General features: G+C 67.1%; 60 protein-coding genes and 1 pseudogene (1 of these 61 only partly in view). 39 read left to right on the top strand and 22 right to left on the bottom strand.

Annotated features, from left to right (window positions below; translation table 11 throughout):
• The 6 genes in view from HNE04_RS16635 to HNE04_RS16610 are tightly spaced (at most 34 nt apart) and all read right to left on the bottom strand, a layout consistent with a single transcriptional unit that may run on beyond the window.
• Nucleotides 1-786 carry the 5' portion of a TolC family outer membrane protein gene (locus HNE04_RS16635; protein ID WP_172221413.1) on the bottom strand. Its footprint begins 552 nt before the window's first position, so only the first 786 of its 1,338 coding nucleotides appear in the window; its start codon is at nt 784-786; its stop codon lies off the left edge, out of view.
• A 34-nt stretch (nt 787-820) separates the two neighbouring features.
• Nucleotides 821-1,168 carry a rhodanese-like domain-containing protein gene (locus HNE04_RS16630; RefSeq protein WP_172221410.1) on the bottom strand — a complete coding sequence of 116 codons (348 nt, stop codon included), beginning with the start codon at nt 1,166-1,168 and terminating at the stop codon, nt 821-823.
• 8 nt (nt 1,169-1,176) lie between these two features.
• Entirely contained in the window at nt 1,177-1,866 is a 690-nt protein-coding gene (locus tag HNE04_RS16625) for a protein-L-isoaspartate O-methyltransferase family protein (protein WP_172221407.1), read from the bottom strand.
• Between the two features lie 23 nt (nt 1,867-1,889).
• Nucleotides 1,890-5,075: an efflux RND transporter permease subunit gene (locus HNE04_RS16620; RefSeq protein ID WP_172221404.1), complete on the bottom strand. Its 3,186-nt coding sequence runs from the start codon at nt 5,073-5,075 to the stop codon at nt 1,890-1,892.
• Nucleotides 5,076-5,079: 4 nt separating this feature from the next.
• Entirely contained in the window at nt 5,080-6,216 is a 1,137-nt protein-coding gene (locus tag HNE04_RS16615; protein WP_172221401.1) for an efflux RND transporter periplasmic adaptor subunit, read from the bottom strand.
• The gene (locus HNE04_RS16610; protein ID WP_172221398.1) at nt 6,213-6,884 is read right to left on the bottom strand and encodes a TetR/AcrR family transcriptional regulator; all 672 of its coding nucleotides are present in this window, start codon (nt 6,882-6,884) and stop codon (nt 6,213-6,215) included. Before HNE04_RS16610 ends, HNE04_RS16615 begins: the two co-directional genes overlap by 4 nt.
• Nucleotides 6,885-6,994: 110 nt before the next feature.
• Between HNE04_RS16610 and msrA the strand changes: the two genes are divergently transcribed.
• From msrA to sugE, 8 genes are all read left to right on the top strand, one after another.
• Nucleotides 6,995-7,534, top strand: a complete 540-nt coding sequence (gene msrA, locus HNE04_RS16605; RefSeq protein WP_172221395.1) for a peptide-methionine (S)-S-oxide reductase MsrA — start codon at nt 6,995-6,997, stop codon at nt 7,532-7,534.
• On the top strand, nt 7,534-8,175 hold the full coding sequence (locus HNE04_RS16600; RefSeq protein ID WP_172221392.1) for an ABC transporter ATP-binding protein: 642 nt from the start codon (nt 7,534-7,536) through the stop codon (nt 8,173-8,175). The genes msrA and HNE04_RS16600 overlap by 1 nt, the downstream gene beginning before the upstream one ends.
• Nucleotides 8,172-9,374, top strand: coding sequence for an ABC transporter permease (locus HNE04_RS16595; protein WP_328700350.1), 1,203 nt, complete (start codon nt 8,172-8,174; stop codon nt 9,372-9,374). The genes HNE04_RS16600 and HNE04_RS16595 overlap by 4 nt, the downstream gene beginning before the upstream one ends.
• Before the next feature lie 3 nt (nt 9,375-9,377).
• Nucleotides 9,378-9,611, top strand: a complete 234-nt coding sequence (locus tag HNE04_RS16590) for a hypothetical protein (RefSeq protein ID WP_172221386.1) — start codon at nt 9,378-9,380, stop codon at nt 9,609-9,611.
• A 26-nt stretch (nt 9,612-9,637) separates the two neighbouring features.
• Nucleotides 9,638-10,129 carry a DUF3299 domain-containing protein gene (locus HNE04_RS16585; RefSeq protein WP_172221383.1) on the top strand — a complete coding sequence of 164 codons (492 nt, stop codon included), beginning with the start codon at nt 9,638-9,640 and terminating at the stop codon, nt 10,127-10,129.
• Nucleotides 10,130-10,495 (top strand): hypothetical protein, encoded by a 366-nt coding sequence (locus tag HNE04_RS16580; protein ID WP_172221380.1) that lies wholly within the window; start codon nt 10,130-10,132, stop codon nt 10,493-10,495.
• 75 nt (nt 10,496-10,570) lie between these two features.
• Nucleotides 10,571-12,574: a TonB-dependent receptor gene (locus HNE04_RS16575; RefSeq protein ID WP_172221377.1), complete on the top strand. Its 2,004-nt coding sequence runs from the start codon at nt 10,571-10,573 to the stop codon at nt 12,572-12,574.
• A gap of 41 nt (nt 12,575-12,615) precedes the next feature.
• Entirely contained in the window at nt 12,616-12,933 is a 318-nt protein-coding gene (gene sugE, locus HNE04_RS16570; RefSeq protein ID WP_172221374.1) for a quaternary ammonium compound efflux SMR transporter SugE, read from the top strand.
• Between the two features lie 5 nt (nt 12,934-12,938).
• Here the strand turns inward: sugE and pdxH are convergent, their stop codons facing one another.
• On the bottom strand, nt 12,939-13,586 hold the full coding sequence (pdxH, locus tag HNE04_RS16565; RefSeq protein WP_172221371.1) for a pyridoxamine 5'-phosphate oxidase: 648 nt from the start codon (nt 13,584-13,586) through the stop codon (nt 12,939-12,941).
• 82 nt (nt 13,587-13,668) lie between these two features.
• Between pdxH and HNE04_RS16560 the strand changes: the two genes are divergently transcribed.
• Nucleotides 13,669-14,262 (top strand): nucleotidyltransferase family protein, encoded by a 594-nt coding sequence (locus tag HNE04_RS16560; protein ID WP_407926607.1) that lies wholly within the window; start codon nt 13,669-13,671, stop codon nt 14,260-14,262.
• A 302-nt stretch (nt 14,263-14,564) separates the two neighbouring features.
• Here the strand turns inward: HNE04_RS16560 and HNE04_RS16555 are convergent, their stop codons facing one another.
• Together HNE04_RS16555 and HNE04_RS16550 are read right to left on the bottom strand one after the other, a co-directional pair.
• A complete protein-coding gene (locus tag HNE04_RS16555) occupies nt 14,565-15,077 on the bottom strand; it encodes a superoxide dismutase family protein (protein ID WP_172221368.1) in 513 nt (170 codons plus the stop codon).
• A 79-nt stretch (nt 15,078-15,156) separates the two neighbouring features.
• A complete protein-coding gene (locus tag HNE04_RS16550; protein ID WP_172221870.1) occupies nt 15,157-15,744 on the bottom strand; it encodes a gamma-glutamylcyclotransferase in 588 nt (195 codons plus the stop codon).
• A 129-nt stretch (nt 15,745-15,873) separates the two neighbouring features.
• Here HNE04_RS16550 and edd point away from each other — a divergent pair, with 129 nt between their 5' ends.
• Both edd and eda read left to right on the top strand, forming a co-directional pair.
• Nucleotides 15,874-17,691 carry a phosphogluconate dehydratase gene (edd, locus tag HNE04_RS16545; protein WP_172221365.1) on the top strand — a complete coding sequence of 606 codons (1,818 nt, stop codon included), beginning with the start codon at nt 15,874-15,876 and terminating at the stop codon, nt 17,689-17,691.
• Nucleotides 17,682-18,317: a bifunctional 4-hydroxy-2-oxoglutarate aldolase/2-dehydro-3-deoxy-phosphogluconate aldolase gene (eda, locus tag HNE04_RS16540; RefSeq protein WP_172221362.1), complete on the top strand. Its 636-nt coding sequence runs from the start codon at nt 17,682-17,684 to the stop codon at nt 18,315-18,317. The genes edd and eda overlap by 10 nt, the downstream gene beginning before the upstream one ends.
• Here the strand turns inward: eda and gloA are convergent.
• Nucleotides 18,309-18,704, bottom strand: coding sequence for a lactoylglutathione lyase (gene gloA, locus HNE04_RS16535; RefSeq protein ID WP_172221359.1), 396 nt, complete (start codon nt 18,702-18,704; stop codon nt 18,309-18,311). The two genes, eda and gloA, sit on opposite strands and share 9 nt — an antisense overlap.
• Before the next feature lie 25 nt (nt 18,705-18,729).
• Here gloA and HNE04_RS16530 point away from each other — a divergent pair, with 25 nt between their 5' ends.
• The 3 genes from HNE04_RS16530 (at nt 18,730) to HNE04_RS16520 (ending at nt 21,168) form a co-directional block, all read left to right on the top strand.
• On the top strand, nt 18,730-19,209 hold the full coding sequence (locus HNE04_RS16530; RefSeq protein ID WP_172221356.1) for a GNAT family N-acetyltransferase: 480 nt from the start codon (nt 18,730-18,732) through the stop codon (nt 19,207-19,209).
• 62 nt (nt 19,210-19,271) lie between these two features.
• Nucleotides 19,272-20,483: an amidase gene (locus HNE04_RS16525; protein WP_172221353.1), complete on the top strand. Its 1,212-nt coding sequence runs from the start codon at nt 19,272-19,274 to the stop codon at nt 20,481-20,483.
• A gap of 4 nt (nt 20,484-20,487) precedes the next feature.
• A complete protein-coding gene (locus HNE04_RS16520; RefSeq protein ID WP_172221350.1) occupies nt 20,488-21,168 on the top strand; it encodes a glutathione S-transferase family protein in 681 nt (226 codons plus the stop codon).
• On the opposite strand, the gene HNE04_RS16515 is transcribed toward HNE04_RS16520, so the two are convergent.
• On the bottom strand, nt 21,169-21,714 hold the full coding sequence (locus HNE04_RS16515; protein WP_172221347.1) for a PaaI family thioesterase: 546 nt from the start codon (nt 21,712-21,714) through the stop codon (nt 21,169-21,171).
• Nucleotides 21,715-21,769: 55 nt separating this feature from the next.
• Here HNE04_RS16515 and HNE04_RS16510 point away from each other — a divergent pair, with 55 nt between their 5' ends.
• The 5 genes from HNE04_RS16510 to HNE04_RS16490 all read left to right on the top strand — a co-directional run bounded on the left by HNE04_RS16510 (nt 21,770) and on the right by HNE04_RS16490 (nt 26,429).
• Nucleotides 21,770-22,225: a MarR family winged helix-turn-helix transcriptional regulator gene (locus tag HNE04_RS16510; protein WP_172221344.1), complete on the top strand. Its 456-nt coding sequence runs from the start codon at nt 21,770-21,772 to the stop codon at nt 22,223-22,225.
• The gene (locus tag HNE04_RS16505) at nt 22,218-23,450 is read left to right on the top strand and encodes an MFS transporter (RefSeq protein ID WP_172221341.1); all 1,233 of its coding nucleotides are present in this window, start codon (nt 22,218-22,220) and stop codon (nt 23,448-23,450) included. Before HNE04_RS16510 ends, HNE04_RS16505 begins: the two co-directional genes overlap by 8 nt.
• 74 nt (nt 23,451-23,524) lie before the next feature.
• Nucleotides 23,525-23,734: a hypothetical protein gene (locus HNE04_RS16500; RefSeq protein WP_172221338.1), complete on the top strand. Its 210-nt coding sequence runs from the start codon at nt 23,525-23,527 to the stop codon at nt 23,732-23,734.
• The gene (locus HNE04_RS16495; RefSeq protein WP_172221335.1) at nt 23,731-25,851 is read left to right on the top strand and encodes a hypothetical protein; all 2,121 of its coding nucleotides are present in this window, start codon (nt 23,731-23,733) and stop codon (nt 25,849-25,851) included. The genes HNE04_RS16500 and HNE04_RS16495 overlap by 4 nt, the downstream gene beginning before the upstream one ends.
• Nucleotides 25,848-26,429, top strand: a complete 582-nt coding sequence (locus HNE04_RS16490; protein ID WP_172221332.1) for a thioredoxin fold domain-containing protein — start codon at nt 25,848-25,850, stop codon at nt 26,427-26,429. The genes HNE04_RS16495 and HNE04_RS16490 overlap by 4 nt, the downstream gene beginning before the upstream one ends.
• On the opposite strand, the gene HNE04_RS16485 is transcribed toward HNE04_RS16490, so the two are convergent.
• From HNE04_RS16485 to HNE04_RS16465, 5 genes are read right to left on the bottom strand one after another with little or no spacing between them, the layout of a single operon-like run.
• Nucleotides 26,430-27,206, bottom strand: a complete 777-nt coding sequence (locus HNE04_RS16485; protein ID WP_172221330.1) for an SDR family NAD(P)-dependent oxidoreductase — start codon at nt 27,204-27,206, stop codon at nt 26,430-26,432.
• Nucleotides 27,203-27,841: a 2-dehydro-3-deoxy-6-phosphogalactonate aldolase gene (locus HNE04_RS16480; protein WP_172221327.1), complete on the bottom strand. Its 639-nt coding sequence runs from the start codon at nt 27,839-27,841 to the stop codon at nt 27,203-27,205. Before HNE04_RS16480 ends, HNE04_RS16485 begins: the two co-directional genes overlap by 4 nt.
• Nucleotides 27,838-28,734: a 2-dehydro-3-deoxygalactonokinase gene (locus tag HNE04_RS16475; protein WP_172221324.1), complete on the bottom strand. Its 897-nt coding sequence runs from the start codon at nt 28,732-28,734 to the stop codon at nt 27,838-27,840. Before HNE04_RS16475 ends, HNE04_RS16480 begins: the two co-directional genes overlap by 4 nt.
• Entirely contained in the window at nt 28,731-29,648 is a 918-nt protein-coding gene (locus HNE04_RS16470; protein WP_172221321.1) for a sugar kinase, read from the bottom strand. Before HNE04_RS16470 ends, HNE04_RS16475 begins: the two co-directional genes overlap by 4 nt.
• A 27-nt stretch (nt 29,649-29,675) precedes the next feature.
• On the bottom strand, nt 29,676-30,068 hold the full coding sequence (locus tag HNE04_RS16465; RefSeq protein ID WP_172221318.1) for a RidA family protein: 393 nt from the start codon (nt 30,066-30,068) through the stop codon (nt 29,676-29,678).
• 118 nt (nt 30,069-30,186) lie between these two features.
• Here HNE04_RS16465 and HNE04_RS16460 point away from each other — a divergent pair, with 118 nt between their 5' ends.
• The 8 genes from HNE04_RS16460 (at nt 30,187) to HNE04_RS16425 (ending at nt 39,309) form a co-directional block, all read left to right on the top strand.
• Entirely contained in the window at nt 30,187-31,758 is a 1,572-nt protein-coding gene (locus HNE04_RS16460; protein ID WP_172221315.1) for an ABC transporter substrate-binding protein, read from the top strand.
• Nucleotides 31,759-31,839: 81 nt separating this feature from the next.
• Nucleotides 31,840-32,796: an ABC transporter permease gene (locus tag HNE04_RS16455; protein ID WP_172221312.1), complete on the top strand. Its 957-nt coding sequence runs from the start codon at nt 31,840-31,842 to the stop codon at nt 32,794-32,796.
• 38 nt (nt 32,797-32,834) lie between these two features.
• Nucleotides 32,835-33,659 carry an ABC transporter permease gene (locus tag HNE04_RS16450; RefSeq protein ID WP_172221867.1) on the top strand — a complete coding sequence of 275 codons (825 nt, stop codon included), beginning with the start codon at nt 32,835-32,837 and terminating at the stop codon, nt 33,657-33,659.
• Nucleotides 33,656-34,675 carry an ABC transporter ATP-binding protein gene (locus HNE04_RS16445; protein ID WP_172221309.1) on the top strand — a complete coding sequence of 340 codons (1,020 nt, stop codon included), beginning with the start codon at nt 33,656-33,658 and terminating at the stop codon, nt 34,673-34,675. The genes HNE04_RS16450 and HNE04_RS16445 overlap by 4 nt, the downstream gene beginning before the upstream one ends.
• Nucleotides 34,672-35,658, top strand: a complete 987-nt coding sequence (locus tag HNE04_RS16440; RefSeq protein ID WP_172221306.1) for an ABC transporter ATP-binding protein — start codon at nt 34,672-34,674, stop codon at nt 35,656-35,658. The genes HNE04_RS16445 and HNE04_RS16440 overlap by 4 nt, the downstream gene beginning before the upstream one ends.
• Nucleotides 35,655-36,926 (top strand): amino acid deaminase, encoded by a 1,272-nt coding sequence (locus HNE04_RS16435; RefSeq protein ID WP_172221303.1) that lies wholly within the window; start codon nt 35,655-35,657, stop codon nt 36,924-36,926. The genes HNE04_RS16440 and HNE04_RS16435 overlap by 4 nt, the downstream gene beginning before the upstream one ends.
• Before the next feature lie 8 nt (nt 36,927-36,934).
• A complete protein-coding gene (locus tag HNE04_RS16430) occupies nt 36,935-37,846 on the top strand; it encodes a MurR/RpiR family transcriptional regulator (protein WP_172221300.1) in 912 nt (303 codons plus the stop codon).
• Nucleotides 37,846-39,309: an N-acyl-D-amino-acid deacylase family protein gene (locus HNE04_RS16425; RefSeq protein WP_172221297.1), complete on the top strand. Its 1,464-nt coding sequence runs from the start codon at nt 37,846-37,848 to the stop codon at nt 39,307-39,309. Before HNE04_RS16430 ends, HNE04_RS16425 begins: the two co-directional genes overlap by 1 nt.
• A gap of 448 nt (nt 39,310-39,757) precedes the next feature.
• On the opposite strand, the gene HNE04_RS16420 is transcribed toward HNE04_RS16425, so the two are convergent.
• The 5 genes from HNE04_RS16420 to HNE04_RS16400 are packed head-to-tail and all read right to left on the bottom strand — an operon-like array spanning nt 39,758 to nt 44,044.
• On the bottom strand, nt 39,758-40,792 hold the full coding sequence (locus HNE04_RS16420; RefSeq protein WP_172221294.1) for an L-idonate 5-dehydrogenase: 1,035 nt from the start codon (nt 40,790-40,792) through the stop codon (nt 39,758-39,760).
• A 12-nt stretch (nt 40,793-40,804) separates the two neighbouring features.
• Complete coding sequence (locus HNE04_RS16415; RefSeq protein WP_172221291.1) at nt 40,805-41,578, bottom strand: glucose 1-dehydrogenase; 774 nt, start codon at nt 41,576-41,578, stop codon at nt 40,805-40,807.
• Nucleotides 41,575-42,108 carry a gluconokinase gene (locus HNE04_RS16410; RefSeq protein WP_235965095.1) on the bottom strand — a complete coding sequence of 178 codons (534 nt, stop codon included), beginning with the start codon at nt 42,106-42,108 and terminating at the stop codon, nt 41,575-41,577. The genes HNE04_RS16415 and HNE04_RS16410 overlap by 4 nt, the downstream gene beginning before the upstream one ends.
• 10 nt (nt 42,109-42,118) lie before the next feature.
• Complete coding sequence (locus HNE04_RS16405; RefSeq protein ID WP_172221288.1) at nt 42,119-42,793, bottom strand: RraA family protein; 675 nt, start codon at nt 42,791-42,793, stop codon at nt 42,119-42,121.
• 42 nt (nt 42,794-42,835) lie between these two features.
• On the bottom strand, nt 42,836-44,044 hold the full coding sequence (locus HNE04_RS16400; RefSeq protein ID WP_172221285.1) for an aspartate transaminase: 1,209 nt from the start codon (nt 44,042-44,044) through the stop codon (nt 42,836-42,838).
• A 155-nt stretch (nt 44,045-44,199) separates the two neighbouring features.
• Between HNE04_RS16400 and nac the strand changes: the two genes are divergently transcribed.
• The 12 genes from nac to HNE04_RS16340 all read left to right on the top strand — a co-directional run bounded on the left by nac (nt 44,200) and on the right by HNE04_RS16340 (nt 53,801).
• Nucleotides 44,200-45,132 carry a nitrogen assimilation transcriptional regulator NAC gene (nac, locus tag HNE04_RS16395; RefSeq protein ID WP_172221283.1) on the top strand — a complete coding sequence of 311 codons (933 nt, stop codon included), beginning with the start codon at nt 44,200-44,202 and terminating at the stop codon, nt 45,130-45,132.
• Between the two features lie 70 nt (nt 45,133-45,202).
• Nucleotides 45,203-45,643: an acetyl-CoA carboxylase biotin carboxyl carrier protein gene (locus tag HNE04_RS16390; RefSeq protein ID WP_172221280.1), complete on the top strand. Its 441-nt coding sequence runs from the start codon at nt 45,203-45,205 to the stop codon at nt 45,641-45,643.
• A 20-nt stretch (nt 45,644-45,663) separates the two neighbouring features.
• On the top strand, nt 45,664-47,016 hold the full coding sequence (gene accC / locus HNE04_RS16385) for an acetyl-CoA carboxylase biotin carboxylase subunit (protein WP_172221277.1): 1,353 nt from the start codon (nt 45,664-45,666) through the stop codon (nt 47,014-47,016).
• Nucleotides 47,013-47,672 carry a 5-oxoprolinase subunit PxpB gene (gene pxpB / locus HNE04_RS16380; RefSeq protein WP_172221274.1) on the top strand — a complete coding sequence of 220 codons (660 nt, stop codon included), beginning with the start codon at nt 47,013-47,015 and terminating at the stop codon, nt 47,670-47,672. Before accC ends, pxpB begins: the two co-directional genes overlap by 4 nt.
• A complete protein-coding gene (locus tag HNE04_RS16375; protein ID WP_172221271.1) occupies nt 47,669-48,670 on the top strand; it encodes a 5-oxoprolinase subunit C family protein in 1,002 nt (333 codons plus the stop codon). Before pxpB ends, HNE04_RS16375 begins: the two co-directional genes overlap by 4 nt.
• Complete coding sequence (locus tag HNE04_RS16370) at nt 48,660-49,067, top strand: acetyl-CoA carboxylase biotin carboxyl carrier protein (RefSeq protein WP_172221268.1); 408 nt, start codon at nt 48,660-48,662, stop codon at nt 49,065-49,067. The genes HNE04_RS16375 and HNE04_RS16370 overlap by 11 nt, the downstream gene beginning before the upstream one ends.
• Before the next feature lie 2 nt (nt 49,068-49,069).
• Nucleotides 49,070-49,843, top strand: coding sequence for a LamB/YcsF family protein (locus HNE04_RS16365; protein WP_172221862.1), 774 nt, complete (start codon nt 49,070-49,072; stop codon nt 49,841-49,843).
• Between the two features lie 84 nt (nt 49,844-49,927).
• A complete protein-coding gene (locus HNE04_RS16360; protein ID WP_172221265.1) occupies nt 49,928-50,680 on the top strand; it encodes an SDR family oxidoreductase in 753 nt (250 codons plus the stop codon).
• Nucleotides 50,681-50,711: 31 nt separating this feature from the next.
• Nucleotides 50,712-51,413, top strand: a complete 702-nt coding sequence (locus tag HNE04_RS16355) for an amino acid ABC transporter permease (protein ID WP_172221262.1) — start codon at nt 50,712-50,714, stop codon at nt 51,411-51,413.
• 3 nt (nt 51,414-51,416) lie between these two features.
• A complete protein-coding gene (locus tag HNE04_RS16350; RefSeq protein WP_172221259.1) occupies nt 51,417-52,172 on the top strand; it encodes an amino acid ABC transporter permease in 756 nt (251 codons plus the stop codon).
• Nucleotides 52,173-52,188: 16 nt separating this feature from the next.
• Nucleotides 52,189-52,923: an amino acid ABC transporter ATP-binding protein gene (locus HNE04_RS16345; protein WP_172221256.1), complete on the top strand. Its 735-nt coding sequence runs from the start codon at nt 52,189-52,191 to the stop codon at nt 52,921-52,923.
• Nucleotides 52,924-52,955: 32 nt separating this feature from the next.
• Nucleotides 52,956-53,801, top strand: a complete 846-nt coding sequence (locus tag HNE04_RS16340; RefSeq protein WP_172221253.1) for an ABC transporter substrate-binding protein — start codon at nt 52,956-52,958, stop codon at nt 53,799-53,801.
• A gap of 30 nt (nt 53,802-53,831) precedes the next feature.
• Here HNE04_RS16340 and HNE04_RS16335 read toward each other — a convergent pair.
• Nucleotides 53,832-54,117: pseudogene (locus HNE04_RS16335) on the bottom strand (IS4 family transposase); the annotation flags it as partial.

The following is a 54,117-nucleotide window of genomic DNA, read 5'->3' as shown; positions in this document are numbered from 1 at the left end:
TTCCACCGCGGTCTTGGCCTGCTGCACGGAGGGGCTGTTTTCCTCGCCTTGCTGGACCCAGACGTTGACGTCGGCGGGCTGCGGGCCCGGGACGTTCACCGGCACGATCAAGGGATTGGGCTTCACGTCGGGCTTGCCGACCAGCGCATCCAGGGCGAGCTTCTTGACGCGCAAGTCGTTCTCGGCCGCGATTTCCTGCGCGACCACCAGGTCGTGGCGGGCCTGAGCCTCGCGTGTGTCGGTGATGGTCGAGGTGCCCACCTCGAAGTTGCGCTTGGCCGAGGCGAGTTGCTCGCCCACTGCGGTCTTCTGGGCCTGCACGAAGGCCAGCGTGTCCTGCGCGGCCAGCACATCGAAGTAGGCCTGGCTCACGCGGATGATCAGGTCCTGGCTGGCGGCAGTCAGTTGTGCCTGGGCCAGGTCGACCTGGCGCTTGCCTTGTTCCCAGGTGGCGAAGTTGGCGGGGCGATACAGCGGCTGGGAGGCGCTGACGGTGGCGGTCTGCGACGTGAAGTTCCTATCCGCCGCAGGCGGGCGGATGCTCTCGAAATTGGAACGGGTGACACCGGCCCCGAGGTTGGCGGAAGGCAGGATACCGGCCTTGGCCTGCTCGGCGCGAAACAGGTTGGCGTCGTACTGGGCCTTGGCGGATTGCCAGGTGGCGTCGTAGGCGCGCGCAGACTCATACAGCTCGAGCAGGTTTTCCGCTCGCACCGGTGCGGCAAACACGAGGCCCAGTGCCGCCGACAGGGGCACCAATCTAAAGTATCGCCGCAACAATTTCATGGTCCATCCTTAGAGAGTCTTCGTTGGTCTTGATTCAGTAGCGCGGCACGCTGGGGTCGACTTCACGGGCCCAGGCGTCGATGCCCCCGGCGATATTGGCGACGCGGGCGAAGCCATTGCCGGCCAGGAACATGGCGACCCGCTGGCTGCGCCCGCCGTGGTGGCACAAGCAGGCGATCGGCCGCTCGGGGTCGAGCTCGGCCAGCCGGGCCGGAATCTCGTTCATGGGGATGGTGAGCAGTTCGAAACGCTCATCGGCTTTGATGCTGGCGGCCTGCAATTCGGCCGGCTCGCGCACGTCGAGCACGACCGTGGCAGCGCCGCCGGCCGGTTGCGACTGGATCCAGGCGGCGAGGTCGGCCGGGCGAACTTGATCGATCATGGTTGGGCCTAGAACTGGAAGCGCGAGGGCTCGGGAAAATGGGCCAGGCGCGGTGTCAGGGTGTCCCAGGGCTGCGCCGTGGTGAAGGTGGTCTCGCCGGTGCGCGTGGTGAAGGTGGCGCGCATGACCGGTTCGAAGCCGACAATGGCTGCGAGGCGGCCGCCGATCTTGAGCTGTGCCAACAGCGCCGGCGGAACTTCGGCCACCGAGCCGCTCAGCACGATGACGTCGAACGGCGCTTCGGCCGGCAGGCCGTGGGAGCCGTCGGCCTGGCGCACTTCGGCGTTGCTGATGCCCGCGCGCTGCAGGTTGGTGCGGGCCATTTGCACCAGCTCGGGATGCAGTTCCAGGCTGACCACGCGCTGGCTGCGGCGGGCGAGCAGCGCGGCCATGTAGCCGGATCCGGCGCCCACCTCCAGAACCTTTTCGTGCGGCCGGACGTGCAGGTCCTGCAGCATGCGGGCCTCGACCTTCGGCTCGAGCATGCAATGGCCCTGCTGCATGGCTTCCTCACCCGATCCGAGCAGGGGGATCTGCATGTCCACGAAGGCCAGCGCCTTGTGCGCCAAGGGCACGAAGTCTTCGCGCCGCACCAGCGACAGCAGTTCCAGCACCTCCAGGTCGAGCACGTCCCAGGGACGGATCTGCTGCTCGATCATGTTGAAACGGGCTTGTTCGAAATCGATGTGGGTCGTCATGGCGGGTTCTTTCGGGGGCGGGATCAAGGCAAACCGTCGATTTTAGAGGCGGGGACGGCTTCGGCGTTGCCGCCTCCGCCAGAAGTGCGGCGCCGCCCGCGCAGCCAGTTCGCCAGATCATCCAGATAACAGTAGACCACCGGCACGACCACCAATGTCAGCAGCGAGGAGGTGATGACGCCGCCGATCACGGCCTGGCCCATGGGTGCGCGCTGCTCGGAGCCCTCGGTCAGGGCGAAGGCCAGAGGCACCATGCCGAAGATCATCGCCAGCGTCGTCATCAGGATGGGCCGCAGGCGGACCTTGGCCGCGTGCAACAGGGCCTCGGTCCGGTTCATGCCCTGCTCGCGCATGCGGATCGCGAAATCCACCAGCAGGATGGCGTTCTTGGTGACCAGTCCCATCAGCATGACGATGCCGATGACGGAAAACATCGACAGGGTCGAGCGGAACATGAGCAGCGCCAGCACCACGCCGATCAGGGTCAGGGGCAGGGCCGTCATCAAGGCCAGCGGCTGGAAAAAGCTCTTGAACTGGCTGGCCAGGATCATGTAGATGAAGATCACGGCCATGACCAGCGCGGACACTGCGTACCCGAAGGACTCGGCCATGTTCTTGGTCGAGCCGCTGAACTGGTAGCGGTAGCCGGGCGGGAAGCTGATGGTGTCGAGCTGGGCGCGGATGTCGTTCGACACTTCGCCGGCCGAGCGGTTGAAGACGTTGCCGTTGATCGCGACCTCGCGCGTCAGGTCGCGCCGGTTGATCTGGTTGGGGCCCGTGCCTTCCGTGACCTGCGCCACCTGGTTCAGCCGCACGATACGCGTACTGCCGTCGGCGTTGGTGCCGGTGGCGAAAGGCAGCCTTTCGAGGTCCTGTGGCGCGTTGCGCGCGTCGGGCGACAGCCGGACGTTCACGTCATAGGTCTGGTCGTCGGGCGCGCGCCAGTTGCCCACGGTCTGGCCGGCCACCAGGGTGCGCAGCGACGCGGCGATCTGGGACACCGACAGGCCCAGGTCGGAGGCGGCGTCGCGCCGCACCTCGATGTCGATCACCGGCTTGTCGGGCTTGACGCTGGAGTCCAGGTCCACCAGGCCAGGGACCGGCCTGACCTTCTCCGTCACCAGCTTGGCCAGGCGCTCGAGCTCCTTGAGATCGGGGCCTTGCAACGAAAACTCCACCTGCTTGTTACCGCCGACGGCGTCGAGCAGGCCCACGTGCGTGACGGTGATGCCCGGCACCTGCTTGAGGCGCTCGCGCAGCACGCCGGCCATCTGGTCTACGCTGCGCGACCGCTCCTTGCGGTCCACCATGCGTACGAACACCGAGGCGTAAATCTTCCCCTGCGCGTTTCCGGTGTTGATCGTCGACAGCGTGTACTTGACCTCAGGGAATTCGCGCACGATGGCTTCGACCTGGCGCGCCTTGGCTTCCGTTGCCTCCAGCGAGGAGCCGACAGGTGTGTAGAAGTTGAGCGAGGTTTCGGAGAAGTCGGCCTTGGGCACGAACTCCGTGCCCAGCAGAGGGACCATCACGACGCTGGTGATGAAGATGCCGATGGCCAGCCCGACCGTCGCCAGCTTGTGCCCCAGCGACCAGCGCAGGATGCCCTGATAGGTATCGCCCAAGGCCTCGGTGCCGCGGTCGAACCAGCCGGTCACCCGGCCGATGGTGCGGTCGTAGAAGCTGGGATGGGCCTTGGGCTTGCCGTGGGCCTCGATCTCCGGGTCGTGCCAGACGGACGACAGCATGGGGTCGAGTGTGAAGCTCACGAACATCGAGATCAGCACGGCCGCCACGATGGTCACGCCGAACTCGTGGAAGAACTTGCCGATGATGCCGCCCATGAAGCCGATCGGCAGGAACACGGCGACGATGGAGAACGTAGTCGCAAGGACGGCGAGGCCGATCTCCTGCGTGCCGTCCAGCGAGGCCTGGTACGGGGTCTTGCCCATCTGCACGTGCCGCACGATGTTCTCGCGCACCACGATGGCGTCGTCGATCAGGAGGCCCACGCACAGCGACAGCGCCATCAGCGTGATCATGTTGATCGTGAACCCGAACAGGTTCATGAACAGGAACGTGCCGATGATCGAGATGGGCAGCGTCAGCCCGGTGATGACGGTGGAGCGCCAGGAATTGAGGAACAGGAAAACGATGAGCACCGTGAGGAGGGCGCCCTCGATCAGGGTGCGCCGCACGTTCTCCACCGACACGCGGATCGGCCGCGAGCCATCCGCAATAGGCTCCAGGCGCACGCCGGGCGGCAACTGGGCCTTGATCTCGTCGACGGTCTTGTTCAGGCCGTCCACCACCTGGATGGTGTTCTCGTCCTGGGCCTTCTGCACCGTGAGCAGCAGCGTGCGTTCGCCGTTGTACAGCGCCAGGCTGTCGATTTCCTGGGCGCCGTCGGCAACCCGGGCCACCTGATCCACGCGTACCGCGACCCCGTTCTTGCGGGCGACGATGATCCTGCCGAAATCCTCGGGGCGCTGCATGCGCGCGTCGATCTGCACCACCCGTTCCTGCGCCAGCGAGCGGATCGCGCCGATCGGCAGGTCCTGGTTCTCGTTGCGCACGGCGGCCACCACCTGGTCGGGTGTGATGCCCTGGGCTTCCAGTGCGGCCGGGTCGAGGTAGATATTGATCTCGCGCTTGGTGCCGCCCACCAACGTGACCGAGCCGACGCCGCGCACGTTCTCCAGCCGCTTCTTGAGTACCTGGTCGGCCCAGTTGGTCAGCTCGACGGACGACATTCCCTTTGTCTTCGCGGCGTCCGGCAGCACGGCCAGCGACCAGATCGCCCGGCTCGACGGGTCGAAGCGCAGCACCCGCGGCTCTTTCACCTCGGTACGGAAGCTGGGCCGGATCGCGGCCACTTTCTCGCGCACGTCCTCCGCCGCCTTGCGGCCGTCGATGTGCAGCTGGAATTCGATCACGACCACCGCCTGGCCCTCGTAACTGCGCGAGGTGAGGGCGTTGATGCCGGCGATGGAGTTGACGCCTTCTTCCAGTTTCTTGGTGACTTCGCTCTCGACGATCTCGGGCGAAGCGCCGGGATACTCCGCCATCACCACCACGACCGGGAAGTCGATGTTGGGAAACTGGTCCACCTTCAGGCGCTGATAGGAGAACAGGCCCAGCACCACGATCGCGAGCATGACCATGGTCGCGAAGACCGGGTTCTTCAGGCTGACGCGGGTGAACCACATGGCGTTACGGGGCGGGAGCCTTGGTGAACTTGACCGGCGTGCCTTCGCGCAGCGAGCCGACATTGCCCCTGATCACCACGGCGCCGGGACTCAGCCCCTTCACAGTGACCATCACTTCCTTGCCGGTATCCCCGCGCGCGCCGGGCTCGACGGTCTTGTGCGCGACCTGGTTGTTCTCGACCACCTGCACGTAGGGAGCGGGTTTGTCGGTGCGCACCGCTGAAAGCGGAACGGCCAGGCCCGAGGCCTGTCCGACGCCCAGCGTGCCTTGCGCGTACAGGCCCTGGCGCAGGCCGGTTGCGTCCACGATGTCCAGGTAGGCCAGCACGCTGCGGCTTCCAGCCTGCGCGCTGGGGTTGATGCGGACCACCTTGGCGAGCACGGGCTTGGCGCTGCCTTCGATCTGCAGCACGGCTTCCTGGCCCACGCGCACGTTCATCGAGTCGACGGCGCTGAGCGTGGCTTCGAGCTCCAGTCGACTCAGATCCACGATCTCGATCACGCGGGCGTCCACACCGACGCGCTCGCCCGGCTGGGCCAGGCGCTGTGCCACCACGCCCGAGATCGGCGCGCGCAGCACGGTGTCGTCCAGCGTCTTGCGCGCCATCTCGACGGCCGCCAGCGCGGCCTGGTGGTTGGCCCGCGCGGCGTTGAAGTTGTTGAGCGACGTGTCCAGCGCGGTCTTGGAGATGAAGCCCTGGTCCACCAGCGCCTTGTTGTTGTCCCACTGGCGCTGGGCGATGTCGATTTGCGCCTTGGCCGAATCGGCCTGCTGCTGTGCCTGCTTGACGCGGGCGCTGTATTCCGTGGCGTCGATGCGAGCGACGATCTGGCCGGCCTTCACGACATCGCCTTCGCGGACCGTGAGCCCTTGCAGTTCGCCGGCGGCCCGCGCCTTGACGACGGCCGAGTTGATGGCTTTGAGCGAGCCCGAGATCGGCAGGCCCTGCGCCAGCTCGCGCGTTTCGGCCTTCACCACGTCGCTGGCGGCGAGTTCCACCAAGGCTTGCACCTTGGCTACGCTGGCCTGCGACACCGCCTCCTGCTGCGCCTTGCGGGCCGAGAGGGCGCGCACCACGCTGAAAGCGATCAGCGCCACCACCAGGCCCAGGGCCAGCCATGTGTAATGTCGCCGGGTCATTTCTTGCCTCGCACGCAAAAGCCCTGCAGCAACGTCTCGACCTGGGACGCGATGTAGCGTTCCGGGTCCAGCGGATGATCTTGCGGCATGCAGGCGCCCAGCGAGTGCTTCATCATGATCAGGAAGATCATCGGCGCTGTGATGCTGAAGGTGGCGTATTCCATGTCCCGCACCTCGAACTCGCCCCGGTCCACGCCGCGCTGCAGGATGCGGCGAATCAGGTCCTGCGCCGGCTTGATCACCTCCCGCTGGTAGAAGGCGGCAAGGTCGGGGAAGTTGCGGGCCTCGCTGATGATGAGCTTGGTGATGCCCGACGCCTTGGTCGCGCCGACCCGTTCCCACCAGACCTTCATGCAGTAGCGGACCATGTCGGCCGTCGTGCCCTCGAAAGCCTGGAACTCCTCGTTCCATTCCTTGAATCGCCCCGAGATATTCTCGCGCACCACCGCCTTGAAGAGCTCTTCCTTGCTGGGGAAATAAAGGAACAAGGTCCCCTTGGACACGCCGGCGCGCGCCGCGACTTCCTCGGCGCGGGTGGCGGCAAAGCCCTTTTCGACGAACAGGTCCAGGGCCGCATCGAGCAGCTCGCCGGGGCGAGCCTCCTTGCGGCGCTCGCGCTTGGCCTGCACCTCGTCGCTTTTGGCGCCTATGAGCTTGGAAAGAGACATGGAAAAATTAATGACTGACTGGTTAGTAATGTAGCTTTTGGCGGGCGGGCCGTCAACCAGCATGGGACGCGATGGGGCTACAGTTCGGGTCTGGCGAAGGGAATCCATTTATGAGCGACTTGCAAACCATTGTCCTGGGCGGCGGCTGCTTCTGGTGCACCGAGGCCGTGTACGTCAAGGTCCGGGGCGTCACCGACGTCGAATCCGGCTACAGCAACGGCCACGTGCAGCGCCCCAGCTACGAGCAGGTCTGCACCGGCACGACCGGCCACAACGAGGTGGTCAAGCTCACCTACGACCCTTCGCAGATCAGCGTGCGCCAGATCCTGGAGATCTTCTTCGTCGTCCACGACCCCACCACCTTGAACCGGCAGGGCAACGACAGCGGCACCCAATACCGCAGCGGCATCTACTACACCACGCCCGAGCAGAAAGAAGAGGCGGATGGAATGATCCGCCAGATGAGCCAGGACAAGCTGTTCGGCAAACCCATCGTCACCGAGGTGCTGCCCCTGGCCAACTATTGGCCGGCCGAGGAATACCACCAGGACTTCTTCGAGAAGAACCCCCACCAGGGCTATTGCGTGGCCGTCGCCGGCCCCAAGGTCGCCAAGTTCCGCAAGACCTTCGCGGACCTCGTCAAAGACTGATGATTCAATCCAGCGCGCTGCGCTACGACTACCCGCGCGGCCCGTCCCTGGCGTTTCCCGATCTCGATGTGCCGCAGGGCGCCACCTTGCTGCTGCGCGGCAACTCCGGCGCCGGCAAATCGACCTGGCTGGCGCTGGCGGCGGGCCTGCTGACGGCCGGCGCCGGAGACATCGTGGTCGCGGGCCAGTCGCTGTCTGCGCTTTCCCGAGCCGCCCGCGACGGCTGGCGGGCGCGGCATCTGGGCTTCCTGCCGCAAAAGCTGCACCTGAGCGACGCGCTGTCGGTCGAGCGGAACCTGGCTCTAGCTTTCTACGCGGCGGGCCTGCCGGAAAAGCAAGGCGCCGTGCACCATGCACTGGAACAACTGGGCGTCGCGGAGCTGGCTGAGCGCAGGCCTTCGCAGCTGTCCGGTGGCCAGGCGCAACGGGTGGCGCTGGCGCGCAGCATCCTGATGGAGCCCCAGGTCATCCTGGCGGATGAGCCCACGGCGAGCCTGGACGACGAGGCGGCCCTGGCAGGCCTCAAGCTGCTGGAGTCCTGCGCATTCCGATGCAACGCCACGCTGGTGATCGCCACGCACGACCGGCGCGTGCAGGAGGCCTTGCCCGCCGCCATCGTCTATCGGATTGGATCGGCGTGAGCACGATCGCCCTGGCATTCCGCTATCTCTGGTCGCGACCACTTGCGGCGCTGCTCAACCTGCTGCTGCTCACGTTGGGGCTGGCGGCGATCACCTTCGTGCTGCTGACCAGCGAGCAGATCGATCGCGCCTTCGAGCGCGACCTGGCCGGCATCGACCTGGTGGTCGGCGCCAAGGGCAGCCCCATGCAGCTGATCCTGGCGGGGGTGTTCCATATCGATGTGCCGCCGGGCAACATCCGCCTGGACGACGTGCAGGAGTTGGCCAGGCGGCCTGAGGTTGCCAAGCTGATTCCGCTGAGCCTGGGAGATGCCTTTCGCGGCTACCGCATCGTCGGCACCACGAGGGACTATCTTGCGCACTACCGCGTGGCGTTGGCGCACGGCCAGGCCTGGTCCCTGCCGATGGACGCGGTGCTCGGCGCGCAAGTGGCGCAGGCCACCGGCATCAAGCCGGGGGACAGTTTCGTCGGCAGCCATGGGCTGGGCGCGAGTGGGCACGAGCATGGCAACGATCCCTACCGCGTCACCGGCGTGCTCGCGCCGTGCGGCTGCGTCGTGGACCGGCTGATCCTCACGGCCACCGAATCGGTGTGGCAGGTGCACGAGAAGTCCATGGCCGCCGACGAGGAGGACCGCAAGGCGCTGCAGGCCGAGCGCGAAGTCACCATCGCCCTGATCACCTACAAGAGCCCGCTGGCGGCAGCTTCTTTTCCGCGCTGGATCAACAGCGCCACCGACATGCAAGCCGCGGCGCCGGCCATCGAAGTGTCGCGCCTGCTGCGCATGCTGGGCGTGGGCTCGGAGGTGCTGCGCGGCGTGGGGGCCGTGCTGCTGTTCACGGCCGGGCTGAGCGTGTTCATCGCTTTCTGGACCGCGGTGCGCGAGCGCCGCGCCGACCTGGCGATGCTGCGCATGCTGGGGGCCACGCCCGCCAAGGTCGCGGCCTTGCTGCTGTGCGAGGCCTTGTGGCTGGCCTTGCTGGCCTCGGTGCTGGGCCTCGCTGTCGGGCATGGCTTGACAGCCCTGGTAGGCTACTTGTTGGAGGCCCAGCGCTCGCTGCCGATGACGGGCCGCATATGGGTCCCAGCCGAGGCCTGGATCCCGGGGGCCGCCTTCGCGGTGGCGACGCTGGCGGCACTGATTCCCGTGATCAGCGCCTACCGTGTGGATGTGGCCCAATTGCTGAATACGAGGTGAAAGATGAAACGGTTGATGTTCCTGTTGTGCTGCCTGCCGCTGCTGGCGATGGCGGCGGAAAGCCCGGAAGACATCAAGAAAGACGCCCAGCGGCACCGCGCCATGGCGGCCGCCCATGACGCCGCGGCCAAGTGCCTGGAGTCGGGCAAGAAGCACGACCAGTGCCAAAAGGAATTGCAGGCCGCCTGCAAGGGCCTGGCCATAGGAAAATACTGCGGAATGAAGCACGAACACTGACCGTGTCCGTTCCAGGAGAAAAAGCCATGAAGAGAGCAGTTGTCTTGCTGGCCCTCGCGTTTGCGGCCTCGGCCGGCGCCCAGTTGAGCTCGCCCGTGCCTGCCGGTGCGGGGCCGGGGGTCCATGATCCCAAGAGTCCGTTCGCGCCCTTGCCGGCGCGCAGCGACGTCGTGCCCTGGTCGCTGCTCACGGCGATCAAGACCAAGACCGAAAAGAACAAGGTGCTGCCGGTGTTCGACAAGCCCCAGCTGGCCTTGAACCAGAAGACCCAGCGCATCCAGGGCTTCATGATGCCGCTGGAGCCGGGCGAGAAGCAGACCCATTTCCTGCTGAGCTCGGTGCCGCTGACTTGCAGCTTCTGCATGCCGGGCGGGCCCGAGAGCATGGTCGAGGTCAAGACCAAGACACCCCTGAAATACACGCTCGAGCCGGTCACTGTGGAGGGCAAGTTCGCCGTGCTGAACGACGACCCCTATGGGCTGTACTACCGGATCACCGACGCTGTCGGCGTCAAGTAGATGGCACTGCGGCGCGGTTTGCTCTGGCTGATGCTGTTTGCGCTGGTTGCAGCGCAGACGCTGGGCCTGGTGCATCGCGTCGTGCACCTTTCGCAGTTCGAGGGCAAAGCCGAAGTCGTATCCGTCCATGCCCAGGACGAAGGCCACCACAGTCACGCCTGGACCGAAACGCTGTTCGGTGGCCATGGCGGCGAGTCGGAGTGCCGCCTGTTCGACCAGCTGAGCCACGGCGGCTGCCTGCCTTCCGTGGCGGTGGTGCTGTTGCCCGTGACAGCCCCGTTGTTCTTCCTGCAATGGTTCCAGGGCGAAGCACTCGCCCGCTGGGCCGCGCTGTTCGACGCGCGAGGCCCGCCCCAGCTTCGTTGATTTCCCGCAGTTGCAGGCGCAGGGCTTCCAGCCCCCGCGCCTGCCTGGTCTTGTTCGAATCAACCGAAGCTTTTCATGAAATTTCATATGTCCCGCAGCGCCATGGGCGCGGCGATCTTTTCGCTGGGCGGCATGGCGCTGGCCCAGACCACGCCTTCCCTGAAGGAAGTCACCGTCACCGGAAATCCGCTGGGCGCAACCGACCTGATAGCGCCGGCCGCCCAATATTCGGGCACCGGTCTGCTGTTGCGCGCGCAAACGACGTTGGGCGAAACGCTGTCGGGTACGCCCGGCGTGAGCAGCAGCTATTTCGGGCCCAATGCCAGCCGCCCCGTCATCCGCGGGTTGGACGGCGACCGAATCCGCATCCTGTCGAACAGCGGCGCCACGGTGGATGCGTCCGGCCTCAGCTATGACCACGCGGTCACCGCGGATCCGATCAGCATCGAGCGCATCGAAGTGCTGCGCGGCCCTGGTGCCTTGCTGTACGGCGGCAGTGCCGTGGGCGGTGTGGTCAACATCATCGACAACCGGATCCCGCGCGAGCCGTTGCAAGGCGTGAGCGGCAAGGCGGACCTGGGCCTGGCCAGCGGCAACCGGGAGCGTGCCGCCGCCTTCATGATCGAAGGCGGCAATCAGCGGCTGGGCTTGCATGCGGATGTGTTCAATCGCAGCACGCAGGACGTGCGTGTCCCCATCTCGCTGGCGTGCACGAAGGACAGCGTCACCAGCTTCGCCCGCCGCATCTGCAACTCGGCCAGTGACGTGCGGGGCGGGGCGGTGGGCGGGTCGCTGTTCTTCGACAAAGGCTATCTCGGCGCGTCCGTGTCCACCTACGGCAACGACTACGGCACCGTCGCCGAGGATGAGGTCACCATCGATATGCGCTCGCAACGCTACGCCGTCGAGGGCGAACTGCGCGACCTGGGTGGCTTCATCAAGAGCATCAAGGGCCAGTTCAGCCACACGGATTACCGGCATACCGAGTTCGACGCCGGCGCCCCCGGAACCCTGTTCAAGAACCGGGGCAACGATTTCCGGCTGGAGGCGCGGCACGCGCGACTGGGGCCGGTCGAGGGTGTGATCGGCGTGCAGGGGGAAAACACGCGCTTCTCGGCGGACGGCGACGAAGCCTTTGCACCCTACAGCCGCACGCGGCAACGCGCCGCCTTCGCCTACGAGGAACTGGCCACCACATGGGGCAAGCTGAGTCTCGGCGCGCGGGCCGAATCGGTCGAGGTGCAGTCGCTCGGCAACCCGGTCGTCGCCCGCTTCGCGCCGGCGAGCCGCAGTTTCAACCCGGGCAGTTACGCCTTGGGCGCGCTGTGGAACCTGGCGCCGGCCTGGCAGCTCACGTCGAACTATTCGGCGACCCAGCGCGCGCCCAAGGACTACGAGCTGTTCGCCGATGGTCCCCACGTCGCCACCGGCGCCTACGAGCTGGGCAACCCCGCCTTGGGCAAAGAGCGCTCACGGCATCTGGACCTGGGCCTGCAGTGGAAGCGCGGCGCCGACAACTTCAAGCTCAGCGCCTTCCACAGCCGCTTCGCCGGCTACATCTCGCTGGAGGCGACGGGCCTGGAGCGCGACGTGGATGGTGAGCTCTTGCCCGAGTTCGCCTACCGCCAGGTGCGGGCCAATTTCCGCGGACTGGAGGCGGGCGGCAACGTGCGGCTGCACGAGGGCCCGTCCACGCTGGACCTGGAATTGCGGGGCGACACCGTGCGGGCGGCCAACACGGACACCGGCCAGGCGCTGCCACGCATCGCGCCTTGGCGCGCGGGCGCGACGCTGGCGTGGGCGCAGGGCGCCTGGGGCGCGCGTGTGGGTTTCGACCATTTCGCCCGGCAGGATCGCGTGCCTGCCGGTGAACTGGCAACCGGCGCCTACAACCTATGGACAGGCGCACTGACCTATCGCATGAAAGCGGGCGCGTCCAATCTGCTCTGGTACGCCCGCCTGGACAACGTCGGCGACAGGCTCGCCTACAGCGCCACTTCCATCCTCACGCAGACCGCGCCGGGCAAGGTGCCCTTACCGGGGCGTAGCTTGAAGCTGGGGCTGCAAGCGAGTTTCTGACGGCGGTGCTAGGCTGCGCTCTTTTTTGCGTGGGAGATGCAATGGCGTGGCTGGTACTGGCGGTTGCGGGGCTGTTGGAGGTCGGTTGGGCCATCGGCCTCAAATACACGGACGGCTTCAGCAAGCTCTGGCCCTCGGTCGCCACCGCGGCGGCCATGGTCGCCAGCGTGGTGCTACTGGGCTGGGCGATGCGCAGCCTGCCGGTCGGTTCGGCCTACGCCGTGTGGACCGGCATCGGCGCCGTCGGCACCGTGGCGCTGGGCATCGTGTTGTTCGGTGAACCCGCGACGCTGGGGCGTCTGGTCTGTGTGACCCTCATCGTGGCGGGCATCATCGGTTTGAAGATCACGCACGCCTGAGGCGGTCAGGGCGCCAGCCGCTCGCGCACCCACTCGCCGTTGCGCAGCGTGTAGCGCAGCCGGTCATGCAGGCGGCTCTTGCGCCCTTGCCAGAACTGCCATTGGTCGGGCACCAGTCGATAGCCGCCCCAGTGCGGCGGGCGCGGCGGGTTGAGCATGAATTGCGCGCCGTATCTGGCCGCATTGGTGACCAGCACGGTTCGGCTGGGGATCACCTGGCTTTGCGGGCTGGCCCAGGCCCCGATGCGCGAATCGAGTGGCCGCGTCGCAAAGTACGCGTCGCTCTCGGCCGCAGAGGTTTTCTCCACGCGGCCTTCGATCCGCACCACGCGTTCCAGCTCGACCCAGTGAAACTGCAGTGCGGCATAGGGATTGCCCGCCAGCTCCTGGCCCTTGCGGCTCTCGTAGTTGGTGTACCAGACGATGCCGCGCTCGTCGTAGCCCTTGATCAGGATCACGCGGGTGCTGGGCCGCAGGTCGCTGCCGACCGTGGCCAGCGTCATGGCGTTCGGTTCCGGGACTTCCGCGCTGATTGCTTCGGTCAGCCAGCGGTCGAACTGCTGCAACGGATCGGCATTCGAGGCCTCTTCGCTCAGCTCGGCGCGCTCATAGCTTTTGCGCAGTTCGGCGATGCGGGAGGAGGTCGTGCTCATGCAGGGATTGTCTCATCGCCGACCGGGAATCGCCGCGCTACAGTGGACCCTTGCGCCGAAAACCTACCCGAGGAGCTCCTTCATGGCCACGCTGAACCGTTACCCTGCAGGGCAAGACCATGGCGCAGGTGAAATGAGGCAGCCGGTCGTGCTTGTCCTGGCTTCTGGGCGCGGCGAGCGCTTCATCGCTTCCGGCGGAACAGGCAGCAAGCTGCACGCCTTGCTGGCCGGCAAGCCCGTGCTCGAACGCACGCTTGACGCGGTGCGCGCCAGCGGTTTGCCCTGGCACCTGGAAGACCAGGGGCACGAAGGCATGGGTGACAGCATCGCGGCCGCGGTGCGCGCGACCCAGGATGCTGCGGGCTGGTTGATCCTTCCCGGCGATCTGCCGCTGGTCAGACCCGACAGCCTGAAGGCGGTCGCTGCAGCGTTGTCCCAGCATACCGTGGTGTTTCCGCTCTATCAGGGCCGGCGTGGCCACCCCGTCGGTTTCGCCGCTTCATGCCGTGATGCACTGTTGCGACTCAAGGGGCCCCAAGGCGCGGCGCTGGTGGCACGGGCTCAGGCGGTGGTGAATCCTGTTGCCCAGCTGGAGCTGGACGACCCCGGCATCGTCACGGACGTGGATACGACGCGCGACTTGGCGGAGGCGGAGCGGTTGCTCTTGCGCGTTTAGGAACACGTTGGCCGGCGGCGGGCGGTACCCCAATGACCCGTCCACTCCAACCACTCTGTTGCAAGGCTGTGCGCCGGTCGGCTGCGGCGCGCAATCGGGACCAGGCGAGATGCGGAGGTCGAGTTTGCGGCCGTTTGCGCGCGATCAGCGCGCAGGACGTCTCCGGAGCGCGGGGACAGACCACGATTAGTCTGGAGGCCGCAAACTCGACCTCCGCATCGTTTCGGCGCTCCCAGCGCCGAACGGCTGGTCCGCGCGCCGCAGCCGACCGGCGCACAGCCTTGCCGCGAGGATGCTGACCGCTAGGACTTGACGATCACCGCGCAAGCCAGGCGCGGGCCCGAGTTGCCGGTGGGCTGGGTCTTGAAGTCGTCGGGGTCGCGGTGGACGATCAGGCCCTTGCCGACAACGTCGGCGTTGCCGCTGCCCAGCGTGATGGCGCTGGATTCGAAGCTGAAGGTCGCCACGCCGTTGGCGTTGGCCTTCAGGCTGGGCAGATCGCCGGCGTGGTGCGTGCCGTGGCTATGCTGGCCGTGGGGCTTGCCATCGGGATTGAAGTGGCCGCCGGTGCCCATGCCATCGCGGCTGGAGCAGTCGCCCTTCTCGTGGACGTGGAAGCCGTGCTCGGCATTGGGCTTGAGGCCGCGCACTTCACCACTGACCAGCACGTTCTTGCCGGACTGCACGAAGCGCACGGTGCCGCTCGCGGTGTTGCCGGTGGTGGGCTGGAGGTTGGCGGTAGCCTTGGGGCCTTCGGGAGTGGCGCAACCCGCGAGGGCGACCACGGCGAGGGTGCAGAGCAGGCGATTGGCCATCGGAAGTCTCCCACGTTGCTGTTTTAACGGACTGTAGCCCATAAGTGGCCGACAGTACCAACGCCAACCCCCCGAAAACCTACCGCTGCAACAGCTTCAGCAGCCGCTCCAGCCCACGGTCGTGGATGTTGTGCCGCCGCAATTCTTCCCACGTGCGGTGCGCGTAGTCCAGCGTCGTGCCGTAGATGCCCGTGGCTTCGGTAAAGATGCGCCGGTATTCCTCTTCGCTCAACACCCCCGTGTGGCTGGGGCTCTTGCGCGAAAGGGTGAAGGCCAGCGCCTGAACCGGCCCGTGGCTGGTGTGGCAGGTCAGCCATTTCGGGTCGTACACCGCGGTGACCATTTCGCGCGACCACAGCCTGGTCAGAACTTCCTGGCCGTTCTGCTTGGGTATGCGAAACACCATGCCCTGGCAACAGCCCCCGGAGAGCATGCCGAACACCAGGCCGGGCCGCTCGGGCGTGCCGCGATTGATGCGGCTCCACATCTTCAGGGCCCGGTGCCAGCCATGCACCTTCGCCGGCCGGCGCTCGGCGAATTCGAAGTCGGGTCTCCAGATCAGCGAGCCATAGCCGAAGATCCACAGGTCTTCGCGGCCGCCCCATTCCTGCAGCGCCTTTTCCAGCATCGGCGCCGGGTCGCGCAACGGCTTGGGCAGATCGCTCATAGGGGTCATGGACGCCACTTTACCGCCCGACCATTGCCCCGGCAATTTGGTAACCCGTTCGTAACTGCGGCACACACCGGGACGGCTTGTCCGGGGTAGGATGAGCCGTAATTTTGTTACCGGACCAAGATGAAACTTCATCCCGCTGTTGTGGCCGTCACCGAGCGCATTCGCGAACGCAGCGCCCCTGGCCGTGCCGCCTATCTCCGACTGATCGACGAGGCCGCCGCGCGCGAACGCGGCGCCGACCGCATGGGCTGCGCCAACGTGGCCCATGCCTTTGCGGGCCTTCCCTCGAACGACAAGTTTCGCGTCGTGGCCGAGAAGGCGCCCAACATCGCCATCGTCACTTCGTACAACGACATGCTGTCGGCGCACGCGCCGTTCGCCACGTACCCCGACGTCATCAAGGACGAGGCGCGCAAGCGCGGCGCCACGGCGCAGGTGGCGGGCGGCGTGCCCGCCATGTGCGACGGCGTGACCCAGGGCACGCCGGGCATGGAGTTGAGCCTGTTCTCGCGCGACGTGATCGCGATGGCCACTGCCGTGTCCCTCAGCCACGACGTGTTCGATGGCGCCCTGATGCTGGGCATCTGCGACAAGATCGTTCCGGGCCTTCTCATCGGCGCGCTGCATTTCGGCCACCTCCCGACGGTCTTCGTGCCCGGTGGGCCCATGCCCAGCGGCCTGTCCAATACCGAAAAGGCCAAGGTGCGCGAACAGGCGGCGCAGGGCCTGGTCGGGCGCGAGGCCTTGCTCGATGCCGAATCGCGGGCCTATCACTCGCCGGGCACCTGCACGTTCTACGGCACCGCCAACAGTAACCAGATGCTGATGGAAGCGATGGGGCTGCACGTACCTGGTACGGCTTTCGTCAATCCGGGCAACGAATTGCGCGAGCAGCTCACGCGCGAAGCGCTGCGCACCGTGCTGGGAATCATCAAGGCGCGGCGCTACGTGCCCATCGGACGCATGGTGGACGAGCGGGCCATCGTCAATGCAATGGCGGCGCTGCTGGCGACGGGCGGCTCGACCAACCACCTCATTCACTGGGTCGCCGTGGCGCGGGCCGCCGGCATCAGCATCGACTGGAATGACTTTGCCGAACTGTCCGCCGCCGTGCCCTTGCTCAGCCGCGTGTATCCCAACGGCACGGCCGACGTGAACCAGTTCCAGGCGGCCGGCGGCCCCGGCTACGTGATCCGCGAGCTGCTCGACGCCGGTCTGATGCACGAGGACGTGCTGGCGGTGCGCGAGGGGGGCATTCGTGAATACACGCGCATACCTCATTTCGATAGTGACGGCCTGGCGTGGTCGGACATCGGGCCATCGCGCGACACCGACGTCGTGCGCCCGGCCACCGACCCGTTCAGCGCCACCGGGGGCCTCAAGCTGCTCACCGGCAACCTGGGGCGCAGCGTGATCAAGGTTTCGGCCGTGCCGAACGATCGTCACGTCATCGAGGCGCCGGCGCGCATCTTCAACGCTCAGGAGGAACTGCTGCAAGCCTTCAAGGCGGGTGAACTGGAACGCGACGTCATTTGCGTGGTGCGCTGGCAGGGCCCGCAGGCCAATGGCATGCCCGAACTGCACAAGCTCACGCCGCCGCTGGCCGTGCTGCAAGGCCGGGGCTTTCGCGTGGCGCTCGTCACCGACGGCCGCATGAGTGGGGCTTCCGGCAAGGTGCCTGCCGCCATCCACGTGTCGCCGGAAGCGGCGGCGGGCGGGCCTTTGGCGAAGCTGCGCGACGGTGACATGGTTCGCCTCGACGCCGAGGCCGGAACCCTGCAAGCGCTGGTGCCCGATGCGGACTGGGCCCTGCGCGAGAATGCCGTCATGCCGGACAACCTCAGGGCCGCCGACGCGATGGGTGTCGGCCGCGAACTGTTCACCGCGTTCCGGCGCAACGCCCTGGTCGCCGAGGAGGGCGCCTGCACATGGCTATGAAGCAACTGACATCGCTCGAAGTGATGAACGACGCAGCGGTGATTCCGGTCATCGTCCTGTCCGACGTCGCGCATGCGGTGCCCCTGGCGCGGGCGCTGGTGGCCGGCGGCATCCGCATGCTCGAAGTGACGCTGCGCACGCCGGTTGCGCTGGCCTGCATCGAGGCCATCGCGCGCGAGGTGCCTGAGGCAGTGGCGGGCGCCGGCACCGTCCGCAGCGCGGCCGATGCGCAGGCCGCGGCAATGGCGGGCGCGCGTTTCGCCGTCAGCCCCGGCTACACCCACGCCGTAGGCAAGGCCTGCCACGAACTCGAATTGCCGCTGCTGCCCGGCGTGGCCACTGGCAGCGAGATCATGGCGGCGCAGGAAGACGGCTACACGGCGCTGAAGTTCTTTCCTGCCATGCAGGCCGGCGGGCTGGCGATGCTCAAGGCCTGGCAGGGCCCGTTCGGCGACGTCAAGTTCTGCCCCACCGGCGGGATCACGGCCGCCAATGCGGCGGATTTCCTGGGGCTGGGCAATGTGGTCTGCGTCGGCGGCTCCTGGCTGACGCCGGCCGATGCCGTGGCCCGGGGCGACTGGGCGCGTATCACCCAACTCGCGCGGGAGGCGGTGGCGCTACGCTGATTCGCTGGCCCGCTCGATCAATTCGATCTTGTAGCCGTCGGGATCGGTGACGAAGGCGATCACGCTGGTGCCGCCCTTGACCGGCCCCGGCTCGCGGGTGATGTTGCCGCCGCCGGCGCGGATCTTCTCGCAGGCCGCATACACGTCCGCAACGCCCAGCGCGATGTGGCCATAGGCCGTGCCCATCTCGTAGCTGTCCACGCCGTAGTTGTAGGTCAGCTCGATCTCGGCGTGGTCCGGGTTTGTGCCGTAGCCGACAAAAGCCAGCGAGTACTTCTGCTCCGGCCGCTCGGTGGTGCGCAGCAGCTTCATCCCGAGCACGCGGGTGTAGAAATCGATGGATCGCTGCAGGTCGCCCACGCGCAGCATGGTGTGTAGAAGTCTCATGGGCGAATTATGATGCGGCAAGGCCATGATCCTCAGCCCTCACATCAGCCTCGCCGTCCCGGCGCATGCGCGCGACATTGCCGAGATGTCGCGCGAGTACATCGAGTACGGGCTGGGCTGGAGTTGGACGCAGGCCCGCGTCCTCAAAGCCATCCATGACCCGTCCACCAACGTGGCCGTGGTCCGCGAACAGGATGCCCTCCTGGGGTTCGGCATCATGCGCTACGGCGAGCGCCGCGCCCACCTGGTGCTCCTCGGGGTGCACCTCGACCACAGAAAGCGCGGGCTGGGCGCCTTGCTGCTGGCGTGGCTGGAGAAATGCGCGGTCACGGCCGGGCTGGAACACATCCAGGTGGAAGCGCGCGCGGACAACGAGGCTGCCCTCGCGTTCTACCAGGACCAGGGATACCGGCGCCAGGGCATCGTGCCAGGCTATTACCGCGGCATGATCGATGCGATAAAGCTCGAGAAGGCGCTTTTTCGGGCCAGGCCAGCCAACGCCTGACTGTTTGCTGTTGCCGAATCGCGGCGCCGTGGATAAGCTGTCAAGCTCTTCAAGGCAACCCAATGGCCACGCCCGACAACGTAGCGCAAGCCCTGGCAGCGATTAGGACGGCCAATCCGAGCCTGAAGGCATTTACGGCAGTGCGCGACGACGCCTCGGCCTCCAGCATGGCGCGGCAACTCACCGGTCCGCTCGCCGGAAAGCTGATTGCCGTCAAGGACATCTTCGACACGGCGGACTTTCCGACGGCATACGGTTCGCCGATCTACTCGGGCCACCAGCCGTCCACCGAAGCGGCGATGGTCGGCATCATCCGCAATGCCGGTGGGCTCGTGATCGGCAAGTCGGTGACGACCGAATTCGCTTACCTGGAGCCCGCCTGTACGCTCAATCCCGCGGCCCCGGGCTGCACGCCCGGTGGTTCGTCCGCCGGTTCCGCGGCCGCCGTGGCGGCGGGCCTGGTCCCGCTGTCCGTCGGCTCGCAGACCGGCGGCTCCACCATCCGGCCGGCCTCGTACTGCGGCATCGCCGGCTTCAAGCCCAGCTTCGGTGTGCTGCCCACCGCGGGAATGAAATGCTTCGCCTGGTCACTCGACACCGTCGGACTGTTCGCGCGCACGGTCGCCGAGGTCAGCGAGTTCGCGCGGGCAGCCAGCGGCCAACGCATCATGCCGCCCGCGTCGCGTGAGCCGGGGGAGTGGACCATCGGCGTTCCGGATGCCTATCCCTGGGGAGAAATATCGGCGAGCGCCCAGCGGGCGATGGCGCGAGCCACCGAAGTCTTGCGAGCCGCAGGCGCGCGCCTCGTGCCCTGTACCTTGCCCTCCTGGGCCGCCGAGGCCTTCACCGCCCACGACACCGTGCAGGGTTGGGAAGCCGCGCGGGCCCTCGCGCTGGAAACGGACACCGGCCTGGACCGGCTTTCGCCGCTGCTGCGCGAATACCTGCTGGCCAGTGCCAAGATCACCGATGAAGCGTATGCGGCTGCGCAGGCGGTTGCGCGCGAGGCGCGTTTGCGGTGCCGCGAATGGCTCGCGGGTGTCGACGTGCTCCTGACGCCCAGCGCGCCGGACGAGCCCCCCATGGGAAATGCAAGCACGGGTGCTTCGACCTTCAACCGCGCCTGGACCCTGCTCGGCACGCCCTGCCTGAACGTGCCCGGCGCCGTGGGCGTCAACAACCGCCCGATGGGCGTGCAATTCATTGCGCCGCCCGGCAATGACAGCGATTGCCTGGCGGCGGGCCTGCTGCTGGAGCACCTCTTGCGGGCCTGAGCGCATGGCGACATCTTCCAACCGATTCACCCTGTATTCCGGGCCGCTCAGCATGTTCGGAGCCAAGGCCCAGATAGCCGCGCTGGAGAAGGGGCTGGAGTTCGATCTCGTGATGGTCCCTTTCGACTTCACGGCCTTGTACACGCCCAAGCACCCGGAGGTGCTGCGCATCAATCCCAAGCGGCAGGTGCCGGTCCTGGTACACGGCGACTTGGAGATCTTCGACTCGACCCAGATCTTCGAGTACCTGGAGGACCTGCAGCCCACGCCTGCGCTGTGGCCCCAAGAGCCACGTGAGCGGGCCCGCGCCAGGCTGCTGGAGCACAAATCGGATGAGGTCTATTTCCCGCATGTCGTGCGCCTGATGGGACTCCAAAGCGAACTCCAAGGGGAGGCCGCCCTTGCCGCCATCGAAGCGGCAACCCGCTACTACGCCGACATGGAAGCCTTGCTGGAGGGCCGCGATTTTCTGGCCGGCGGTTATTCCTTCGCCGACATCGCCTTCTACATGGCGGCGCTGTTCGGCGAGCGCCAGGGCGCACCGCTCACGCAAGCCACGCCCAGGCTCCTGGCATGGCGGGACCGGGTGACGCAGCGGCCCGCGGTGCGTACCGTGGCCCGCGCCATGGCAGCCTGGCTGGCCTCGGTGGGCCGGCCGGTGCCAGGCTTTCTGCGCGGCCTTTGATTACTTCTGCGCAGGCAGCTCGAACACCAGGCACGTCGTGGTGCCGTGGGCGTACAGGGTGCCGTCCGGTCCGTACAGCCGCGCTTCGGCCGTGGCCAGCTGCCTGCCGCAATGAATGACCTTGCCCTCGGCCCGCACGCGCGGCGCCTTGGCGCCGATGGCACGCACGAGGTTCACGCCCAGTTCGGCCGTGGTGTAGCCACGCCCGGGGGGCATCATGGTGTGCACGGCGCAGCCCAATGCGGAATCGAGCAGGGTAGCGTACCAGCCCCCGTGGATGGTGCCCATCGGGTTGAGGTGGGCGGGGCCCGGGGTTCCCTGGAACACGGCGCGGCCTTCCTCCACTTCCAGCAGCGAGAAGTCCAGCGTCTTGGCGATCGGCGGGTAGGGCAGCTCTCCGCGCAGCATGGCTTGCAGCATTTCCAGCCCGCTCTTGCCGGCCACCTGCTCGGGGCGCGCCACACCGGCGCCGGCGCCGGCATCGAGCCGCGCCATCACTTCTCGCTCCTGGGCCAGCCAGGCCTCGAGCTGGTTCATCTGGGTCATGGGGGTTCCTCGAATTAAACTTGCATATGCAACAGTTGCAGGTACAATAATCAACATGGACACCGCTGTCAAGCCGCAGGGCTGCACCAACATCAAGCTGCGCCAGCTGATGCGCCGCGTGGCGCAGCACTACGACGCCGAGGTCGGCAAGACGGGGCTCAAGGGCACGCAGTATTCGCTGCTGTCCTATGTGGTCAAGCTCGGTCCCATCCGCCCCGGCGATCTGGCGCGCGAGATGAAGATCGGTGTTTCCACAATCAGCCGCAACCTGCGCCCGCTCATCGATGCCGGCTGGCTGGAGCTCGGCCCCGGCGCCGACGGGCGTAGCCGCCTGGTCAGTGTCACCGACGCGGGCCGCGAAAAGCGTCAGGAGGCTCAGCGCCGCTGGCGCGTGGCGCAGGAGGGCATCAACCAGACGCTCGGCCCGCGCCGCGTCGTCGAACTGCATGCGCTGATCGACGAGTGCCTGTCACTTCTTTCACCCCTACCCGATGGAGAGATCGATGAATAGCCCGACGAACATCGAAGGCCGGCGCATGGCCTTCTGGATCGTATTGCTGGCCGCCGCCGGCACTTTCGCCCTGACCATGGGCACGCGCCAAACCATGGGCTTGTTCCTGTCCCCGCTCAACACGGCAACCGGCCTGGGCCTCGGCAGCATCAGCCTGGCCTTCGCCTTCGGCCAGCTCTGGTGGGGGCTGACCCAGCCGTTTGCAGGTGCCATGGCCGACAAGGTCGGCGCCGGCCGGGTTCTCTTCGCCGGGGCGCTGCTGGTCGCGCTGGGCACGTTCATCACGCCGTACATGACCACGACCGCGGGACTGATCTTCGCCATTGGCGTCTTGTCGGCCGGCGGGGCGGGGATGGCGGGCCCGGCTGTGCTGATGGCGGCGACCACGCGGCTGATCCCCGCCGAGAAGCGCGGCCTGGCCACCGGCATCGTGAATGCGGGGGGCTCCTTCGGCCAGTTCCTGATGGCGCCGATCGCTGCGGCGCTGATGGCGGGCATCGGCTGGGCTGGTGCCATGCAGGCCATGGGCCTGGTCGTCTTGCTGTGCCTTCCGGCTGCCTTCCTGCTCAAGGGCAACTCCCTGCAGTCGGCGCCTGCGGGGCAGAAAGTGGTGGGCACCCGCGAAGCCATCCGTACGGCCTTGCGCAACCCCAGCTACCTGATGCTGGGCGCTGGATTCTTCGTCTGCGGCTTTCACGTGGCCTTCCTCGCCACCCACTTGCCGGGCGTGATCGCATCCTGCGGCCTGCCCACCGAATGGGCCGGCTGGTCGCTGGCCATGATCGGGCTGTTCAACATCGTCGGCAGCGTCGCCATGGGCTGGGCCGTGGGACGCTGGCGCATGAAGTCGCTGCTGGCGCTGGTCTACACGGCGCGTGCCCTGGCTGTGATCGTGTTCCTCCTGGCACCCAAGACGGGCCCGGTCATGCTGGTGTTCGCTGCCGTCATGGGCCTCACGTTCCTGTCCACGGTGCCGCCCACGGCGGGGCTGGTGGCCAAGTTCTTCGGCCCCGCCAACATGGCCACCCTGTTCGGCATCGTGATGCTCACGCACCAGGTTGGCGGTTTCCTGGGCGCCTGGCTGGGCGGCAGGGTCTTCGAGGCCACCGGCTCGTACGACTGGGTCTGGTACATCGACATCGTGCTGGCGGTGGGCGCGGCGCTGATCCACCTGCCGATCCGCGAGGCTCTGCTGCCGGTGGTGCCCAGGCCTGCAACGGCGTAAGCGAACGTTGAACTGAGAAACACACGCTGCGCGCGGCCCACGGCGCGCAGCGGCGCTTCGATAATTTCGAAGCTATGCACAACCACATGCCGGCGCGATCGGGCGCCAAGCTCAGCCACCGTTTGGCCATAGGGTCGCGGCGTCTGCGCTCGTGGCGGCGGGTGTGGCCGTTCCTGCTGCTCGCGATCGCGCTGCTCGGAATATCCGAAGTGCTCTGGCTCTGGCATTCGTGGCCAGTGCGCGAAGTGCTGGACGCCGAGCAATTGACGGCGGGGACTACATGAGACACGCGGGCCGGCTGCTGCGCAGCGTTGCGGCCCTGGCGCTGGGCGCCTGGATGGTCGCCTTGGGGGTGGCCGCGGTGAAGCTCGATGCGTGGAACGACGATCTCGTGAATACCCTGCTGCAGATCCGCGCCGACGCGACCTTGCGCGAACGCATGGCGCTGCAGGGCGAAGCGATCCCGCGCGAGTGGTATCGCAGCAAGGCCCTGACCCTGCTTGCGGCCGCCGAGCGCCTGCAGGAGGAGACGGTATGGACGCTCTTCATACCGGGTTCCTGGCGCGTGTTCGATACCCTCAAGGAACGCGTGGGCCTGCGCATCGAGCGCGCGTTCAGCGAGATCGCGGTGGAAACGATGCGCCGCGAGGTCCACTTCGTGGCCAGCCAGATCACGGGGGTGCCGCTGGACGGCGGCACCGCTGAGCTGCAGGCGGTGAGGGACTGCGTGCGGCCGCCGCTGATGGCGCATAGCGGTCCGCTCGAATCACCCGAGTTCGCTGCTGCGCGGGACTACCTTGCGCGCGTCGGGCAACTCGATCAGGCACTGCAGGCAATGACCGCCTTGCAAGGCCCCGGCCCGGCCGATTCCGAAGACCTGCGGCTGCTGGTGCGCTACACGCTCGGCGCCGAGTTGCCCGGGCGCCTGGCGCGCAGCACCGGGTTCGTGCGGCGCGGTTTCAGGCCCACCGAGGCCGCCCATGCCGCGCTCGGCACGGCCCGCTTGCAGCAAGCGGCGCGCTGCAGCCTGGGCAAGGCCATGAGTGCATTGGACGCGCGTTTGTTCGAGCGCAACGAACTGCTCGCCACCGAAGTATTTCTCGCGCAGCGCACGCAGCTCCTGTTCGCGCCCGGCGCCAGGCCGGGCACCCCGGGCGAGACCTTGCAAGCCTTGCGCGAATTAGTGCTGGCGCTCGACCACCAGCAGGTTCTGCTGGCCCATACCGACTACGCCTGGATGCACAGCGGAGCGCCCAGCCTGGGACCGGCGCATGAGAAGCTGCTGGCTGGCGCCGCGGCCATACCGCTGCTGTTGGGACCCGAAGCAGTCGATCAGGTGCGTCGCCAGTCGGATCAGGCGCTGCTGCGCTTTCGCGGGCAGTTCGTGGCAACCTTCCGCAACGGTGGCGAGCCGTCGCTGGTCTGGGCTCCGGGCAATGGCCGTCTGGTGCTGTCGCCCGAGCGGGCGGCGCTGCGCGATGGACTGGTTGCGCTGCTGCGGGAGCCCTTCATGGTGCCGGCGGGCGACGGCGGGTTCCCGGTGGGAGAGGCTTCGCTCGTCTCCTGGGACACCCAGCGGCTGGAGCAAGCGGTTGCCATGGGCCAGGTGCGCCGGCGCGTCGTTGCCGAGGGCCTGCCGAAATTCCCGCCGGCGCTGCGCGGCGCAGTCGCACGGATCGTGGATGCGCAACTGGCCCAGCTGGTGCAGGACCGGATCATCGAAGCAATGAGCCCGCTGGGCCCCGCCGAGCCGCCCACGGCGATTGACGCCGCGGCGTTCCGGGCGCAGCGCGAGCAGCTCGCCAGGGCGCGGACGCTGCTGGCTGAACTCGGCGCCCGGCACAGCGCCGAGAGGCTGCGCACACTGCTGGCAGGCGATGTGCAGGGACGCCTCACGCTGGCCGAGGAAGCCATGCGCCGGTCGCTCCTGTATTCGGAACTTGCCGTTGACTTCGGCTGGTGGCAGGGGGAGGGCTCGCCCTTGCTGCAGGCCTTCGCCGTAGCGGATGTCCCGGCCATGCGCCAGGCCCTCATGGAGCAGTTCGCCAGCCTGGACGAGCTTGGCCGCCAGGTGGCGCCCCTGCTGGCCCACGCGGACGCGCCTGCCGCCTCGGGTCAGGCGCTGGCACGGTGGCAGGGAATCGTCTCCGAGCTGGAGCGTTACCGCGCGGCCCGGGCCGACAGCAGCCTCGCCACGCTGGAACGTTATCTGATCGCGCTGGGCCCGGAGCTGAACCGTTGGAACTGCGGCGAGAAGCTGGCCGCCTTGGCACCGCCGCGCGGTACGGATGAATTCGCCCAGCGCCACGCCCAGATCCACAGGGCCTTGGTGAAGCGTTGCGCCGAGCTGCGCGCCGCCGAGGTTAAAGTTCCGGGATCCATATCCGAGTCCCGAGCATGAAAACACTTTTCCTTATTGCCGCGCTGGCTGCCGGCCTCCTGGTTTCCGGCTGCAAGGATTCGCCGCCACCCGAAGGCGCCAAGGCGGCCGCCGGAGTGCCGGTCTCCATATCCGCCATCGAGGCCGAGGCGACCGGCTTCACCCTGGGCTCGTCCATCAGCGCGCGAACCGTGTACGTGTTCTTCGACCCGCAGTGCCCGCACTGCGCGGCGCTCTGGAATGCGGCCAAGCCCCTGCGAACCCAGGCCAAGTTCATCTGGGTGCCGGTGGCAATCATGAACAAGAACAGCCAGACGCAGGGGGCGGCCTTGCTCGCCTCCAAGAATCCCGTGTCGGCCATGGACGAGCACGAAGCGTCCATGTCTGCCGGCAAGGGCGGCATCCAGGCGGAAGGGGACATCGAGGCGCAGAGGGCGGTCGTGCTGAAGAACACGGCGCTCATGAACCGCTTCGGCTTCACCTCCATCCCCACCATCGTCGGCCAGCATGCGAAGACCGGTGCGCTGGTGAGCCGGGAAGGAGGCTTGCCGACGCCCGAGCTGGCGAAGCTGCTGGGCCTGGATGTGCCGGCGAACTAGTTATACCGGTACGGTGTAGTTGAGCGTCATGCGCCCGCCGTCGACCACCACGATCTCACCGGTGATGTAGCTGGCGGCATCGCTCGCCAGGTAGGCGACGGTGTCGGCGATCTCCCAGGGCTCGCCCAGCCGCTTCATGGGCGTGCGGCTCATGATCCGCTTCTGGGCCTCCTCGGTGGTCAGCACGGCCTTGGCGGCCAGCTCGGTGGCGATGGTGCCGGGCGCCACGGCATTCACACGGACGCCCTTGTCGGCCAGTGCCAGCGCCATCACGCGGGTGAGCTGGTTGATGCCGCCCTTGCTCACGTTGTAGCTGGAGATGTTGGGGATCGCCAGGGTGGCGTTGACCGAACTCATGTTGACGATGCTGCCTTTGCCCGCCGCAACCATCTGGCGGGCGACGGCCTGCCCCATGAGGAACGAACCCTTGAGGTTGACGCGCAGCACCGCGTCGAAATCGGCTTCGGTGACGTCCAGGAAATCGGCCGCCTTGAAGATGCCCGCGTTGTTGACCAATACGTCGATGCGGCCATGAGCCTCGATGGTCCGCGCCACGACGGCATCGACTTGGGACTTGTCGCCGACGTCGCAATGCAGGTACAGGCCGTCCAGCGCCTTGGCCAGTGCCTGGCCGCGCGCGTCGTCCACGTCGATGATGACGGCCTTGCCGCCTTCGCGGGCAAAGCGCCGCGCGCAGGCTTCGCCTATGCCCTGGGCGCCGCCGGTGACGATACAGACACGGCCCGCCAGGCCGAAAGAAACGTTGTCGCTATTCATGTACGAATCGTACCCGCGCAAGCGGCCATGAAGTCAAGCGCATTGCGCTTCACCTCGGCCGGCGTCATGCCCGGCTTGTAGAGCGCGGAGCCGATGCCGAAGCCGTCGGCGCCGGCGGCCCGATACGTGCCCATATTGCCGGGGCTTATGCCCCCGACGGGCAGCAGCAGTGCCTCGGCCGGCAGCACGGCGCGCAGGGCCTTCACGGCCGCCGGCCCTATCATCTCGGCGGGGAAAAGCTTGAGGCCGCTGGCGCCGGCGGCCAGCGCCTCGAAAGCCTCGGTCGCCGTCAGCACGCCGGGCAGGCAGACCATGCCCAGGCGCACGGCTTCGCGCACGACCTCGGCGTTGAAGTTGGGCGCGACCACGAGCTGCCCGCCGGCCGCATGGACCTCGCGCACCTGCTCGGGTTGGAGCACCGTCCCCGCACCCACGAGGGCAGCGGGGAAAGCCTTGGCCAGCGTGGCGATGCTGCGCAGCGGATCCGGGGAGTTGAGCGGTACCTCGATCAGCTTCCAGCCGCTCGTGACCAGCGCTTCGCCGACGGCATGGGCTTCGTCGGGCCGCAGGCCACGCAGGATGGCGATCAGCGGGCTCACCGCCAATGCGCCCTGGAGTTTCTCATGTGCGTTCATGCCGTTCCTTCCAGCGTTTGCGCGATGGCCCACAGGCCACGCCAGCTTGCCTCGGAGCCGACGCGGCGCGACGCCACGCCCAGCGTTTGCAGGCCCAGTTCATATCGCTGTGTGAGTGCCGGCGACCCGATAACGACGACAGGTTCGCGCAGCGCCTGCAGTTGTTGCGATCGCAGTTCCTCCCCGATGACGAGGCCCGACAGGTAGCTGGGCATGGCAGCCGCCGGCAGCCGCTCGAACAGCGAGAGCGTGCGCGCGCTGAATGCCGAATGCAGCAGGTTGCCGCTTTGCGCTGCGTGCATCACGCCGCGCCTGAAGGCCGGCTCGTCCAGCTCGCCGTCCGCCTCCGGCAGGGTGCGCGCAAGGATGGAATGCCGGCGCAGCATGGCGAAGAATTCCCCTGTCATGAAGGTCGCGAAAGACTGGATCCGGCCGCCCTCGACCCGCACCCATTTGCTGTGGGTTCCGGGCAGCACCAACAGCCCTTCGCCGAGTTCCAGCAGCGACAGCGCGCCGAATACCTGCGTCTCCTCGCCGCGCATGACGTCCGGCAGGCCCTGCTGCTCGCAGCAGAGGCCGGGCACGATGGCAACGCGGCCGGCTTGCACCCAGGCCAGTTGCGCCGCGATGTCGGAAAAGCCGGCCGGGCAAGCGCAGTAGGGCGCTTCCAGCCAGCCTTGCCGGCTGCCGGCCATGCCGCTGACGAGGGCCAGCGGTGAGCCGGCGCGCATCCAGTCGCCGCAAGCAGCGTCGAAGACAGCCGGGAACTCGCCCGGCGCCACAGTGAGGATGCCGCGCGGCAGCGAGCGCTCTTCGACGGCACGGCCCTGCCCATCGAGCAATGCCGCCCGCAGCGACGAGGTGCCCCAGTCCAGCGCGACCAGCTGCTTCACAGCAAAGCCCTGACCTGGTCGGGCCAGGGCAGCGGTGCGACCGCGCCGAAGCCCTGCACCGCGACCGCGGCCGCGGCGTTCGCATAGTGCGCCGCATCGAACACCGAATCGCCCAGCGCGATGCGGGCCAGCAGGTTGCCGCAGAAGCAATCGCCCGCGCCGGTGGCATCGGCCAGCTGCACGCGATGGCCCGCCAGGCGGACGCGGCGGCTGCCGTCGCTGACCAGCGCGCCGTCGGCTCCGAGCTTGAGCACAACTTTCCTGGCGCCCAGCGAATGGCTCCAATCGACGATGGCGGCCGGATCTTCCAGGCCACTCAGCAGGGTAACGTCGTCGACGCTTGGCAGGAACAGGTCGCACAGGCTCATGGCCCGGGTGATGGCCGCCCGCGCATCCTCCAGTGACCAGAGCTTGAGGCGAAGGTTCGAATCCAGGGAAACCAGCGTGCGGGCGTCGCGCGCGTGCATCATCGCCTCGAACACCGTCTCGCACGCTGTGCGCGAGATCGCCAGGGAAATGCCCGAGACATGCAGGATTTTGGAGTCGGCGATGAGTGCCCGCGGCAGCCACTGGGGCGTCATGCGGCTGGCGGCCGAGCCCGTGCGCAGGTAGCTGAACTCATGGCCCTTGGGGCCGTGGGAAACGAAGTAGATGCCCGTCGGAGCCTCGGCGTCGCGCTCCACGGCGCTGGTGTCGACCCCTTCATGCTGCCAGAGATCCATCAGCGCGTCGCCGAACGTATCCTGGCCCAGCCGGGTCAGGTACGCGGACTTCGCACCCGCGCGGGCGGCGGCGATCATGGCGGTGCTGGTGTCGCCGCCGAAGCCCTGCAGGAACTGGGGCTTGCCGGGATGGGTCTGGTTGAATTCGACCATCGCCTCACCCAGCGCGGCTACGTCAAAATGTTTTTCCATGCTCAGGCTATCGTAAGCGACGACGCCTCAGCCGCGTGGCTTGTAGGCCGTGACGTCGATCTCCACCTTGGCGTCTATCATCAGGCGCGCCTCGACGGTGGAGCGCGCCGGGCGGTGCTCGCCGAAGCATTCCATGTAGACGCGGTTGAAGCTGCCGAAGTCGCGCGCATCGTGCAGCCACACGCTGACCTTGCACACGTCTGCCAGCGTGCAACCACCCAATGCCAGGGCATGCTCGATGCGCTTGAAGACCTGGCGCGTCTGCGCTTCAATGCCGCCGGCGATCACCTGCCCCTGATCGTCGGTGGGCACTTGCCCCGAAACGAAAACGAAATCGCCGGCGCGAGTCGCGGGGGACAGCGGACGGGCCAGCCGATCGGAGGCCAAAGGGGCTTGGCCGAGCATCTCTACATGTGACATTTCATTTTCCTTGATGTGTAAGAACATTACGTAGAAGCATGCGTATTTTAGGGTTTGACATCTGAAAATCCATCAATTAGCATTCCAGGCATGTAATGTTATTACTTCAGGAGTCGATATGCAATCCGTGACTTTGATCGCGTCGAACCCGGGCCGCCGCCATTTCGGCCGTGCGCTCGCCTTGGCGGGTTGCCTTCTGGCTGCCGCGCCGGGAGCCTGGGCCGCGCCCGCCAAAGGTGGCGCGGCCAACCTTGCCATGGTGGGCGAACCGCAGGGCCTGGACCCGATGATCACCACCGCGGATCTGGTGGGCACGATCATGCAGCACGTCTATGAGCCGCTCTACACCTTCGACGCGAACTGGAACGTCGCGCCCATGTTGGCCGAGAGCATGCCCCAGGTCTCCAAGGATGGCCTGGGCTATACGATCCCCCTGCGCAAGGGAGTCAGGTTCCACAACGGTAGGGAGATGACCGCCGATGATGTCGTTGCCTCGCTGCAGCGATGGATCGAACTGTCGCCGCGCGGCAAGTCAGTGGGCAAGGAAGTCGCGTCGCTGTCAGCCAAGGACTCGCACACGGTCGAGCTCAAGCTCAAGGCGCCCTATGCGCCGCTGTTGTCGCAACTGGCCCTGCCCAGCGGCCTGGCTGCCATCATGGCGAAGGAAAGCATCGCGCCCCAGCTGAAGGACTTCATCGGCACCGGGCCGTATAAGTTCAAGGAGCGCCGGCCCGATCAGTTCACTGTGCTGGTGCGCTGGGAAGGCTATTCCCCGCGCAAGGAAGCGCCCAGCGGTTTTGCCGGCAGGCGCGAGGCTTTGCTCGATGAGCTGCGCTTCGTGCCGGTGCCCAACGCGAACACCCGCGTCGAGGGATCCCTCTCGGGGCAGTTCCACTATGCCGACCTGTTGCCGGTCGAGACCATTGGCCGCCTGGAAAAAGCCGGAGGCAACGTCGTCCCCATCGTGACGCGCAACTTCGGTTTTCCCTACATGGTCTTCAACACCCGGGAGGGCGTGCTGGCATCGCAGCCGGTGCGCAAGGCGCTTCGCACCGCCATAGGCGAGGGTGAGCTGTTGGCGGCGGGATTCGGCGACAACCGCTTCTTCGTCGTCGAGCCCAACTTCTTCCCCAAGGGCACGCCCTACTATTCGGCCGCGGGGTCGAACATGTACAACGAGCGCAACCCGCAGGCCGCCAAGGACAAGGCCGCCAAGGCGGGCTACAACGGACAGCCGGTGCGCATCATGGCCAGCCGGCAATACGAGTTCCACTACAACATGGCGCTCGTGTTGGCCGAGCAGCTGAAGAAGGCCGGGTTCAAGGCCGAGTTGCAGGTGGTGGACTGGGCGACCCTGGTGCAGCGGCGCAACGACCCCAAGCTGTGGGACATCTACATCACGCATTCGGGATTGTTTCCCGAGCCCATGCTGTCGCCCCCGCAACTGGGCGACGGTGCGCCCGGATGGTGGGACAGCCCGGCGAAGAAGGCGAGCCTGACGGCGTTCAACCAGGAAACCAATCCCGCCAAGCGCGGCGCATTGTGGGGCAGCGTCCAACAGGTCATCTACGACGAGGTTCCCTTCATCGAAGTGGGCAAGTTCAACAGCCTGTCGGCGCGTTCGGCCAAGCTGGAGGGCTATGTGCCCAGCACCTGGCCCTTCTTCTGGAACACGGGCCTCGCCCGGTAATATGTCGCCCCCACGCTCACTTTGTTCGCTGCCCCCCAGGGGGGCCCTAGGCCTCCTAGGGAGCGGCCCGTCGGAGGCCTGATGCCCGCGCTGAAGTTCCTGCTGGCTCGGGTGGCCGGCGCCCTGGTTGTGCTCGGCATCGTCGCCGTGCTGGTGTTCGCGCTCACGCGACTGGCCTCGGGCGACCCGGTCGCGCTGCTGCTGGGCGACCAGGCCAACGCCGCGGACATCGCCCAGGCCCGCATCCAGTACGGTCTGGACAAACCCTTGCCCACCCAGTTCGTGCTGTGGATCAAGGAACTGCTGGAGGGCAACCTGGGACAGTCGATCTTCCTGCAGCGGCCGGTGGCGCAAGCCCTGCTGGAGCGCGCCGAGCCCACGCTGTTCCTGGCCCTGTTCGCCGTGAGTATCGCCGCGCTGATCGGGATCCCGGCCGGGATGGCCGCCGCGATCTGGCGCGGCAGCGCGGCCGACCAGGCCGTGAGCAGCATCGCCATGCTCGGCGCCAGCGTCCCCAGTTTCTGGCTGGGACTGATCCTGATCCAGCTGTTCGCGGTGCACCTCGGTTGGTTTCCCGCCTCGGGCTATGGCGACCCGGGCATGGGGCTTGGCCAGCGGCTGTACCACCTGGCGCTCCCCGCGTCGGTGCTGGGTCTGCTCAATTCGGCATTGATCATCCGCTTCACCCGCGCCTCCATGCTCGACATCCTGGGCGAGGACTATGTGCGAACGGCGCGCGCGAAGGGATTGCCCGAGCACGTGGTGATGATCAAGCATGTGCTGCGCAACGCCCTGGTCCCGATCGTCACCGTGCTGGGTCTGACCGTGGCGCTGATGATCGGCGGCGCGGTGGTGACCGAAACCGTGTTCAACCTCCCCGGCGTGGGCAATCTGGTGGTGCGCGCGGTGCTGCGCCGCGACTACCCGGTGATCCAGGGAACGCTGCTGGTGATCGCCGCCATCTACGTCTTCATCAACCTGCTGGTCGACCTGCTCTACATGCTGGTCGATCCGCGCATCCGGCTGGGGGCTGCGTGAAGCGTTTTCGAAGCTGGTGGTCGCAGCGGTTGGCCCCCATGGCCCGCCGCCTGTTCGGCCGCAAGGTGGTGCTGGCCGCCGCCATCGCGCTCGCGGGCGTAGTCCTGGTGGCCGCCTTCTTTCCCTGGATCTCCGGTGCCGACCCGAATGCCATCACCGTGAGCGAGCGCCTGCGCGCGCCGTCCTGGCTGCACTGGGCCGGCACCGACGAACTGGGCCGCGACGTGATGCTGCGCATCATCCACGGCGCGCGCTATTCGCTGATGATCGGCAGCATCACGGCGGCGGGGGCCGTGCTGTTCGGCACCCTGCTCGGCATGCTGGCCGGGTTCTTCCGCAGGCTGGATGCGCCGCTGATGCGCCTGGTGGACGCGATGATGGCCTTCCCCGACATCCTGCTGGGCATTGCCCTGGTGTCCATCCTGGGCGTATCGCTGTGGAACGTGATGCTGGCGCTGGTGATCGTCTATACGCCTCGCGTCGCCCGCGTGGTGCGTGCGGCCACGCTGGTGTTGCGCGAACTGCTGTTCGTCGACGCGGCGCGTGCGCTGGGTGTGCGCACATGGCGCATCCTGGCTTCGCACATCCTGCCCAACCTGATGTCGCCGGTGCTGGTGCAAGTGACCTTCATCTTCGCCTATGCCATCCTGGCCGAAGCCGGCCTGTCTTTCCTGGGCGTGGGCGTGCCGCCGGACATTCCCACCTGGGGCACCATGATCGCCGGCAGCCTGGAATACGCTGACCGCGCTTTCTGGACCATCTTGTCGCCCGGACTGGCGATCGTTCTCACGGCGCTGTCCCTGCAATTGCTGGGCGACGGCGTGCGCGACTTGCTGGACCCCAAACTGAAGAAGGCCGTATGACCGCGCCACGCCTTGAGGTATCGGGCCTCTCCACCTCGTTCGCCACCGATGCCGGGCGCATCCAGAGCGTGGCCGATGTTTCGTTTTCCGTGCTGCCCGGCCAGACCCTGGCTTTGGTGGGCGAATCGGGGTCGGGCAAATCGGTGACCAGCCTCACGCTGATGGGCCTGCACGCCAAGACCTCCCAGGCCCAGGTGCAGGGCGAAGCCTGGTTCGTGCGGCGTGACGGCCGGCGCGTCAACCTGCTGGCCCTGTCCGAGCCCGAGCTGCGCGCGCTCCGCGGCAACGAGATGGCGATGATCTTCCAGGAGCCGATGACCAGCCTGAACCCCGTGCTCACCGTGGGAGAACAGATCGCCGAAGCGGTGCGCCTGCACCTGGGGTCGGATCGAAAGTCGGCCTGGGCCCACGCACTGCGCATGCTCGAACTGGTCGAGATCCCGGCAGCCGCGCAGCGCGTGAGCGAGTACCCGCACCAGCTGTCCGGCGGCATGCGCCAGCGCGTGATGATCGCGCTGGCCATGTCCTGCAATCCCACGCTGCTGATCGCCGACGAGCCCACTACCGCGCTGGACGTGACGATCCAGGCCCAGATCCTGGCGCTCATGGGCCGGCTGCAAAAGGAAACCGGGATGAGCCTGCTCTTCATCACGCACAACCTGGGTGTGGTGGCGCAGTACGCCGATGCGGTGGCGGTGATGTACGCGGGGCGCATCGTGGAATCGGCGCCGGTGAGTGAGCTCTTTGCCTCGCCCCGGCATCCTTATACGCGCGGCTTGCTGGCCTGCTTGCCCGGCGTGGCCCGACAGCGGCGCCAGGCGGGGGGTGCTCGCGCGCAGCTGGTCGCCATTCCGGGCCAGGTGTCGAGCCCGCTGGCTGCGCCGCCGGGTTGTGCCTTCGCGCCGCGTTGTTCGCAGCGTCGCGAAGGTTGCGAACAGCGGATGCCGGATCTGCTGCCCGCGGCCGGCACCCGCCGGGTACGTTGCATTGCCGTAGAGGCCGAGGTGGTGGCATGAACGCGGCGCAGCCTTTGGTCGAGGTGCAGGGCCTGAGCAAATTCTTCGGCGGCGGCAAGCATCCGGTTCGCGCCGTCGATGGGGTGAGCTTTTCCATTCGCGCCGGTGAAACGCTGGGATTGGTCGGCGAGTCCGGTTCGGGCAAGAGCACCATAGGCCGGCTGCTCACCCGGTTGGCCGATCCGACCGCGGGCGCCATGGTCTATCACGGGACGGATGCACCCACTGACTTGGCGGGCCTGACGCAATCGCAATACCGGCCGCTGCGCTCGAAGATCCAGATCATCTTCCAGGACCCGTATGCCAGCCTCAATCCGCGCATGCGCATTCGGCAGGTGCTGTCCGAAGCGCTGGACACCCACGGCCTGGCAAAAGGCGCCGCCCGCCAGCCGCGCATCGACGAGCTCTTGCAGCAAGTAGGCTTGCGGCCCGAGCACGCCGACCGCTTTCCGCACGAATTCTCCGGCGGCCAGCGCCAGCGCATAGGCATTGCCCGCGCCCTGGCCGTGCAGCCGAACTTCATCATCGCCGATGAGCCGCTGTCGGCGCTCGATGTCTCTATCCAGGCCCAGGTCGTCAACCTGCTGGGCGAACTGAAGGAGCGGCTGGGCCTGACGCTGCTCTTCATCTCGCATGACCTGGACGTGGTGGAGTATCTGTGCGACCGTGTCGTGGTCCTGTATCTGGGGCGCGTCATGGAGATCGCGCCCACGGAGGCGCTCTATGCGCGGCCGCGCCATCCCTATACGCAGGCCCTGCTCGCTGCGGCGCCCGTGCCCGACCCCGCGATGCGCCGTACCATCCCCTTGCTGCAAGGCGACTTGCCCAGTCCGTCCAACCCGCCGTCGGGCTGCGTGTTTCGCACGCGCTGCCCCAACGCCTTGCCGGAATGCGCGGCCGCCGACATGCGTCTGCGGGAAATAGAACCCGGCCGCTGGACGGCCTGCTGGCGCGCCGAACCCGTGGGATACAGCCTTTCATGACCGACGACTTCATCATCGACCATCGCTGCAAGAGCTATCCGCCGGCAGCAGAGCCTTGCCGGGCCGCCGACATAGGCGGCAAGGGCTGGAGCCTGCTGGCCGGCGATCTGCCGTTTCCGCTGGCAGTCTTGCGCCGCAGCGCGCTGGAGCACAACCTGGCATGGATGCAGGACTACGCCACCCGCAGGGGCGTGGCGTTGGCGCCGCACGGCAAGACCACCATGTCGCCGCAGCTGTTTGCCCGGCAACTGCAAGCGGGCGCGTGGGGGCTGACCTTCGCCACCGTTTTCCAGGCGGCCGCGGGCGTGCAGGCCGGCGCCCGCCGCGTCATCATCGCCAACCAGGTGGTCTGCGATGCCGATCTCGACGGCCTGGCCATGCTGCTGGGCCGGCATGCCGATCTGCGCATCTGGTTCCTGGTCGATTCGCTGGCCCAGTTGTCACTGATAGAGCAATGGTCGCGGCGCCAGATCGCGGCGCCGCCACTGGACGTGCTGCTCGAGATGGGAGTGCCCGGCCAGCGCACCGGCTGCCGCACGCTGGAGGAGGCCGTCGCGCTCGCGCAGGCGATGGCAAGCTCGCCGGCCGTGCGAATGGGTGGCATCGAATGCTATGAAGGCGGCCTTGCGCGCTGCGAAAGCGAGCATGACTCGCGCGAAGTCACCGCACTGGTTCGCCGCGTGAGCGAGGCAGCCAAGGTCTGCGACAGGCAAGCCCTGTTCGCCGGCGAGGAAATCCTGTTGACAGCGGGCGGCTCGGCGGTGTTCGATCTGGTGATGCCGCTGCTGCGCACCCAGGGCCTGTCCAAGCCCGTGCGCGGGGTGCTGCGTTCCGGCTGCTACGTCACGCACGACCACGGCAACTATGCGCGCTTCCTCAAGCAGGTAGAGAAGCGGGAGGGCCTCCAGTCCTCGCTGCAGCCGGCGCTGGAAGTGTGGTCGCTGGTCCAGTCGGTGCCCGAGCCGGGCCTGGCCTTGTTGACCTGCGGCCGCCGGGACATTTCGTACGACATCGAGATGCCCATTCCCGTGCGCCATGTGAAGCGGGGCACCCGGGCGGTTGCGAACAGTCCTGCCGGCTGGACGATCAGCGCCCTGAACGACCAGCACGCCTATCTGAGATTCGACCCTGCCACAGCCGCGCCGCAGGTTGGCGACACGGTGGCGCTGGGCATATCCCATCCCTGCACGACCTTCGACAAATGGCGCTGGATGCCGGTGGTCGAGGACGACTGGACCGTCAGCGGCGCGATCCGCACCTGTTTTTGAAGGACCCGATGAACACCCTGGCCCCCGGCTTGCTGCAGCAATTGCGCGAGCGCCTGCCCGAACTGCCCGACGCGCAGAGCAGCGTGGTGCGCGCCGTGCTGGAAGATCCGCGCGCGGCTGTCGCCGCAACCGTGGAGCAGCTCGCGCAGCAGGCCCAGGTATCCATGCCGACGATCGTTCGCACCTGCCGCAGTTTCGGCTACGAATCCGTGCGCGAGTTCATGGTAGCGCTGGCTCAGGACCTGGCGGTGTCCGGCTCCTACCTGCACCGCAGCGTATTGCCCGACGACGCGGCGCAGGACGTATCGAGCAAGATCATCCACGCCGCGGTGTCGTCGCTGACCGAACTGGGCCGGCGCATCGATGCCGAGATGATCGACCGCGTGGCCGACCGGCTGGCGCAAGCCCAGCGCATCGACTGCTACTCGGTCGGCGCGGCATCCACCTTCATGGCCAACGAACTGCAGAGCCGGTTGTTCCGCCTCGGGCGCACCGCCAATGCCATCTTCGACGCGCACCAGCAGCTGGTGTCCGCCAGCACGCTCGGCCCGCAGGGTGTGGCCTTCGTTATCTCGCATGTGGGACGTATGCCTTACACCCTCGAGGCCGCGAAATTCGCGCGCTCGCAGGGCGCGACCGTGGTGGCCCTGACGCAGCCAGACACCCCGCTGGCCGGCATCGCCGACCTGGTGCTGGCGGTATCGGTGCCGCAGGATGCAATCATGCGCGTGGGCACCGAGGCGTATCTCGCGCACCTGGTGGTGATCGAGATCCTGATGGTGCGGCTGGCGCAGAAACTCGGGCCGCAGGTCGCGCGCGGCCTGCAGCAGTTCAAGGCGTTGCTGCACAAGCACGGCTTCGACAGCGCGGAATACTCGGGCGCGCGCGACAGCGCCGAGGAAGACGGGGCTCGGGACTGATGGCGCAAGCAACGCTCCTGCGCAACGGCCTGATCGTTGACGGCGCCAACAATCTCGGCGAGACCGGCGACCTGCTGCTGGCCGATGGCCGCATCGTCGCGGTCGGCACTATTGCGGCGAATGTGCTGGGCAGGTACGCGGATGTGGAGGAGGTCGATTGCAACGGCTGCGTCATTGCGCCCGGTTTCATCGACGTGCACACGCATGACGACGCAGCGGTTCTCGATGAACCGGACATGCTGCCCAAGCTCTCGCAGGGCGTGACGACGGTGATCGTCGGCAACTGCGGCATATCGCTGGTGCCGATGGTGACGGGCGAACCCGGCGCGCCCTTGTCCTTGCTCGGCGCCAGACAGTTTCGGCACGCCACGATGGCCGCGTATGCCAAGGCCATCGACGAAGCCACGCCGGGGGTCAACGTGGCGGCGCTGGTCGGCCACACCGCGCTGCGCATGCGGCACATGGATTCGCTGGACCGGATCGCGACGAGCGAGGAACGCGCAGCCATGGCCGCCGACATGCAGGAGGCCATGGACGCCGGCGCGCTCGGCCTGTCGTCGGGTGTGTTCTATGCACAGGCTTATGCCGCAGACGTGGAAGAACTCGTGTCGGTTGCGTCCGTCGCGGCGCGCAACGGCGGCGTCTACGCGACCCACATCCGCGACGAACTGGCCGGTGTGCTGCCCGCGCTGCAAGAGGCCGCGTTGACGGCGCGCCACGCCGGCCTGCCGCTGGTGATCTCGCACCACAAATGCGCGGGCCCGGCCAATTGGGGCCGCACGCTCGAGACGCTGCCGCTGATCGGGCAGCTCGCCAAAGGGCAGCCGATCGCACTGGATGTCTACCCCTATACCGCCGGTTCCACCGTGTTGCGCGAGGACCTGGTCGAAGGCATCGACGTGTTGATCACCGGCAGCCAGCCGCATCCGGAAACGGCTGGCCGCTACCTGGCCGACGTGGCGCGCGAATGGGGCGTGTCGGAGCGGGACGCGTGCATTCGCCTCAAGCCCGGCGGCGCGTGCTATTTCCAGATGCGTGAGGACGACGTCGAGCGCGTGATCGCTCATCCGCTGTCGATGATCGGCTCCGACGGGCTGCCGCACGACGAGCGGCCGCACCCGCGCCTATGGGGAGCGTTCCCGCGCCTGCTGGCGCGCTACTGGCGCGAGAAGGGCCTGTTGCGGCTGGAGCAGGCGATTTACAAGATGACCGGCTTGTCGGCGCGGCAGTTCCGCCTGGACAAGCGCGGCGAGCTGAAACCCGGCTGGGCGGCGGACATCGTCGTGTTCGACCCGCTGCGCGTGAAAGACGGCGCGACCTACGAGCAGCCTGTGCAGTTCAGCGAGGGGATCGAGAAAGTCTGGGTGAATGGCGTGCTGAGCTACACCGCCGAGACACGTGCCACAGGCGGACGAGCGGGCCGCTTCCTGCGGCGTGCCCAAGGATCGTCATTGCGGGCTTGACCCGGGACCCATGGTCGCGAGCGGTTCGCTGTCCGCTGCTGTTGCAGGCCTGCGTGTGGGCGGCGAAGCCGCGTGCGGGCGGGCTGTGACGCGCGGTCAGCCCGTTCCGCGCCTTTTCAAGGCGCGCAAGCGGCGCCGGGGAACGGAATTGCGGGCTTCGGACTCATCGTGGACTGTCCTCGCACTCCGGAGAGGCCCGCGCGCTGATCGCGCGCAACGCCTGCAAGTCCATTCCCCGACGCCTCGGGCAGCCCTGATTGCGCGCCCCAGCCCGCCCACACGCGGCTTCGCTCGGACTTAGTTGGCGCGCCGAAGGCTTTCGCACTCCAACCACTCTGTTGCAAGGCTGTGCGCTGGTCCGCGCGCCGCAGCCGACCGGCGCACAGCCTTGCCGCGAGGTGCTGGCCCGCAACGGGTGGATCCCGGGTCAAGCCCGGGATGACAAGGCTTACTTGAAGTCCAGCAGCACCTTCATCGCCTTCGAGCGATCCGCCGCCAATGCGAATGCCCGCCCCGCGTCGCGGTAGGACACCGATGCCGAGATCAGCGGCTTGACGTCGACCAGCCCCTTGTTCAGCAGGTCGACGGCGATGCCGAACTCCTCGTGGAAGCGGAAGGTGCCGCGCAGGTCGAACTCCTTGGCGACGATGGCATTGATCGGCAGCGTCATCTCGCCGCCGATGCCGATCTGCACGATGATGCCGCGCGGGCGCAGCGCATCGAAGGCGCCGCGCAGCGCCCGTTCGTTGCCGCTGGCCTCGAACAGCACGTCGAACTGGCCCTTGTCGGTGGTGAACGGCCGCAGGCCGTCGGGCTGTTCCGCGACGTTGATGGCCTGGTCGGCGCCGACCTTCAGCGCGCTGCGCAGCGCATAGTCGCCCATGTCGGTCACGACGATGTTCGAGGCGCCGGCGTGCCGCGCAGCGATGACCGCCAGCGCGCCTATGGGCCCGCACCCGGTCACCAACACGTTCTTGCCGAGCAAGGGCCCTGCGCGGCGAACCGCGTGCAGCGCGACCGCGAGCGGCTCGGCCATCGCGCCTTCCTCGTCGCTCAGCGTGTCGGCAAGTTTGTATGCCTGCCCTTTCTCGACCACGATCTCGCGACGGAACGCGCCTTGTACGTGCGGGGTGCGCATCGCGCTGCCGAAGTAGCGCATGTCCAGGCAGTGATTCTGCAGACCTTGCTGGCAATAGCGGCAGATGCCGCAGGGCAGGCTGGGACTGATGGCGATGCGTTCGCCGGGCGCGAAGCCCGAAACGCCGCTGCCAACTTCCTCGATCATGCCCGCCACCTCATGGCCCAGCACCATGGGCTCCTTGACACGGATCGTGCCGAACCCGCCATCCTGGAAGTAGTGCAGGTCGGATCCGCAAATGCCGCCAAAGCGTACCCGCACGCGCAGCTGGTGCGGCAGCACTTCAGGGGTGGGAACGTCTTCGACTCGCAGGTCGCGGGCGGCGTGGATGACTAGAGCGTCCATGTCTTGGTGTCTTTAAAGGGTTGCAGTCACGCCGCCATCCACATAGAGGATGTGGCCGTTGACGAAGTTCGATGCCTCGCTCGCCAGGAACACGGCTGCGCCGACCAGGTCCTCGACGTCGCCCCAGCGGCGCGACGGCGTGCGGTTGATCAGCCAGCCGCTGAATTCGGCGTTGTTCACCAGCGCCTCCGTGAGTTCGGTCTTGAAATAGCCGGGGCCCAGGCCATTGACCTGGATGCCGTATTGGCCCCAGTCGATCGCCATGCCCTTGGTCAGCATCTTCACGGCGCCCTTGCTGGCGGTGTAGGGTGCGATGTTGGGACGGCCCAGTTCGCTTTGCACCGAACAGATGTTGATGATCTTGCCGCGGCCGCGCGGGATCATGTGCCTGGCCACCGCCTGGCCGACCAGGAACACGCTGTCGACATTGGTCTTCATCAGCTCGTGCCAGTGCGCCTCTTCGAACTCTTCGAGCGGGGCGCGGCGCTGCATGCCGGCGTTGTTGACGAGGATGTCGATGGGGCCGATTTCGGCTTCGATGTGCGCGATGGCCTTGGTCACGGCAGCGCCGTCGGTGACGTCGAAAGGCGTCGTGACCACGGTAGCGCCATCGGCTTTCAGCTTCTCTGCGGCACGTTCGAGCTTGGCCGGGTCGCGCCCATTCAGCACGATGCGCGCGCCGGCGCCGGCAAGGCCGATGGCGAGTGCATGGCCAATGCCGGAGCTCGATCCCGTGATGAGCGCCGTGCGGCCGGTGAGGTCGAATTTCTGAAGGATGGAATTCACATGACTCCTTGTTCGTCCGTGATGTTACGGCCAAGCCAGGCCATGATCGTACTGGCCTGCGCGGCCAAGGGCTGATGGGCGGGCAATCGCAGGACCCCGGCTTCTCCGGTGGGCGCCTCGAGTGACGCAAACTGGCTCACCACCAGGCCCGGGGGAAAAAAATGTTCCTTGCGCGCCGCCACCCGGCAATGCGCCTCGGCCAGCGAAATCTCCAGATAGACGATCCGCAGGGCCGGCTCGGCCGCGCGCAGCCGGTCGCGATAACTTCGCTTGAGCGCCGAGCAGGCAAGTACGGCGTTGCCTGGGGTTCCCGCGAGTAGCGCTCCCAGCTTGTCCAGCCACGGCTCGCGATCGCTGTCCAAGAGGGCAATGCCGTTGCGCATCTTTTCCTGGCTGGCCGGCGGGTGATGTTCGTCGCCCTCGATCAATGCCGCGCCCAGCTGCGTGGCCAGCATGCCGGCGACCGTCGACTTGCCGCAACCGGCGACGCCCATGACCAGCACTTTGTGGCGCGATGCGACGGGGCTCATGGAAGGTTCTTCAGTTGTTGCAGCGCGCTTCGAGCGCGTCGATGAAGGACCGGTCCCAGCGGCCTTCCTTCATGGCCTGGATGGTCTTCGCTTCGGCGTGCAGGTGGGCGATTGCCTTTTCGATGAGCTCCTCAATACCTTGCTGGGGAATGGCCAGCAAGCCGTCCTGGTCGCCAACGACGATATCGCCGGGATTCACCACCATGCCGCCGACGCTGATGGGCACGTTGATCTCGCCCGGCCCGTCCTTGTACGGGCCGCGGTGCGTGACGCCGCGGGCATAGACCGGAAACGTGCGCTCGCGGATCTCGGCCACGTCACGCACCGCGCCGTCGATCACGACGCCGGTGACGCCGATGCTGGCGGCGTAGAACGACAGGATGCCGCCGACAACTGCGTTGTTGAGGTCCCCGCCGGCGTCGATCACCAGCACGTCGCCCGGGCGGCAGAACTCCAGGGCGCGCAGGTACGTCAGGTTGTCGCCGCCGCGCGAGCGCGCGGTGACGGCCGTGCCCGCCATCGTCTGTTTGCCCGGGCGGTGGTAGGGATGCAGCCCCACGGTGCCGATGTTGCGGTGCATGTTGTCGCTGAGTGCCGCGACCGGGATCTCGCGTAGCGCGGCGATGACCTTGGCGTCGGCCTGAGGGGCCGAGGGGACTTTGCGGATGGCCTTGTACGTGCTCATGGGCTTCCTCGATGTATGCGGTGAATATTTCAGTGCAGTGGTTCAGCGCAGTGCAGCGACCGCGCGTGCGATACGGGTACAGCCTTCTTCGAGAATCTCGATCGATGTCGCGATCGACAGGCGGAAGTAGGGCGAGAGGCCGTAGGCGGTACCCGCGACGACCGCGACACCTTCTTTTTCAAGCAGGTACATCACCACGTCGCCGTCTTGAACCAGGACCTTGCCTTCGGGCGTGGTCTTGCCGATCAGGCCGGCGCAGTTGATGTAGAGGTAGAACGCGCCGTCCGGTGAGCGGCAACTCAGCCCGGGGATCGCGTTGATGCGTGCCAGCGTGGCATCGCGCCGCTGCTTGTAGACGATCACGCTTTCGGCCACGAAGCCTTGGTCGCCGTTCAGCGCGGCGGCGGCCGCAGCCTGGCTGATCGAACAGCAATTTCCGGCAGATTGCGACAGCAGCGTGTCCAGGGCCAGGATCAGGTCACGCGGGCCCGCCGCCCAGCCGATGCGCCAGCCTGTCATCGCATAGGTCTTGGACACGCCGTTGATGGCCAATGTGCGATCGCGAAGTTCGGGCGCGGCGTTGAGCAGGTGCGGTGTGCGTTCGCCGTCGAATCGGATGTGCTCGTAGATGTCGTCCGTCATGACGAGCACCTGCGGATGGGCGGCTAGCACTTCGGCGAGGGCGCGATATTCGGCCACGGTGTAGCTCGCGCCGGTCGGATTGCTTGGCGAATTCAGTAGCAACCAGCGCGTCCGTGGGGTGATGGCCGCCGCAAGCTGAGCAGGCGTGATCTTGAAGCCGTTGGCCTCGGGGCAGGGGACGGTGACGGGCACGCCGTCGTTGGCCAGCACCATGTCGGGGTACGAAACCCAATAGGGCGCCGGAATGATGACTTCGTCGCCGGACTGCAGCGTTGCCGCAAGGGCGCTGTAGATGGCGCTCTTGGCGCCATTGGTGGCGATGATTTCGCTGAGGGCATAGGTGAGCCCGTTCTCGCGTTCGAGCTTGGCTGCAATGGCTTGGCGCAGTTCCACCGTGCCGGCCATCAGCGTGTAGCGTGTCGCGCCCGCGTCCATGGCCGCGGCCGCTGCCCGCCGGATGTGCTCCGGCGTGTTGAAATCCGGCTCGCCCACGACCAGGTTGACGATGGACTTGCCTTGGCGCCGCAGCTCGTTGGCGCGGTCGGCGGCCGAGGTGCTGGGCGACGGCTTGATGCGCCTGACGCGCTCGGCGATACGGGATGGGTTCACGGGGTTCCTTAGCGTGCGACCTGGGGACAGGCGTAACAGTAAGACGCCTTCGCCCCGCGCGCCAAGACGAGTTCGGTCTGCCTAAATAGGCAACACTTATGGATAGCGCCGGGTTCGTGGCATCATCAGGAATCACTCCGCCCGGGACGGACGCCATGAACCTCAGGCGCCTGAAATATTTCGTGAAGATCGTGGACGTCGGCAGCCTCACGCAGGCGGCCGATCTCCTGCACATTGCGCAGCCGGCTTTGAGCCAGCAACTGGCCACGCTCGAAGGCGAAGTCCGCCAGCAGCTGCTGGTGCGAACCAAGCGTGGCGTCACGCCGACCGAGGCGGGCAAGGTGCTCTATCGCCATGCCCAGCTCATCATGCGGCAATGCGAGCAGGCGCAGGTCGACATGGCGGCAGCCGGGCGCGGTCTGTCCGGCGCCGTGGCGGTCGGCTTGGCGCCCGGCACCGCCGCGGCCTCGCTGGCTCTGCCGCTGGTGCGCACGGTCCGCGCCCGCCACCCCGGCATCCTGCTCTACCTGAACGAAACCTACGGCACCACGCTGTCGGAACTGATCATGAACGGCCGCATGGACCTGGCCGTGCTCTACGGCGGCAAGACGCAGGTGCATGGCCTGTCGTTCCTGCCGCTGCTCAAGGAGCAGCTCTTCGTTGTCGGGCCGAACAGCATGCCGGCGCCGCCGGACCAGGTGCGGCTGCGCATGCTGGGCGAGATGGACCTGTACCTCGCGCGTCCCTACAACGTGGTGCGCCGGATGGTGGACGAAGCCTTCGCGGGCGCGGGCATGGTGCCGCGTGTCGTCGGCGAAATCGAGTCCGCCAGCACTCTCAAGGCCGTGATCGCCGATGGGCTGGGTGCCACCATCCTGCCGGCGTCGATGGCGGCCGAGGTGGTCGCGTCCAGCGATGCGTGGCAATGCCGCATCGTCGAGCCGGTGATAGAGGCGCCGTTGGCGCTGTGCCAGTCGGACCACCTGCCGCTGTCGGAGCCGGCGCAGGCGGTCAAGGAAATCCTGCTCGAACTCGTGACGGGCCTGCCCCACAGCCTGCTCGCCGGGGAGCATCACGCCGCGTCATAAGTCTCCCTTATCGCGCTAGAGACATTCCGTCTTGGCGCCCTGAGCGCGGCGCCAGTACTGTTGCGGGCATATGGACCCGCAGCAGATCAAGGCATTCATCGATGCGATGGCATCCTCGGATTTAGCCGAGATGGAGTTCAGCCAGGACGGCTGGACGCTGCGCCTCGTGCGGCGGGCGAACGGTACGCCGGCAACGGCTACGCGCGTGGAGCCCGCCCGCCCGCGTCCAGCGATCACCACTGCTGCGGCCCAACGTGATGAAGCGTCTCGGCCCGCGGAAAGCGTACTGCGCGCCCCCCTCTATGGCGTCGTGCACCTGCAGCCTTCGCCGGGCGAGCCGCCTTTCGTGGCACCGGGGCTTGCCGTGAAGGCGGGCCAGACACTGTGCGTCATCGAGGCCATGAAAGTCTTCAACGAGGTCCGCGCGGAGCATGACGGGGTAGTGGATACCGTGCTCGTCGCCTCGGGACAGGAAGTGGAAACCGGCCAGCCGTTGGTGCGATTTGCCTGACCACATTCACCATGCCCGCCATGTTCGACACTGTCCTGATTGCCAATCGCGGTGAGATCGCCTTGCGCATCCAACGCGCCTGCCGCGGGCTGGGCCTGCGCACGGTCGCCGTGCATTCGCAGGCGGACCAGGATGCGGTCTACGTGCGCCAGGCCGACCAGGCCCTGTGCATCGGGCCCGCTGCGCCGGGACGCAGCTACCTGAACCAGGCGGCGATCCTGTTCGCCGCACAGGTCAGTGGCGCCCAGGCGATTCACCCCGGCTATGGTTTTCTCTCGGAGAACGCGGGCTTCGCCGACCGCGTCGAGCAAGCCGGGCTGACCTTCATCGGCCCCAGTGCCGCATGCATCCGGACGATGGGTGACAAGGTCGCCGCCAAGCGGGCGATGAGGGAGGCCGGCGTGCCCTGCGTGCCCGGGCCCGACACGGCGCTGCCCGACGACCCCGGCGCCGTACGCGCGGTGGCACGCGACATCGGCTATCCGGTGATCGTCAAGGCCGCGGGCGGCGGTGGCGGCCGGGGCATGCGGGTCGTGCACGGCGAGGCCGAACTGCTGGACGCCCTGTCGCTGACCCGCGAAGAAGCCCGGCGCGCCTTCGGCAACCCCGAGGTCTACATCGAGAAATTCCTGCTGCATCCGCGCCATGTCGAGATCCAGGTACTGGCCGACAGCCACGGCAACGCGCTGTGGCTGGGCAGCCGCGACTGCTCGTTGCAGCGCCGCCATCAGAAGGTGATCGAGGAAGCGCCGGCGCCGGGCATAGACATCGCACTGATCCGCGCCGTCGGCGAACGCTGCGCGCAAGCCTGCCGGCAGATCGGCTACTGCGGCGTCGGCACTTTCGAATTCCTGTTCGAGGACGGCGCGTTCTATTTCATCGAGATGAACACGCGCCTGCAGGTGGAGCACCCGGTCACCGAGATGACCACCGGCATCGACATCGTGCAGCAGCAGCTCCGCGTGGCGCGGGGCGAGCGGCTGGCCATCACCCAGGCGGACATCGAATGCCGCGGCCATGCGCTCGAGTGCCGCATCAACGCCGAGAACCCCGACACCTTCGCCCCGTCGCCCGGACTCATCGGCGAATGGGTGCTGCCCGGCGGCTATGGCGTTCGGGTGGACACCCATGTCGGGGCCGGCTATCGGGTGCCGCCGTACTACGACTCGATGATCGCCAAGCTGATCGTGCACGGCGCGACGCGCGACGACGCCCTGGTGCGTTTGCGCGTGGCGCTCGAGGAGATGCGTGTGGGGGGCATCGCCACCAACCTGCCGCTGCACCGCCAGATCGTCCAGGACGCCGGCTTCGCGGCCGGCGGTGTGGACATCCATCACCTTGAACGCTGGCTGCAACAACGGAAAGAGCCATGAGGTCCCAGGACGCCACCATCAGCCTGCTGGGCACCAGTGCCCTGCTGTTCGAGCCGCCCGGCGACATGGACCTGTCGGCCCAGCAGCGAGTCTGGGCACTGGCGCGCGAAGCGCAATCCTGGCCCGAGGTGCGCGAGGCCGTGCCCGGCATGAACAACCTGATGCTGAGCTTCGAGCGGGCGCCGCGCCGACTCGATGAACTCAAGGCGCGTCTCCGTGCCGCCTGGCAGGCGGTGCAGCCGATGCCGCTGAAGGGCCGTGTGATCGAACTGCCGGTGGTGTATGGCGGCCCCGGCGGCCCGCACATGGCCGACGTGGTCGCGTACACCGGCCTGCGCGTGGACGAGATCGTCGAGCTTCACAGTGCGCCGCTGTACCCGGTGTTTGCGATCGGCAGCCACCCCGGCTACTGCTATCTCGGCGGCATGGACCCGCGCATCGCCACGCCCCGGCGCAAGGTGCCCGTCATCAGCATCCCCGGCGGCGCCGTGTCCATCGGCGGCGCGCAGACCGGCGTGTCGGCCTCCGACGGGCCGAGCGGCTGGAACACGATAGGCAGCACCACGATGAGGTTCTTCGATCCGGCGCAGGACCCGCCCGCGCTGGTCCAGCCGGGCGACAGCATCCGCTTTCGTGTCGAAAAGGTGATCCGATGATCGAAGTCTTGTCCGCCAGCGCGCTGGCCACGGTGCAGGACCTGGGACGCTTGGGCGAATTGCGCTGGGGCGTGGGCAGCTCGGGCGCGATGGACCCGCTCGCGCTGGCCGCGGGCAACCTGCTGCTGGGCAACGACGAAGGGGCGGCCGCCATCGAGGTGCCGGTGTTTCCGTTCCAGGTGCGCTTCACCGCCGACTGCGCGTTCGCCGTGACCGGCGCCGATTGCGCCGCGCGTCTGGACGACGTCGCGCTGCTGCCATGGTGGACCCATGCGGCACGGGCGGGCCAGGTGCTGCAGCTCGGCGTGCCGCAGCAAGCCAGCGCCTGGCGCGCGAGCCGCGTCTACCTGTGCCTGGCCGGTGGTGTCGACGTGCCCGAAGTGCTGGGCTCGCGCAGTACCCAGTTGCGCGGCGCGTTCGGCGGCCTGGACGGCCGGGCGCTGCGTCGCGGTGACAAGCTGCAAGCCGTGGCGCCGGGTGCCGGGCTTCAGGCCACCGGCTTCGGCCTGGTGCCGCCGGCGCTCGCCCTGCCGCTGGAGGCGGATGGCCTGCCGGCGATGCGCGTGCTGCCTGCGGGCGAGTACGGCCACTACACCGAAGCTTCGCGCGCGTCGTTCTGGGCCGAGGCCTGGAAGATCACCCCGCAAAGCGACCGCTATGGCTACCGGTTGGCCGGCGCGCCGCTGCAGCCGGTCGATGAGATCGAAATGCGGTCGCACGGCATCGTTCCGGGCGTGATCCAGGTGCCTCCCAGCGGACAGCCCATCGTCCAGATGTGCGACGCGCAGCCTTCGGGCGGCTATCCGAAGATCGGCACGGTGATCGAGGCAGACCGCTGGCGCCTGGGCCAGGCGCCCATCGGCAGCCGTATCCGCTTCGTCGAAACCACGTGGGACGAGGCTGTCGCCGCGCTCGACCAGAACCGACGATGGTTGGACGAGGCGCGCCGCCTCGTCGACTTGCACCGCGGCCAGCGAGGAGCCGAGCATGCGCATTGAAGAGGTGCAGCAGTTGTCGCGCTGGCTGGAGGCCACCGACATCGACCTGCTGGAATTGCAGGGCCCCGGGGAGCATCTGCGCTTGCGTCGCAACGGCACGCGCGTCGAGCTCGTCCCATCCGACACGGCGGGAAACGAGCCTGAATCCAAGGTCGTGGCCGCCGCCTCGGTGGGCGTGTTCCTGCATGGCCACCCGCTGCGCGCGGAACCGCTGGTACCTCCCGGTGCCGTGGTGGGCGCCGGGCAAGTGGTGGGCCTGCTGCGGATCGGCGCCCTGCTGCTGCCGGTCACGGCGCCGCAAGACGGCATCCTGGCCGCCATGCTGGCGGAGCCAGGCACGATCGTGGGGTACGGCACGCCGCTGGTCGAACTTCAATCTCCTGGAAGGCAGGCATGACCATGGACATCGACCTCAATGCAGATATGGGCGAGGGCTACGGCCCCTGGCGCATGGGCGAGGACGAAGCGCTGCTCGAAGTCGTCTCGTCCGCCAACGTCGCCTGCGGCTTCCACGCCGGCGACCCGGTCATCATGGACCGGACGGTGCGACAGGCGTTGGCGCGCGGCGTCGACGTGGGTGCGCATGTGGGCTATCCGGACCTCCAGGGCTTCGGACGCCGGTCCATGCAGATCGACACCGCGGAGCTTGCCGCGATGGTGACTTACCAGCTCGGCGCGCTGGCCGGCATCGCGCGCGCGGCCGGCCACCGCATGACGCACATGAGCTTCCACGGGGCGCTGGGCAACCTCGCTGCCGGCGACGCGGCCCTGGCCGGGCCGCTGGTGCGCGCGGTGGCGGGTTTCGATCCGTCGCTCATCATCAGCTCGTCGAGCAGCCGGGCGATCGAGGGCGCGGCAGCGCAATGCGGCCTGCGCATCGCCACCGCGTTCCTGGCCGACCGCGCCTACGACGACGAAGGCTTGCTGGTGCCGCGCAAGCTGCCCGGCGCGGTGATCCACGACGAAACGGCCGTGCTGGATCGGGTGCGTCGCCTGCTGGCGGAAGGCAGCATCGTCACCCACAGCGGGAAAACCCTGGCCATGCGGCCTCGATCGATCCTGGTGCATGGCGACACGCCGGGCGCAGTAGGGCTGGCGCGCACGATACGGCGCGAAATCGAAGCTGGGGGTGGCCGGATCGTCCCGATCTCCCTGCAACTGGCGGTGACATAAGAGCGGCTTATCTCACCACACCCAATCCGTCTTGGCGCAACAGGCCAGCCATCGATAAATTGACACAAAGCGTAAAGGAAAGCCATGCCCTTCACTGACTACAAGACCGCTCTGGTCACCGGTGCTTCGTCCGGCATCGGAGCCGCCGTCGTCGAGCGGCTGTGCAAGGAAGGACTACGAGTGCACGCGCTGGCACGCGGCGCCAAGGCACTGGATGCGCTTGCCGAACGCACCGGCTGCGTTGCGCACGCGCTGGACGTCACCGACCTCGCCGGCATCACCCGGCTCGCCGGCGAAGTCGAGTTCGACGTGCTGGTCAACAACGCCGGAGTCGACCGCCCCAAATCCTTCCTGAAGGCCGACGCGCAGGACATCGACCTGCTGATCGACGTGAACCTGCGGGCCGTGCTGCATCTATGCCGCCTGGTCGTGCCCGGCATGGTGGCGCGCGATCGCGGCCATGTCGTCAACATCAGCTCGATCGCCGGTGCCTACAACTTCGGCGGCAACTCCACCTACCACGCTACCAAGGCGGCTGTGAGCATGCTGTCGCGGCAGCTGCGCATCGACGCCTTCGGCAAGCGCGTTCGCGTGACCGAGATCTGCCCCGGCCGGGTGGCGACGGACATCTTTGCCCATGTGCACGGCGACTCCGCGGAAACCTACGAGCGCTTCGTCAAGGGCTTCGAGCTGCCGCAGGCGGCGGACATCGCCAACGCCATCGCCTTCGCGATTTCCGCGCCGGTGGCGGTGAACATCGGCCATATCGAGATCACGCCGACGATGCAAGTCCCCGGTGGCCTGCAAACCACCCGGCCCGAGCGGCCGCAGGCCTGAAGGCCGCGCCTCCATCCGCAGGAAGAACCGCATGAAAGGCTTCGACCTCATCGCGATCCTGCTGAACGCGGAGTTCGTCCGGATGCTGGTGCACGGCGTGCAAATGACGCTGGTGATCGCGTTCGGGTCCTGGCTGCTGGCGATGAGCCTGGCCGTGGTGCTGCTGGTGGTGCGCCTGACGCCCAGCCGAGTGGCCGAGCGGGGCGTGATCGCCTACATCTCCTACCACCAGAACGTGCCGACGCTGGTGCAGTTGATGCTGTGGTACTTCGGCATCTCCAGCCTGATGCCCAACGCCGTGCAGGGCTGGCTGGGCGAGCACAACGGTGAGGCGGTGTTCGCGATCATCGGCCTGGGCCTGTGCCAGGCGGCGTATTTCAGCGAGGATTTGCGCTCCGGCCTGCGCTCGATCCCGGCCGGCCAGGCCGAGGCGGCCCGTGCCCTGGGCCATAGCTACGTGAGCGCGATGCGCCATGTGCTGATGCCACAGGCCGTGCGCAACGCCTTGCCGGCGCTGGTCAACCACACCGTCTCGCTGTTCAAGAACAGCAGCCTGGCGATGGCCATCGGCGTGGCCGAACTCACACATGCCGTGAAGGAGGTCGAGAACCTGAGCTTCCGCGCCTTCGAGGCCTACCTGCTGGCGACGATCATGTACCTGGCCTTCTCGCTGCTGTTCATGATGGCCGGCGCCTGGCTGGGCCGGCGCGCCCGCGTTGCCGGGGCGAGGTAAGCCATGACCTCCATCTTCGAGATCCTGCGCGACAACTGGCTGCTGCTGCTGATCGGCCAGTACCCCAATGGGCCGCTGGGCGGCATCGCCTGCACGCTGATCCTGTCGGTGCTGGGCATCGTGCTGGCCTTTCCCTTGAGCGTGCTGCTGGCGCTGGCCCGGCTGTCGCACTGGCGGCTGCTGAAGTGGCCGTCCACCGCACTGGTGTACCTGGTTCGCGGTGTGCCGCTCCTGATGTTGATCCTGTGGGTCTACTTCCTGGTGCCACTTCTGATCGGCCGCAACGTGTCGGGCTTCGTGACGATGCTATGCACCCTGGTGATCTACGAAGGGGCTTATCTGTCCGAGGTGGTACGCGCGGGCATCGAGGCCTTGCCTAAAGGCCAGATGGAGGCCGCGCGGTCGCTCGGCCACAGCCACCTGGGCGCGATGCGCCTGGTGATCTTGCCTCAGGCGCTATTCAACATGCTGCCCAGCATGCTCAGCCAGTTCGTCTCGACGATCAAGGAGACGACGCTGGGCTACGTCATCAACGTGCCCGAACTCACCTTCGCGGCCAACCAGATCAACAACCAGCTGCTGACCAAGCCGTTCGAGGTGTTCTTCATCCTGGCCGTCATCTATTACGTCGTTTGCTGGAGCCTGACACGGGCGGCGAGGGCGCTGGAACAGCGCATCACCGCCAAGCGCGCAGGGCAGCGCAGCGCCGCTGCGATCCAGGCCGCGGCTATCGTCCAGCCGCTGGTGGCCGAACCCTGACCGGAGTCAAACGCACATGATCGTCTTTTCCAACGTCAACAAGTGGTACGGCGACTATCGCGCGCTCACCGATATCAATGCCGAGGTCAAGAAAGGCGAGGTGGTGGTGGTCTGCGGCCCTTCGGGGTCCGGCAAATCCACGCTGATCCGAACCGTCAACCGGCTCGAGGAAATCAAGTCCGGCGAGCTGCTGTTCGAGGGCCAGAACGTCCACGCGCCCATGAGCAGCGCGCAGCTGAACCTCCTGCGCAGCCGCATCGGCTTCGTGTTCCAGAGTTTCAACCTGTTCCCGCACCTGTCGGCGCTGGACAACGTGATGCTGTCGCCGATCCACGTGCGCGGCGCCAAGCGCGCCGAAGCGCGCGAAAAGGCGATGCAGCTGCTCGATCGCGTCGGGCTCGCTGCCAAGGCCTCGTCCTACCCGGCACAGCTGTCCGGCGGCCAGCAGCAGCGCGTGGCGATCGCCCGCGCGCTGGCTATGGAGCCCCCGGCGATGCTGTTCGACGAGCCGACCAGCGCGCTCGATCCCGAGATGGTGGGCGAGGTGCTGGCCGTGATGCGCAGCCTGGCCCGCGACGGCATGACGATGATGTGCGTCACTCACGAGATGGGTTTCGCGCGCGAGGTGGCCGATCGCGTGTGGTTCATGGACGCCGGCTGCATTCTCGAGTCGGCCGATCCCGAGACGTTTTTCCGCACCCCCCAGCATCCGCGCGCGCAGCGCTTCCTGTCCGACCTGCGCTCGCACTGATAGCAACCGTTCATCAACTCAAGGAGCCAGCCATGTCTGTCCGCATTTCCACAATTCGCCTCGCCGCCACGGCCATCGGCCTCGGCGCATTGTCGTTCGCTGCCCTGGCCGACCAGTGGCAGGACATCCAGCAGCGCAAGGAGCTGCGCTGCGGCACCTTTGCCGACGTGCCGCCATTCGCCGCCCCCGACCCCAAGACCCGCGAGATGGTGGGCTTCGACGTCGACCTGTGCAACGCCATCGCCAAGCGCCTGGGCCTCAAGGCATCGATCACACCGCTGTCGGTGGAGGCGCGCGTGCCGGAGGTGAAGATGGGGCGCGTCGACGTGACGGTGGCCAACCTGGCCTACACGCTCGGCCGCGCCGAACAGATCCAGTTCAGCGACCCGTACTACCTGGCCAAGGAGATGCTGGCCGTGAAGGAAAGCGATCCGGGCAAGAGCAAGGCCGATTTCAAGGGCAAGCGCCTGGCCTCGACCAAGGGCTCGACCTCCGAACTGTCGATCAAGCTCAATGGCTCGGAACCCGTGACCTTCCAGGATACCGGTTCCGCCTACATGGCCGTGCAACAGAACAAGGCCCTGGGCATGGTGGCCAACACCATGACGATCACCAAGCTGGTCAATCAGTCCAAGGCCTCCGGCGTGCCGCTCAAGATGATTCCCGAGCCGATGGCATTTCAGCCGATCGGTGTAGGCATGAAGAAGGACGAACCGGCGCTGCTGGCCAAGATCAACAGCACGCTGCTGGAGATGGACAAGGCAGGCGAGATCAACCAGCTCTGGGACAAGTGGCTGGGCCCGAACACCGAGTACAAGATGACCCGTGAAGACAAGGTGGTTCCGCTCAGTCAGCTGAAGTTCACGCCGTTGCCCTGATAGCGAGGCATGGATCCCGGGTCAGGCCCACTACTGTCCGGAGATATTTTCAAATAGTGAAAACTGCTGAGAAGCCTCGATTTCGTCGTCGAGATCGACGGCTTTGAGCAGGAGCACATCGATCGGTACCCGATCAAAAAGTGACAGGCTCAGTACCTGCAGGATGGTGTGTAGCGTGGCGGTGAGTTGGAGCCGCTTCTTCACGATCGCCACCAGCACATAGGTAGCGATTGCGATCCAGATTTGCGTCTTCACGGCGTTGGCGCTGTTGCCCACAAATGCCTTGATGCGCAGGTTCTGTTTGATCCACTTGAAG

Source organism: Caenimonas soli (assembly GCF_013155545.1).
GTDB lineage: Bacteria > Pseudomonadota > Gammaproteobacteria > Burkholderiales > Burkholderiaceae_C > Ramlibacter > Ramlibacter soli.
Note: the sequence above shows the minus strand (reverse complement) of the source record. Positions and strands in the feature narration are given on the sequence as shown.

Bases quoted from the DNA above. Each gene is read 5' to 3' on its own strand.
- HNE04_RS16630 (WP_172221410.1), bottom strand. From the start codon at position 1,168: ATGATCGATCAAGTTCGCCCGGCCGACCTCGCCGCCTGGATCCAGTCG.
- HNE04_RS16625 (WP_172221407.1), bottom strand. From the start codon at position 1,866: ATGACGACCCACATCGATTTCGAACAAGCCCGTTTCAACATGATCGAG.
- HNE04_RS16620 (WP_172221404.1), bottom strand. From the start codon at position 5,075: ATGTGGTTCACCCGCGTCAGCCTGAAGAACCCGGTCTTCGCGACCATG.
- HNE04_RS16615 (WP_172221401.1), bottom strand. From the start codon at position 6,216: ATGACCCGGCGACATTACACATGGCTGGCCCTGGGCCTGGTGGTGGCG.
- HNE04_RS16610 (WP_172221398.1), bottom strand. From the start codon at position 6,884: ATGTCTCTTTCCAAGCTCATAGGCGCCAAAAGCGACGAGGTGCAGGCC.
- msrA (WP_172221395.1), top strand. From the start codon at position 6,995: ATGAGCGACTTGCAAACCATTGTCCTGGGCGGCGGCTGCTTCTGGTGC.
- HNE04_RS16600 (WP_172221392.1), top strand. From the start codon at position 7,534: ATGATTCAATCCAGCGCGCTGCGCTACGACTACCCGCGCGGCCCGTCC.
- HNE04_RS16590 (WP_172221386.1), top strand. From the start codon at position 9,378: ATGAAACGGTTGATGTTCCTGTTGTGCTGCCTGCCGCTGCTGGCGATG.
- HNE04_RS16585 (WP_172221383.1), top strand. From the start codon at position 9,638: ATGAAGAGAGCAGTTGTCTTGCTGGCCCTCGCGTTTGCGGCCTCGGCC.
- HNE04_RS16580 (WP_172221380.1), top strand. From the start codon at position 10,130: ATGGCACTGCGGCGCGGTTTGCTCTGGCTGATGCTGTTTGCGCTGGTT.
- HNE04_RS16575 (WP_172221377.1), top strand. From the start codon at position 10,571: ATGAAATTTCATATGTCCCGCAGCGCCATGGGCGCGGCGATCTTTTCG.
- sugE (WP_172221374.1), top strand. From the start codon at position 12,616: ATGGCGTGGCTGGTACTGGCGGTTGCGGGGCTGTTGGAGGTCGGTTGG.
- pdxH (WP_172221371.1), bottom strand. From the start codon at position 13,586: ATGAGCACGACCTCCTCCCGCATCGCCGAACTGCGCAAAAGCTATGAG.
- HNE04_RS16560 (WP_407926607.1), top strand. From the start codon at position 13,669: ATGGCCACGCTGAACCGTTACCCTGCAGGGCAAGACCATGGCGCAGGT.
- HNE04_RS16555 (WP_172221368.1), bottom strand. From the start codon at position 15,077: ATGGCCAATCGCCTGCTCTGCACCCTCGCCGTGGTCGCCCTCGCGGGT.
- HNE04_RS16550 (WP_172221870.1), bottom strand. From the start codon at position 15,744: ATGAGCGATCTGCCCAAGCCGTTGCGCGACCCGGCGCCGATGCTGGAA.
- edd (WP_172221365.1), top strand. From the start codon at position 15,874: ATGAAACTTCATCCCGCTGTTGTGGCCGTCACCGAGCGCATTCGCGAA.
- eda (WP_172221362.1), top strand. From the start codon at position 17,682: ATGGCTATGAAGCAACTGACATCGCTCGAAGTGATGAACGACGCAGCG.
- gloA (WP_172221359.1), bottom strand. From the start codon at position 18,704: ATGAGACTTCTACACACCATGCTGCGCGTGGGCGACCTGCAGCGATCC.
- HNE04_RS16530 (WP_172221356.1), top strand. From the start codon at position 18,730: ATGATCCTCAGCCCTCACATCAGCCTCGCCGTCCCGGCGCATGCGCGC.
- HNE04_RS16525 (WP_172221353.1), top strand. From the start codon at position 19,272: ATGGCCACGCCCGACAACGTAGCGCAAGCCCTGGCAGCGATTAGGACG.
- HNE04_RS16520 (WP_172221350.1), top strand. From the start codon at position 20,488: ATGGCGACATCTTCCAACCGATTCACCCTGTATTCCGGGCCGCTCAGC.
- HNE04_RS16515 (WP_172221347.1), bottom strand. From the start codon at position 21,714: ATGACCCAGATGAACCAGCTCGAGGCCTGGCTGGCCCAGGAGCGAGAA.
- HNE04_RS16510 (WP_172221344.1), top strand. From the start codon at position 21,770: ATGGACACCGCTGTCAAGCCGCAGGGCTGCACCAACATCAAGCTGCGC.
- HNE04_RS16505 (WP_172221341.1), top strand. From the start codon at position 22,218: ATGAATAGCCCGACGAACATCGAAGGCCGGCGCATGGCCTTCTGGATC.
- HNE04_RS16500 (WP_172221338.1), top strand. From the start codon at position 23,525: ATGCACAACCACATGCCGGCGCGATCGGGCGCCAAGCTCAGCCACCGT.
- HNE04_RS16495 (WP_172221335.1), top strand. From the start codon at position 23,731: ATGAGACACGCGGGCCGGCTGCTGCGCAGCGTTGCGGCCCTGGCGCTG.
- HNE04_RS16490 (WP_172221332.1), top strand. From the start codon at position 25,848: ATGAAAACACTTTTCCTTATTGCCGCGCTGGCTGCCGGCCTCCTGGTT.
- HNE04_RS16485 (WP_172221330.1), bottom strand. From the start codon at position 27,206: ATGAATAGCGACAACGTTTCTTTCGGCCTGGCGGGCCGTGTCTGTATC.
- HNE04_RS16480 (WP_172221327.1), bottom strand. From the start codon at position 27,841: ATGAACGCACATGAGAAACTCCAGGGCGCATTGGCGGTGAGCCCGCTG.
- HNE04_RS16470 (WP_172221321.1), bottom strand. From the start codon at position 29,648: ATGGAAAAACATTTTGACGTAGCCGCGCTGGGTGAGGCGATGGTCGAA.
- HNE04_RS16465 (WP_172221318.1), bottom strand. From the start codon at position 30,068: ATGTCACATGTAGAGATGCTCGGCCAAGCCCCTTTGGCCTCCGATCGG.
- HNE04_RS16460 (WP_172221315.1), top strand. From the start codon at position 30,187: ATGCAATCCGTGACTTTGATCGCGTCGAACCCGGGCCGCCGCCATTTC.
- HNE04_RS16455 (WP_172221312.1), top strand. From the start codon at position 31,840: ATGCCCGCGCTGAAGTTCCTGCTGGCTCGGGTGGCCGGCGCCCTGGTT.
- HNE04_RS16450 (WP_172221867.1), top strand. From the start codon at position 32,835: ATGGCCCGCCGCCTGTTCGGCCGCAAGGTGGTGCTGGCCGCCGCCATC.
- HNE04_RS16445 (WP_172221309.1), top strand. From the start codon at position 33,656: ATGACCGCGCCACGCCTTGAGGTATCGGGCCTCTCCACCTCGTTCGCC.
- HNE04_RS16440 (WP_172221306.1), top strand. From the start codon at position 34,672: ATGAACGCGGCGCAGCCTTTGGTCGAGGTGCAGGGCCTGAGCAAATTC.
- HNE04_RS16435 (WP_172221303.1), top strand. From the start codon at position 35,655: ATGACCGACGACTTCATCATCGACCATCGCTGCAAGAGCTATCCGCCG.
- HNE04_RS16430 (WP_172221300.1), top strand. From the start codon at position 36,935: ATGAACACCCTGGCCCCCGGCTTGCTGCAGCAATTGCGCGAGCGCCTG.
- HNE04_RS16425 (WP_172221297.1), top strand. From the start codon at position 37,846: ATGGCGCAAGCAACGCTCCTGCGCAACGGCCTGATCGTTGACGGCGCC.
- HNE04_RS16420 (WP_172221294.1), bottom strand. From the start codon at position 40,792: ATGGACGCTCTAGTCATCCACGCCGCCCGCGACCTGCGAGTCGAAGAC.
- HNE04_RS16410 (WP_235965095.1), bottom strand. From the start codon at position 42,108: ATGAGCCCCGTCGCATCGCGCCACAAAGTGCTGGTCATGGGCGTCGCC.
- HNE04_RS16405 (WP_172221288.1), bottom strand. From the start codon at position 42,793: ATGAGCACGTACAAGGCCATCCGCAAAGTCCCCTCGGCCCCTCAGGCC.
- nac (WP_172221283.1), top strand. From the start codon at position 44,200: ATGAACCTCAGGCGCCTGAAATATTTCGTGAAGATCGTGGACGTCGGC.
- HNE04_RS16390 (WP_172221280.1), top strand. From the start codon at position 45,203: ATGGACCCGCAGCAGATCAAGGCATTCATCGATGCGATGGCATCCTCG.
- accC (WP_172221277.1), top strand. From the start codon at position 45,664: ATGTTCGACACTGTCCTGATTGCCAATCGCGGTGAGATCGCCTTGCGC.
- pxpB (WP_172221274.1), top strand. From the start codon at position 47,013: ATGAGGTCCCAGGACGCCACCATCAGCCTGCTGGGCACCAGTGCCCTG.
- HNE04_RS16375 (WP_172221271.1), top strand. From the start codon at position 47,669: ATGATCGAAGTCTTGTCCGCCAGCGCGCTGGCCACGGTGCAGGACCTG.
- HNE04_RS16370 (WP_172221268.1), top strand. From the start codon at position 48,660: ATGCGCATTGAAGAGGTGCAGCAGTTGTCGCGCTGGCTGGAGGCCACC.
- HNE04_RS16365 (WP_172221862.1), top strand. From the start codon at position 49,070: ATGGACATCGACCTCAATGCAGATATGGGCGAGGGCTACGGCCCCTGG.
- HNE04_RS16360 (WP_172221265.1), top strand. From the start codon at position 49,928: ATGCCCTTCACTGACTACAAGACCGCTCTGGTCACCGGTGCTTCGTCC.
- HNE04_RS16355 (WP_172221262.1), top strand. From the start codon at position 50,712: ATGAAAGGCTTCGACCTCATCGCGATCCTGCTGAACGCGGAGTTCGTC.
- HNE04_RS16350 (WP_172221259.1), top strand. From the start codon at position 51,417: ATGACCTCCATCTTCGAGATCCTGCGCGACAACTGGCTGCTGCTGCTG.
- HNE04_RS16345 (WP_172221256.1), top strand. From the start codon at position 52,189: ATGATCGTCTTTTCCAACGTCAACAAGTGGTACGGCGACTATCGCGCG.
- HNE04_RS16340 (WP_172221253.1), top strand. From the start codon at position 52,956: ATGTCTGTCCGCATTTCCACAATTCGCCTCGCCGCCACGGCCATCGGC.